This is a genomic window from Halolactibacillus alkaliphilus, from assembly GCF_900115465.1.
GTDB classification, from domain to species: Bacteria; Bacillota; Bacilli; order Bacillales; family Amphibacillaceae; genus Halolactibacillus; species Halolactibacillus alkaliphilus.
Genome location: NZ_FOWN01000017.1, coordinates 1 through 56,615 on the forward strand (window position 1 = coordinate 1; position 56,615 = coordinate 56,615).

Below are 56,615 nucleotides of genomic sequence, written 5' to 3' on the forward strand. Positions count from 1 at the left end.
TTGAAGGCATTAATAATAAAATCAAAGTCTTAAATCGGGTGGCTTATGGTTATCGTAATTTCAAAAACTATAAGAACCGTATTCTTTTACATTTTGCGTACAAACCAGTTGAACCACAGAAGAAAAAACCACAAAATAAAACACATGTTTCAGCTGCATAAAAAGAGCTGAAACATGTGAAATATAAGCTCGAAATTATTGGTTAAAAATTCTCAACAACACCATTTGACAAAGAACCCTTTCTAATAGCCACTTACATTTGCTCTGGCGCTTCTACTCCGATAATCGCTAGTGCATTCTTAATCGTTGTACGAACAGCCGCCATTAAAGCTAAACGCGCCTCTGTCTTAGCTTTATTTGATTCATCTAATACTTTTTCTTGATTGTAATAGCTATGCAGCAACTGCGCCAAATCAAACACGTAACTTGTCATCCGGTGTGGTGTACGATTAGCTGCTGCTTCAGCAATCACTTCTTCGAAGTCACCGATATGTTTCAACAAGTCCATCCCTTTTTCAGATTGAATTTCTTCCTCAACATGCGTCGTGTCCACAACAAAGCCTTTGTCCGCCGCTTGTTTTAATAATGTACAGATTCTCGCATGTGCATACTGAACATAATAGACCGGGTTTTCGTTTGATTGAGACTTAGCTAAATCCATATCAAAATCTAAATGTGCATCACATGAGCGCATGACGAAGAAATAGCGTACGGCATCAGTACCGACTTCTTCCATTAATTCACGTAACGTCACAGCTTTACCTGTACGTTTACTCATCTTCACTTTTTCACCATTTTCAAACAGGCTCACCATTTGAATAATTTCAACTTCCAACGTATCCTTTGAATAACCTAATGCTTCAACGGCTGCTTTCATCCGTGGAATATACCCATGGTGGTCAGCACCCCAAATATTGATTAATTTATCAAAGCCACGGTCCAGCTTGTTTTTATGATAACTAATATCTGGTGTTAAATACGTATAGCTGCCATCATTTTTAATCAGCACGCGGTCTTTATCATCACCAAAAGCCGTCGTTCTAAACCAAGTAGCCCCGTCTTCTTCGTATGTGTGTCCTTTTTCTTTAAGGAGGGCTAACGTCGGTTCAATTTTACCCTCATCGTAAAGTGACGTTTCACTAAACCAATGATCAAATGTAACCCGGAAGTCTGCCAAGTCTTGTTCCAACTTTTTAAGTTCAAATCTTAATCCATAGTCTCTAAAGAACTTTAGACGCTCATCACGCGCCATAGACACAAACTTATCCCCATAAGCCTCTTTTAGCTCATCACCGATTGTTAAAATATCTTTCCCATGGTAACCGTCTTCTGGCATTGGAAAGTCTTCACCTAATGCTTGCATGTAACGCGCTTCGACAGACAGTGCCAAGTTGTTAATTTGATTACCCGCATCATTAATATAATATTCACGCTCAACATCGTAACCCGCCCAGTCCAGTAAGTGACAAAGTGAATCACCCACACTCGCACCACGCGCATGACCTAAGTGTAAATCACCCGTCGGGTTAGCTGAGACAAACTCTACTTGAATTTTCTCGCCACCACCATGCGTCGAGCGACCGTAATTTTCTTTTTGATCTAGCACTTCTTTGATTACTTGCGTCAAGTAGCGATTATCCATAAAGAAATTAATAAAACCAGGTCCTGCGATATCAATCTTGGTCACACGTGCTTTTTCTTTATTTAAATGTTCTACAATCGCTTCTGCGATTTGACGAGGCGCTTTTTTTGCGACGCGTGCTAGCTGCATGGCCACATTCGTCGCATAATCGCCGTGATCTTTTTCTTTCGGTTTTTCTAATACGACATCTGGTATCTGTTCCTCAGTCGCTAAACCCGACTCAATCACTGCTTGTTTAATTTCTTCTTTTAACGTCTGTTTAACTTGTTGACTTATACTCATCCGTTCTTGTCCCCTTTTATATTTAGTTTTAATGTATGTGTCCGCTCGCCTGCTCCATTGATAACGGTACGATAACGCATCTTAAGCGATAAATCTTGGTCCGTGTCGCTATAGATATAGTCAATCGCATCCGTATACGTCTCCATTCGAAAACGCATCAACGGGTGTTGATAGTGACTCTCTGTCTTTTTGTTTTCGATAAACTGTTGTGACATATGGATCGCGCCAGTGCGTTTTAACGTCACTTTATCTTCACTCACCATGATCACCGTATCAATCGACTCATTTTGATCGTTTGTTTCTGTGAACCTGATCATCCGCTTCATCCCGCTACCGATAACTTCACCTGTTACTTGTACCGTTTCTGTTTGAGTATCGCCATCATCAGTAATGGTTGTATCAAGTCTCACATGAACTGCTTGTTTTGCCGTTGTCATAAAAGTCATCCTTCATAAATAATCAATAACCCTAAGTATAAAAAGAGTTGGCGATAAACTCAAGCAAAAAATCAAAACTTTACGCTTTTCCCCTCTATTTTGTCGTTACTTTTTCCAAAATATAAAAAAACTACGTCAATCATTAAAAAATTGACGTAGCGTTACTCTCATTCCTATTTTTTCTTTTTTCCACTGACTAAGAACGCCTGATATGTCATTCACTGCATAAATGTTTAACCGCTTTTACAATATCTATCTTTGTTAAGCCGTAGTCTTGTTTAAGCCAGTCAGCCGTACCCACTTGACCGAACTTTTCTCTAATGCCGATGCGGTACATTTTTGTTGGCTTTTTCTCAGCAAGTACTTCAGCAACTGCACTGCCTAATCCGCCAATCACGTTATGGTTTTCAGCTGTCACAATTGCTCCTGTCTCTGCGGCTTCCATAACTGCGTCTTCATCTATGGGTTTTATTTGATACATGTCAACAACAGATACGTCAATGTCTTGGGCGGCCAGTTCCTCTGCTGCAGCTAAAGCTTCTGCCACCATAATACCTGAGGCAAGAATAGCGGCATCTGTTCCTTTTCTTAAGGTTTTAGATCCTGTCTCAAATAGCTCTGAGGTATCATACAGTGTGATTGCTTGCTTGCGAATCGTACGAATATACGTGAGGCCCGGTTGCTTATACCCTTGTTTTAGTAAAGCAGCAAGCATGGTCGCATCACTGGCCTCATACACAGTCACCTCTGGGATAATGCGCATAAGCGATAGATCTTCAAAAGGCATATGCGTGCCACCATTGTGTTCTGCCGTAACACCAGCATCTGAACCTAAAATCACCGCATCAAGTTTAGCATAGGCTAAAGATAAGAATACTTGATCATAGACACGTCGAGTGGCGAAGTTGGCAAATGTATGAATAAACGGTTTAAATCCCGCAACAGCTAAACCCGCTGCTGCTCCGATCATTTCAGCTTCCATAATACCTACGTTTACATAGCGATCCTTTAACTGATTTTTTATCTTTGTCGTCGTAATTGCACTCGATAAATCTGCTTCAAGTACAACCACCTTAGGGTCAAGAGTCGCAAGTTCTAACAACGTATCGGCATATACTTGACGCATTTCTACGGTATCTTTTTCATTGTAGCGCTTCATGTCGACACCCCAATTCGTTCACCTAAAGCTTCACATTCACGCATAATTTTCTTCGTTGTCTCTTCATCTGGACGTAAATGGTGATTGTTCGACATCGCTTCGATTACGTGTACACCTTGCCCTTTTATCGTATCAAGCACAATGACCGTTGGTTTTCCTTTATTCTTTTTGCCCCATTCAATCGCTTGGTCAATCGCCTCCGTTGACTTTCCATCAACACGCTTACTATAACAACCAAAGCTTTTAAACTTCTCAACATAGTCATGTGGTTCACTAATATCTTTTGTCGGTCCGTCTAATTGCATTTTGTTATCATCAACAAAAACCATTAAGTGATCGAGCTTGTTATGAGAGGCCATTTGAACAGCCTCCCATACTTGCCCTTCATTTAATTCACCATCGCCCACAATCACATATGTCCAGTTATCACGACGGGCTAGGCGGTTTCCTAAAGCGATGCCTGTTGCCGCCGAAATACCTTGACCGAGTGAGCCGGTCGTCATATCGACACCAGGTGTCAAGTTTCTATCGGGATGCGAAGGTAGACGGGTATTATTTTGATTCAGTGTCTGTAACCACTCTTTTGCAATAAAACCTCGAAGGAACAGTGTGGCATATAATGCTGGTCCTGCGTGCCCTTTAGATAAGACAAAATAGTCACGTTCAGGGTCGGTCTTATTCTCTGGCGTACTATTAAGGTGTTTACCATACAATACAGCGAGCGTTTCAACGACAGACAAGCTGCCACCATAATGGCCAAACCCCATTGTAACAAACTGTTTGAGCGTATAATAACGAATTTCTTGTGCAAACAGCGAAAGATCCTTTACTTGATGAACCGCCATGACTCTCCATCATCCTTTCACAAATACGTGCCTATACAGCTTGCTTTTTGTCTTTTGTCATCACAGTTGCTACAACCATTGAAACAAGTACGACAACAATACCGATAATCACCGCAAGTTTACCACCGCTATTACCTAATAAGCCGAGGAATAGACCTGAAAGTGCAAAGTCAGCATCTGAGAATGTCGTTCCGGCAAAGCCTAAGTCTCCAAGGACGGGCAATAAGAAGACAGGCAAGAAACTGATGACGATCCCGTTCACAAATGAACCGAGAATACTTCCTCTAATCCCACCAGATGCATTGCCCATTACGCCCGCTGTAGCCCCTACGAAGAAGTGTGGCACCACACCAGGTAAAATAATGACACCACCCGTAAAGACCATCACAATCATACTGACAATCCCACCGACAAAGCTTGCAAAGAAGCCAATTAAGACAGCGTTTGGTGCATACGTGAAAACAATTGGACAGTCAAGTGCTGGCTTAGCGTTAGGGACAAGTTTTTGTGAGATCCCTTTAAATGCTGGAACAATTTCTGCCAAGATAAGGCGTACACCCGCTAAGATAATAAATACACCCGCTGCGAATGTACCCGCTTGTTGTGCGGCATACATAATGTGGTTCACCCCACCACTGTAGTTCTCAGTCACAAAAGCACTACCAGCAAAGAGCGCTACAATAATGTAGATGACCGCCATCGTTAAGGCAATACTTACTGTTGAATCACGTAAGAAACCAAGACCTTTTGGAAATTTAATATCTTCTGTTGATTTAGATTTATTACCAAATTTGCTTCCAATCCACCCACTAAGTGCATAGGTCGCCGCACTAAAGTGACCGAGTGCAATTTGATCTTTCCCTGTTAATTGACGCATAAACGGCTGAACAATGGCAGGAGAAATTGTCATAATAATACCTAACATAAGCCCACCTAGTAGAAGTAATAACCACGTATCAAAACCAACTACAGCCAGGATGACCGCAATCATCGCTGCCATATAAAGCGTATGATGACCCGTTAAGAAAATATACTTAAACTTGGTAACACGCGCAATCAAAATATTAAAGACCATCCCAAGCAACATAATGATCGCTGTTGTCGTACCATAATCATTTAAGGCGACAGCAACAATCGCTTCATTATTAGGGACAACCCCTTGCATATTAAACGCCTCTTGGAACATACCGCCAAAAGGTTCTAGCGCTTGTACAACAGCACCTGCCCCGGTTGTTAAAACGATAAAACCTACAAATGTTTTAACACCGCCTTTGACTACATCAGATGTGTTCTTTTTTTGTAAGAGAAGTCCTAATATAGCGATTAAAGCAACTAAGAGTGCGGGATTACTAGCAATATCAATAATGACTTGTAAAAAATTATTCATCGTATTTTGCTCCTTCTCGTTTTAGACTTAAATTAACCCTTTTTCTTCTGCTAGAGCGGTAACTTTTTCTTTTAACTCGTCCATATCGATAATGCTGTTTAAAATACGCACATCACCTAAATGACTCGCTGCTTCTTCTAAATCGGCCGCAACAAACCATACATCCGCTGCATCTGGTGAAACAGACCCCATATCGTAGTGCTCGACTTCAACGTCTGATGGGTTTACACCAATTTCATTTAAAATTTGTTCAATGTTCATTTGAACCATAAAGCTTGATCCTAATCCTGAACCACATGCTGTTCCTATTTTTAACATGTTATTCACCTCCTTCTTGGATTAATTCAAGAACATCTTCAGGGCTTTTTGCTTGTTTAAGTGCGGTTAATCTATCTTTGTCCCTCAAGATTTCTGTTAACTGTGAAAGTGCTTTTAAATGGGTTTCGTTATCGATGGCCGCTAGGGTGACAAGCAGTTGAATCGGGTGCTTCTCATCATCGAGTAAATACACAGGTTCGTTCAATACGAGTAAACTCATACCCAATTCTTTTACACCGTCTTCTGGGCGGGCATGCGGTATAGCCACACCTTGTCCTAAGTCAATGTACGCCCCGTATGTTTCAAGTTTTTTAAAGATGGCCTCTACATATTCTGGCCCAATATTTTTGTGTTCAAGGAGTGGCTGGCAAGAGCGGTCAATGGCTTCCTTCCATCCTGTAATCGCCTTGTCTTTTTCTACTTGGATATAATTTTTTGTAAGTAAATCTGTTAACATGGGTAAATCATCACCTTTCTCACTTTCTTGTGAAATCATTGTATGGAGTAATTCGCGATGTAGCTTTTTCTCATCATGAATCGTCGCGTACTTCCTAATCGTCTTTAATAAGTCGTCAATATTAGGGACCATATAGTTTTCAATCATAAAGTCCTTTATCACACGCTGTGCTAAGCGGTTTTTTGCTAATGAGCTCATGATTGGTTTAACAATATACAGCGGTTTGTCTGCTTTGACATAGACTGTTGAAAAGATCATGTCGTAATCCTCTTTTGCGACTAAACGTAAATCATCAACCGAGTGCTTTTGTAAAAATGAAAAGTCAGGGAACAATTGGTTTAGTTCTGTTTTAAGAATCAACGATGAGCTAATCCCATTCGGACATATAATGAGAGCGCGGTATTGTTTCTTCTCATGTAATTGCGATTCCAGTTGTCCGCCAAAGTGAATCACGAAGTAAGCAATTTCATCATCTGAGATGGGCTGAGAGACTACTTCTCTTAATGGGTCTAAGGCGCGGTTAACAATATGAAATAGTTCTTCATTTTCCTCTTTGATAACCTCTGTTAAATCATTTCGAAACGGCCAATCAAACGTTAACCGGTAATACGCTGGAACAAGATGTGTGTAAAGCGACGTAATCAGTTGATCTTTTGATTGAAACGACACGAGCGAGAGCGCTTCCATCGTATCAACGACACGTTTTGTCGTATCATATAAATCATCACACCCTTGCACATCGCCCTCAATAATACTTAACAACAAACTACTGAGCACATAAACTTCCGAATCATTATTTAATGTGCCAATCTGTTGACTTAATATATCAAAGGAGTATTGATAAACAGCCATCTCTTTCGATATATGTGCTTTATAAGGCTGTAGATTCACCTTTAGTGGGCGATTTCTTATCCGAATAAATGCGATCAAGTACGCAATCTCAATCATCCTGCTTTCCACCATTGAAATGTTGCGCTTTTTTGCTTGTTGTTTCATTAAGCGAACAACCGTTTTAATATCAGGTGTTTCGTCCCAATACGTCGTGACATAATTCAGTAGCCATTTACCGTTGGTCTGCCCAATCATTTTTGTCATTAAATCAAACGCCATTTTACGTTTATTTAATTCGGTTCCCTCAAGATGGTAGCCGTCTTTACGTGTATAAGAAAACTTAATTTTAAATACATCACATGCATCACGCACTTTTTTAATGTCCGAGAGGACAGTGTTTTTACTGACTTGAAGGATCTCTTGATAATGAAAATTTGATAGTTCCGTCTTACGGATAAATGCAATCAAGTAAATTAACTGTTGGCGCTCCTGTTCACTAAAAACAATTTGTAAGTGCTTATACAGTTGACCAATGAATTTTGTTTCCTCTTGTAAATCAGGTGGAACAAAATAGTGATCGTCATTTAGTTCAATCAGTGGAAAGTTATGCTTTCTTAAATAGTTATTGAGTTGATGTATTTGTCGTTCGACTTCACTCCTCTCAATTTCAATTAAATTTGCTAATTCGGTTAAGGTGAATTGAGGCATCTCAATCAACTTCCCGAAAAGAACAAGTAAGTGATTATCAATCATAGCCTTCCTCCTTGATTTCATCATATCATGTAAGCGCTTTTACAACTACAGTTGTTGAGCCCAATATCAGCAGCTTCCACTTGGGTTTCATTGTGCTAAACTGGCGTTTAAAATCTTTAAATTGAAGACATATCTCTATCTTCTAACCGTTATCTTTAACGAACAGCGGTCACTTTTATGCGACGCGTTACTTTGCTATTCCCCTTTTTATCAAAAAAATCCCTTTTCTTTTAATTTTGCAAAACGGCCTCCGTTCATGTTCACAATGACGTCATAAACAAACATGAACATAACTTTGCATATAAACAAAAAACCACCAAACTTAGGTTAAAAACACCCTAAGTTTGGTGGTTGACTTAGCATTATTTTATCTATTTTTCATTAAGGCTTTCAGCTTCTTACTTTACAAAGCCAAGTAACATCTCACGAATAAACTTACTTGCCGCAATCGCAGTTTGGTCACTGTTATCATAAGGTGGGGCGACTTCTACTAAATCACAACCTACAACATTTACATCGCTAGCTGAAATGGCATGAATCGCATCAAGTAGCTCTTTTGAGGTGATTCCCCCTACTTCTTGAGTGCCGGTTCCTGGTGCACTCGCTGGGTCTAGAACATCGATATCGATTGTAACGTAGACGTTTTTACCCGATAAGTCTGGCAGCACGGTTTTAAGTGGCGCTAGTACATCATATTTAAACAAATGCATGCCACTTTTTTTAGCATAGTCAAACTCTTCTTTCATTCCGCTACGAATCCCAAATGAATAGACGTTTTCTGGTCCAATTAATTCACAGATCTTTTTAACTGGTGTTGAGTGAGAGTAGACCTCACCTTCATAGTGATCACGCAAATCTGTATGCGCATCAATATGAATCAAGGTCACATCGCTTAGCGCTTCATATACCGCTTCAACGACTGGGAGGGTTACCAAATGCTCCCCGCCCATACCAAAAGGCATTTTACCATCTTTCAGTAACGTTTTAATATAATCTTTAATCATCTGGAGACTTTTTTCTGGGTTACCGAAAGGTAACGGAATATCTCCTGCATCAAACACATGGATATCCGTTAATTCTCTATCAAGATAAGGACTATATTCTTCTAGACCTATCGATACTTCACGGATTCGGTTTGGGCCAAACCGTGAACCCGGACGAAAACTTACCGTCCAGTCCATCGGCATGCCATATAAGACAACGTCCGCTGTCTTATAGTCACTTTGACTAGCAATAAACACTTTACCTGAATAAGCTTCATCAAATCGCATTCTTTTCACCTGTCCCTTATTTCGTTAAGTCTTCTACAAACTTCGGTAATGCGAAGCTCGCTTGATGAAGTGATTCTGTGTAATACTTCGTCTCAATCTCCGCTGTTCTTTGAGACGTTAGTGGGTTGTACTTTTTACTACCTAGAGTAAACGTCCAAAGACCGCTTGGGTAGGTAGGAATATTAGCTGTATAAAGCTTAGTAATCGGAAAAATTTCTTTCACATCACGGTAAACAGTTTCAATTAAATCTGCTTTAAACCATGGATTATCTGATTGTGCAACAAAAATACCATCTTCTTTTAAGGCTTTACTAATACCCGCATAAAAACCTTTAGTAAATAAGTTAACCGCTGGTCCAACAGGTTCAGTTGAATCAACTAAAATAATGTCATACATGTCCTCACTCTCGGCAATATGCATAAACCCATCGCCTACCTTCACTTCCACACGCGGATCATCTAGCATCCCTGCAATTGACGGAAGGAATTTCTTTGAAGATTCAATCACATCTCCATCAATTTCAGCTAAAACCGCTTTTTCTACAGAAGGGTGTTTGAGTACTTCGCGAATCACGCCACCATCTCCTCCACCCACAACAAGGACATGTTTTGGATTTGGGTGCGTAAAGAGTGGGACATGGCTTATCATTTCATGATAGACGAACTCATCACGTTCAGACGTCATAACCATATCGTCAAGCAACAACATGTTGCCCCATTCTTCTGTTTCCACCATATCTAACTTTTGAAAATCTGTTTGTTTTGTTTCTAATGTCTGTTTTACTTTCATTGTAATTCCAAACGCATCGGTTTGTTTTTCTGTAAACCATAAACTCATTTGTATCGACTCCTTTTTTCGTATGTTTATATGTGCTATTTTTGTTGCTACAGCACTTGTAATATTCATATGTTCTCCAATACCATCACCTTAACATAAATACAGGGAAACAAGATAATTTTAGAGTTTTTTTTGAAAAAAGCAAGTACTTTTTCATAGATTTTTTCATGCATCACCGATCATGACTGTTTCAACTTAAAAAATCCTTCTCACGTGCTCTTCACCAATGCACTCATGCAACGTCATTGCGTAAAATGACCTTCTTTCATCTATCTTTCTTTTTTGAGCTATCCCCCACCTGAATTTCTAACGAGATCTTGAGGAAAGGGATTCCCAAGTACAGAGTGCTAATTAAAAATAAATTAATATTGCATGACGTCATAAGCTATGGTATATTCATCTCAAGCAATTAAATAAATATCACACAGATTATGATGGCGTGTTACTGATAATGCAGGCAAGACCAAAATAATTTGCACTTTATTTCCTATGGGGGGAGAGTGCATATTATTTTGGTCTTTTTTTATTTCAAAATGTGTGATAAGGAAAAGAGGATAAATAATGGACTACAAAAAATTAGGAGAAGAGATTTTAGAATTAGTAGGTGGCGAAAAAAATGTAACAATGTTAACTCACTGTGCTACAAGACTAAGATTTGAATTTAATGATTCAGCTAAAGTGGATAAACAAGCACTCGAAAACCTTCCAGGTATCATTTCAGTTGTAGATAAAGGCGGACAATTTCAAGTGGTTGTTGGTAATGAGGTACAACAGTCCTATCGTGCAATACAAAAAAAACTCGGATTTAACTCAGGAGAACAGGACCGAGACACTCATAAAAAAAATAAAAACAAAAATAGCCTAGTTGCTCGTTTCATCAGTGTCATTTCAACAACTTTCACACCATTTATTCCAGCCATAATCGGGGCGGGTATGATCAAAGCTATTTTAGCTGTTTTAGTATTATTAGGTATATTAACTGACCAAAGTCAAACTTTCTTTATTCTAAATACAGTAGCTGATGCCGCGTTCTTCTTTATGCCTGTCCTTCTAGCCTATGGTGCTTCGATTAAATTTGAGACAAGCCCTATCTTGGCAATGACTATAGCTGGTGTTTTACTACACCCTAATTGGTCAAGCGTTTTAACATCAGGGGAATCTCTTTACTTCATAGGTGTTCCTGTTCGCTTAACTGACTACGCTGGTTCAGTATTACCTATTATTATAACTGTTTGGATTATGTCTTATGTTGAGCGTTTTGCTGAGAAAGCGTCTCCATCTATTATTAAATTTTTCATGAAACCCATGCTGATTTTACTTATAACAGCACCACTATCTTTGGTGGTTATCGGTCCTATTGGAACATATTTAAATGATGTTGTTGCATTAACTGCAGAATCAATCAACAATTATGCAAGCTGGTTAATTCCTATGCTTATGGGTACACTTCAACCATTTTTAATTCTTACAGGGACAGCTTGGGCTATGACTCCTATAGCAACATCACAGCTGTCTACTTACGGGTTCGAGATGATGAACGGACCTGGCATGCTTGCTTCTAATATCGCTCAAGGTGGAGCCACACTTGCGGTGGCAGTTAAAACAAAAAATAAGCAACTTAAGCAATTGGCTAGTTCTGCAGGATTTACCGCTGTAATCGGAATTACGGAACCAGCATTGTACGGTGTTACCCTTAAATTAAAGAAACCTTTAATCGCTTCAATGATAGGTGGCGGTATAGCTGGTATTTATGCGGGCATTTCTGGGTTAGTTCGCTATGCTTTTGTCTCTCCTGGTCTAGCAGCAATACCAGCATTCATCGGAGAAAATCCGATGAATATTATACATGCTCTTATTACTATTGTGATTGCATTTACTGTTGGATTTATAGCTTCTTGGTTACTAGGATTTGAAGATCCTATAGAACATCCAAGTAGTGAAGCAACTCAAAATAAAGAGGGGTTTCAAAAAAATATAAATAAAGCTATGGTAGAGAATCTTTCTAGTCCAATGACCGGAAAAGTAATAGATTTAAAGGAAGTAAACGATGAAGTATTCTCTAGCGGACTCATTGGCAAGGGTGTAGCCATTAAGCCAACTAAGAACGAGGTAAGAGCACCCTTCGATGGCGAAATAGTGACTTTATTCCCTTCAAAGCATGCCATAGGCTTACGAAGTAACAATGGATTAGAAGTACTTATTCACATCGGTATTGATACTGTCAATTTAAATGGTGAACATTTCACCACTCATGTAAGTCAAGGCGATTCAATTAAAAAAGGTGACCTTCTAATAACCTTTGATCAAAAAAACATTACAGATAAAGGGTTTGATATCATTACACCTATAGTCATCACAAATGATATACCATTAGATATTAAAGATGAAATTATTGGTAAGAATATAAATATCGATGATACGATTCTAAATGTTACTATTTAATAACTTTCATGACTACGTTATTGTGCAGGATATAGTAGATTAATTAAACAGCATCATTTCAAGAAAAACTTATTTGATAGCGGGAGGAAATATTAATGTTATATAATAAACTAAAACCTTTCCCTGACGACTTTCTTTGGGGGGCATCAACTTCAGCTTATCAGGTTGAAGGAGCGTGGAACACTGATGGAAAAGGATTATCTGTTATTGATATGATGAATCACTCCACAGAATCCGCTGACTTTACAGTAGCAAGCGATCATTATCACCAATTTAAGGACGATATTCGATTGTTTCATGAACTCGGATTAAAAACTTACCGTTTTTCTATTGCATGGACGCGTATAATTCCAAATGGTACGGGTGAGATAAATGAGCAGGGTTTACAATATTATGAGGAACTAATCGATGAGTTACATCGGTACGGAATTGAACCCATAGTAACCCTATATCATTTTGACTTGCCCTACACGTTGCAAGAAAATGGCGGATGGGAGAATCGAGACACTATTGCTGCTTTTGTTAATTATTCGCGTGTTTTATTTTCGCGCTTAGGAAAGAAAGTCACCTATTGGCTTACAATAAATGAGCAAAATACCTTAATTCTTCACCCAGGAGCAGTTGGTATGCCGAAAAACGGTGAATTACCGTCAAAAAAATCATTATATCAACAAAATCATCATATGTTAGTAGCTCAAGGTGAGGTTATGGCACTTTGTCATAGCATGTGCCCACAGGCTAAAATAGGGCCTGCTTTAAATATGACGTCTATGTACCAAGCAACTAGCAAACCTGAAGATGCTATTGCCGCCCACAACTGGGAAACATTACGCGGATGGAGCTTTTTAGATTTAGCAACTAGAGGAGAATACAATTATTTATTATGGCGTTATTTAGAGGAAAGAGGCTGGCAACCCAAAATAGAACAAGGTGACTTAAAGATAATTAAAGAAGGTAATCCTGACTTTATAGCTATAAATTACTATTCAACAGCTACTATTTCCGAAAGTACAGGTGAGAAAAGCGATGTAATGCCAAGAGCTGGTGATCAACAAATTATGTTAGGTGAACCAGGCGTATACAGACCTGAAGAAAATCCATTCTTAGACAAGACAAAATACGGGTGGATCATTGATCCGGTTGGTCTCCGTTTAACCCTTAGAAAGGTGTATGAGCGTTACAGCTTACCTATCCTAATTAGCGAAAATGGCATAGGTGCACCAGATCAACTAAATGATGATTTAACAGTACATGATACTTATCGGATTAATTTTATAAAAGCCCATATAGAGCAAATTCAACAAGCCCTTACTGATGGTGTTGAAGTCTTTGGGTATTGTCCGTGGGCAGCGATTGATGTTGTTAGTACGCATCAAGGTTATAATAAGAGGTACGGCTTTATCTATGTTAATCGTGGTGAATTTGATTTGATGGATTTAAAGCGCGTTAAAAAAGATAGTTTCTTTTGGTATCAAAAAGTCATTGAATCTAATGGGGCAATTGGGTTATATGAATAACATCTTATTTTGATTTATAAAGGCGGTGAGTCGATGGAAGTTGTAAAAGTACTTAATAATAGTCTTGTTCTTTCTAAAGATAAGGATGGAAAAACGATTATAGTTATGGGTAAAGGGATTGGTTTTAACCATTCAAAAGGGGATACAATTAATGAAGAGTTAATTGAAAAAATCTTTACACCGAAAGATCCTACAGACACCAAAGAGTACGTCCGCATTTTAGCAAGTGCTCCTAGAGAGTATGTTGAAAATATTTACAATATACTTCAAGACCTTAAAAACAATTGGCAACATAAGCTAGACGATAGATATTTCCTCATCTTACTGGATCATATTGCTTTTGCTATTGAACGTGTAAACAATGGGTTTGTGTTTCAAAATAAACTACTGAATGAAGTACGCATCTATTACCCTGAAGAATATGAAGCCGGATTGATGATTGTTAGTAAATTAAACAACACGCTTCAAATCAATTTACCTGAAGAAGAGGCGGGGAATATTGCTTTTCACTTAGTTAATGCAAAAAAAGAAGATAAAAATTTTGAAAAAACCGTACTATCAATGCAATTATTAAAAGACATTTTAAATCTAGTACAATACAAGCTAAATATAAGCTTTGATAGTCGCTCCATGCGCTATAATCGTTTTGTTACTCATTTACAATACTTTATTCATCGGATTCTAGAAAATAAACAATTAGATACAAGAGATGAGTTTTTGTTTAATCAAGTCAAGAATAAACATCCAGCAGAACTTAAAGTAGCGATGTCAATCGCTGATTACTGCAATAAAATGACGGACATTGATATTACTTCTGAAGAAATGCTCTATATAATCATTCATCTCATCCGCCTAACTAATCAAGATAATTAGTAGTTCTATAAACATTATTAATGTATTTCGAGATTTACTCTATGCATTTGAGCATGCATAGAAATGTTCAAAAAACTTAGATATGTTGATTCTAAATAACATGGATAATAATTTCATTCTATCTAAAAGAGCAAAATAGTACTCACTTCTACAAAATATAAAAAACTCTCTAAACCCTATAAAATAAAGGGTTTGGAGAGTTTTTTTAAAAGTGAAGTGTCAAACTGGATAATACATAAAAAAACATAGGTTTTATCTACAATTACTCACATTTCTGTGACCGGTGCTCTAATAATCACCTCCACAGGCACAATATTCGTTCCGCTTCCAGAACCACCACCAGAGCCCGACCCTGAACCAGGAAGTGACCCCGTTCCACCCGATGAATGATTGGCTCCATCAGATGTGGTGGCTGGTGCATAAATCATCGTAGGTGCATTTCCTATCGTAACTTTTCCATTGTTTACGAGATACATACCGACAATCGTCACACTAGAACTTGCCACAAAATCATTATTCGCAAGAACTGTCCCTAAGACCGTTAAGTCATTATGCATGTAAAATTTGTTATGTGCTTCAAAATAGAGTTGACCGGCTATTTCCTTTGCTTGGTCTTTATTGTTTTGGACAAAGCTTTTATCTATTTTAGTGTAGTTCACTCCATCTAATGAAACATACAATGTTGTCCCGTGGCTAAAATGAATATCTTGTTTAGAGTAAACATTAATCGGACCATTAGATAAGTCCATATATAACTTTACTTCCGTACTAGATAAATTAAAGTCATTGAAGTAGTAAGTACCAGTGTCAAAATAGAGGTTATCTTGATACATAATAGTTACACGATCATAGTATCCGGGTGTTAAATTGTGAGTGGTCCGATTCTGGCTAGATACTACACTCTCACCCGTTGATGTATATTCTTTAATCGGGATCTTTTGAGTTGAAACGGTATAACCAGAAAAATCAGGTGCTGTAGGTGGTATAGGTGCAGTTGGTGCAACAACCGTACCTGGATTTGCTTGTTCAGTGACAGTTCCGCCAATTGTACCTAAGGGCTGGTTATTAAATCGTTTAAGCGTTCCACCCGTGACAACCTTACCACTAATGGTATTATTTGTGCCGTGAATAACATCTTTACCAGCATAAACATCGCCATTTAGTCGATACGTTTGATAACTGCGAGTATAAACATCCTGCCCAGCAAACACATTACCATTTACTGTGAAGTTCCCTCCTTGATTGCGTTCACCAACATCTCCTTGTGCATGAATATTTCCATTCACTGTAATTCCCGAGCCGAAAATAAAACGGTTATGAGTGAATATATCACTTAAAGAAGAACTGGTTTCTGCAAGTACTTGACCATTTGAATGAATCGCACGGGTATTGTTGTTACCACTCCTTAATGTCACATTTCCACCTGCATAAATCGTTTCTGTTGTAACACCGCTACCTGTTGTGACATGACCCCCAGCATGTATCACAAGAGTATTATTGTTACCACTCCCTAATGTCACATTTCCACCTGCATAAATCGTTTCTGTTGTAACACCGCTACCTGTTGTGACATGGCCCCCAGCATGGACATTCGTGACATTATTATTATTTAACAACTCAATATTACCATTTGCATATATGTCCTTTGCTTTTGATCCTGATGTTAAGCTGACGTTACCCATCGCATAAATTGCTTCTTCAACAACCGCATTCGCATTATTTAGCTTAACGTGACCGTTAAGCGCATATAAACTACCCGTTACTTTTACTTCATTTTGTATTTCGATTGAGTTTGTCGCAATCAATGACCCTCTAACATCTGTCCCTTTAGAATTAAAGATAATATTTTCAGCAAAGAAGTCTCCTTCCATGTAGCCGCCATTTGGCATGATGAGTGTTTCATTTGAAGCACTATAAAAAATAAAATCCGAAGGAATTGTTCCGCCTCCACCTGAGGTTTCAGCTATACGATGCGCCACATCAAAACTTGTCGATACTTCTCTGTTTGACGTGCCTTGTTTTCCGTTTGACGTGAGTGTGTAACGCATCACACGTTCATGGTACTGTCCTGTTTGTTGTTCATTTACCGCATCTTGATTAATATGAATGGCCGCTAACGGCGTCTCTCCGTTATTGTCTTCAAAGATCATCAAGTCCCCCGTAATATGCTCATCAATAAATGTATTCAGTTGTTGAAAAAAGGCGTCATGTGAGAGAGGAAGCGCTCCTAATTCTTTAGCTTTTTTCTCAAGCACTGCCACGGATTGATTCACGCCGGCTTCTGCGATATAAAATGTACTCTCATATTGAGTGGTTGATTTTGTCAGTCGCACGTTAGCTACACCGATTGTCATTAAAGCTGAACCTAAAACAGATAACACTAAAAACGTCAACAACGTTAAAACCAAGGCCACACCCTGTTCGTTTTTCCATAGCTTTTTCCACACATGCCTAACCTCCTGTATTTATCTAAAATATAATATATGCTTCGTCGCTTGCCATTATCTGTCTTAAGTTTACCATATTCAAAACCTTTCACCACCACTTTTCTGACGATTTAATTGTTGTTTTGATCTGGCTGACTATTTTTTTGAATATCCTTTCATTTTGCAGTAAAATAAAAGACGATAGATGCATCATTCTAAATAAAGTAAATTACAATGAAAGCAGGTGAAGAAATGCCATACGTCACTGTGAAAATGTTAGAAGGTCGTACCGATGAACAAAAAAAAGCGCTTGTTGAAAAAGTGACAGATGCCGTCGTTGAAACAACCGGCGCAAGCCGTGAGAAAGTTGTTGTCTTTTTAGAAGATATGAAAAAATCCGAGTATGCCGTTGGTGGAATAAGGCTGAGTGATCAAGGTTAAGAAAAAATAGACATGAAGTCATGGTGAATGTCCCTTACCACCGACGATCCTTACGTGTCGTTTGAAGTGAGGGCTGCTTGGGGTATCGTCACTTTTACTAGTTAACGTATATAACTAAGCTCCCTCTTGTTCTAAGAGTTTATATCTTTTGAAGCACTTGCTAGTAAGCGACTGCCTTCTTTTTAATGTTGGGCACTGAATTGCCATCTCTATCGTGATCTCGTCCGTACGAACACGTATATATTCTCATGTTCATAGGCATCAGTTCTGTATTTTCGCGATGCCAACACATTTTTGTAAAAGGTATCCTTTCATACTTTATCACAATCCTTTACTACCTATACAAAATCTTAATATATCAAGTAGACTAAATATACCTTGTCGAAAAAAGAAAAACATTGAGTCCTTCCCTAACCGACATTCCTCTCTCTCCATACTGCTAGGTCATACACTTCACACGTCTTAAAACGGACTGCTCCCACAGTTAACGCAGGCGGCTACTTTAGACGAAACTCTGTGAGACTTCTTTCATGAAGTGCCTTTAATTTAAAGCCGTCACAAAAAAAAACAAACATTCAAGCCGTATAACATCGCTTAAATGTTTGTGAAAATCACTTATGATGTTTTAGTAAAGAAGTCAAATATACGCATCATAACAAAGCATTGTACCGTTCTAACTTTTATAACGTTGATCATGTCTTAACCAAACACTTACCTATCTTAATAGGCTTAAGAACGGTTACCTAAGTCAGCTTGTTATCTTACATATTTCCCTTCTAACAACTTGTTCAAGTAATTAATTTCTTGTTTCAACTTTTCGCCGATATTTGTTTCCCGAACTTTTTTACGACGCAACTCTTTATCAACGAGCCGTTTTTTCGATAACACATCGGTTCCATTTTTAATCACATCTTGTTTCGAGTGGAAGTAGTGATGGGCGACGAGCTCAATACCATAAGAATTATAGACCAATGTATAGCCTGCAATCCCTGTTGTTTTTTGATAAGCTTTTGAAAAACCACCATCAATCACAATCATCTTACCGTTAGCTTTGATCGGATTTTCCCCTTCAATTTCTTTCACCGGCGTGTGACCGTTAATGATATGACCCGTATCAGGATCTAAATCAAATCCTGCTAACATGCGACGAACAACCTGTTCATCTTCCCTTAAATAATAGTAGGCATTTTTGCGCTCTTTATGGGTTGTTTTATCTTCGATAAAGTAACGCTCAAACGTCGTCATCTCTTTTTTTCCGAAGAGCGATGAGTGTTCGCCCGTCCACATATACCAAACCATATCCGTCGCCAAGTCATCCGTCACGCGCTTATTAGCATAACTCTCACGAAGGAACGATTCGAATTGGTCAAGTAACGCTTTTCCGCTATACGCCTTCCCCTCAATCTCAAATGACGCAAACGTCCCGTCATCATGTAATGGAATACACCCATGTATTAATAGATTTCCGTTGTAGCGTAAATAAACATTGCCCTTTTTCATTAAGAAGTCCATATGTCGTGTGAGTTTTTCTGAATGTTGCACATTAAATAACAGCTGATTAATGACCCGCTCTTCTTCTTCTAATAAATCACCTGGGGCCTCTTTATTGATGGTCTGAAAGCATGGTTGATTTAACGGATACGTTTTCCCATTAAGTTTAATCGTCTCGTTATCATAATCAATAAACTCCAGCACTTGGCGGTGTTCTAAATGAAAAGATGGTCGCCTTTTAATGATAGGTAACTCTAACTTAAACTGAATCATCGTGATGGCTTGGTGCATTCGGGTAATTTGTAACATCTCATCTTCTGATAGTTCTTCTCCTGGTTGCAATTTCGGCCGAAAGGCCGGATGGTCGTCATAATAATGGTTCGCTAACATCTGTAAGGGACGTAAGTTAATTCCGTAACGGTCTTCAATAATATCTAAGTTATTATACCGGGCACAGATGCGAATAATATTAGCAAGACTAACTTTTGAACCACTGTACGCACCAAGCCATAGCACATCATGGTTCCCCCACTGAATATCGACAGAATGATGCTGAATCAACGTCTCCATTATTTTATCCGGTTTTGGTCCCCGGTCATAAATATCACCCACGACATGTAAGTGGTCGACCACGAGGCGTTGAATCGTATAACAGAGTCCAACAATCAGCTTATCCGCCTGATTCAATGAAATAATCTGTTGGATAATCTTTCGGTAATACTCTTTCTTATTCTCAAGCAAATCAACTTTATAAAGCAGTTCCTCAATGATATAGATAAAGGCTGTCGGCAACGCTTTTCTTAACTTCGAACGGGTATATTTACTTGACGTATAGGATGTAAGTGCGATGAGTTTTTTAATAATATCACGATACCATTGATGTAATTCCGTCTGATCATCAAATTGTTGTTTCATCATTTTAAGCTTTTGTTCTGGATAGTAGACAAACGCGGCTAAGCTATTCATATCTTCTTTGGTCAGTTGATCTTTAAACAGCTCTTCGATTTTATCTTTCACCTTACCCGAGCCATTTCTTAACACGTGACTAAACGCCTGATACTCACCATGCAAGTCACTCACAAAGTGCTCCGTTCCCTTTGGTAAATTTAAAATGGCCTCTAAATTAATGATTTCCGTTGCGACTTTTTCTTCGGTGTTATACTTTTCTGCGAGTAACTCTAAATACTTTTGTTCCATATTGCTCCCCCTTCATACATGGCCGTGATCTGATGAATCAGATAACAGCTAACAGACTTTACTTTTTCCCCCTCCTCTTTTTGTCATGATTCGATAAATATTACCACCTATTTTACAGCTATCAGGCACACTTGGCTAGCTTATTTGTTTGTTTTTTCTGAAAATTAATGGGCCTTGTATGCACTCATCTACTCCTTACTGATAGTAAAAAAAACCACCTTACATAGGTAAGATGGTCAAAGGTCTAGGGGAATACGTCAGCCAAACATCTCCCCGCGCTTGAAGCTCATTAAGGTGTTACTTCCTGATTATTTCTTAACTTTCGTTAAGGCTTGATTCAACTTATTCAATACACGCGGATTAAGCGTGTCTGAATCCATACTTGCGAGTGTATCGACTTTCATTGATGATATCGTCTCATACACAGGTGCTTTTGTTACGTCACCAAAGTACTTAAAGATAATCTCTCGGGTTTGTGTGTGCTCAATGAGAGTTTCTAACGTCTCTCGTGTAGAATAGACGTCATCTGAGATTGTTATCTCCTCTAGTGGCGTATCTGCATCCTCGTCGTCTGGCATATCGAACCAGTTGGCCACTAGACCACCTTCGTCTTTCGCCGGCGCTTTAAAACGGGGATCGATCTCAGCTACTTTTTCAAAGTAACCGGTGTCCGTCTTACCTGAAGATGAGACAACACTGACTTTATTTGAACCACTTGATAACTGAATATCTTTAAACACAACATGTCTATCATACACTTTTTTTGTTTCAAGTTTAGCGTTGTTAAGATAAAGGGTGACACTGTCTTCATTCGTGTAGACTTTAAACTCTGTAACATCGCCTTCACGGTTTATATAACGTTTACCCGTTAAGTGTAAAACCGCATCTTCACGCCAATATGCTTGATAAAGATAAAATGCATCTTTTTTGATCTTACGATCATATGTTACTAATCCCTTATTGTTTCGGCCTTTCACGCCACCTTCATCACGTATATTGGCGCCAAAGTCAAACATGTTCCAAACAAAGGTCGACCAAAGATACGGACGCTCATGGAAGATTTTATACACTTTTTCATGATAAAGCGCGTGATATGCTTCTGAGTAGTCTTTTACTTTCGGATCAAGGTTATGGTATCTGATAATACCTTCTGCACCGTACTCACTTATACCCAGTGGAATGTCTGGATTGTCTTTATGGAAGGCATCTAAAAACGGCGCAAATTCTTCAGCTTCACCAACATACCACCCATAATACTTGTTGTACCCAATAAGATCGGTCTCCTGATTATACGGATCATCATTTTCAACAAACATCACATTGGCCATCGTTGTTAGACGGGTAGGATCTTCTTGTTTAGTCAGTTGATTCAATTCACGGACTAAATCTCTAACCGCTTGTTTATCCCCACCAATTTGAATTTCATTTTGAATCCCCCAGAAACAAATCGATGGGTGATGGAGATTTTGACGAATAAGCTCAATCATTTGTAACTTCGCATTTGCACCTGACTCATCTGTCTTAGACATTCTTGAGATAAACGGCGTTTCTGCCCAAGTAATGATACCGTATCGGTCACATAAATCATAGAAATATTGATCATGTTGATAGTGTGCTAGACGAATCGTGTTCGCACCCACTTCACGAATCAGTGCCATATCTTCATCATGTTCCTTCTCCGTTATCGCCCACCCTTTATCTTTGCGGTCCTGGTGTCTGGAAACGCCTCGTAATGGGTATTTCTCACCATTTAAGAAGAAGCCTTCGTTTGGATCGACGTGATAGTAACGTAAACCAAGTGGTAAAATCACTTCATCAACAACATCGTTGAAAGTTTCTAAACGCACACTAACTTGATAAAGATGCGGGTCTTTCATTCCATTCCACAGGATAGGGTTATCAATATTAAAACTTAGCGTGTCTGTCGTCACACCTGTAGGTAACGTCAGTTCTTTACCGCGACTATAGACGTTATGTCCTTCGCCATCTAATACATCAAGCCATAAGCGCGCAAACTTGGTCTCGTCCTTTTCATTGACAATGCGCGTATCAAGCCGTATCAATGCTGATTCGTCAGTGACGTTTTCTTGAAACAAATAGTTACCGTTTGAACCATAATCTAATCTATCAAAGTGAAGATCTTCTACTAAGAGAATAGAGACCTCTCTGTAAATGCCACCGTAGAAAGTAAAGTCTGCCATTAAAGGGTAAATGTCTTCACGGTGCCGATTGTCTACTTCAAAAACAATCTCATTCTCTGCATTAAACGTAATCTCATCCGTCACATCAAAACGAAACGTCGAATAGCCTCCTTCATGTCTTCCGACATGTTGACCGTTTACTAATACATCGGTGACACTGTTAGCGCCTTGACATTCAATTATGACACGACGGTCTTTATATAAATCATTGACAACCAATGTTTTACTGTAACGACTTTTAGCACGATAAAAATCAAAACCATTGGCACCGTCTACCGCATTCCATGTATGAGGTAAGTTTACAACAACAGGATCAAAAAACTGCGCCTCATCATCAATGCCTTTTTCAAATAGCCAATCCTCATTAAAATTTATCACTTCTCGCATACAATCATCTCCTCGTATAATACGTTTTGAAGTTAAGATCTTGATTTTGATCTTAACTACTCCATCACTAATCAGTAATTAAGTCTCCCCGATGGGGTAATAAATCGGGAAATAACCTTTTTTCTTTTGATTATTTTGCGGATAACTATTTAAGTATCTGATTCATTTTTTCACTAGAGCACACAACATATATTTTCATTTTAAGTCCTCTATACAGATTATATCGTGATTGTTGATAATGCCTGTACTCAACTTATTCAGAAAATCAGTACATAGATTTCTTTCTTTTTAGCTAATAATGCTCGTCTTGACAATTATCGTTGTTCACTTTTTAGTCTCTTTGCCATCTTTGACGTAAGTTTAGTGTTATATATCTTTTGACCATCAGAAAGAATCCCTAAGTCTGCAATACCAAGGTCAATTCAGGTGACAAAATTGGTTTTAGGTAACACGATAACGTCTTCTTTACACAACAATGAAATGTCATACTTCCCACTTAAATGACGTGATTTAAAGGGACAGTGGTGTCTGTGCTGTCAAGTCCTGGATCTGACTCCTGATTATTGACCCTGTTATCGCGTTTATTCACTTAAACGCCCCTCCTTAGGACTTCATCCGTTATTCAAGTCATTCTAGCTGAGTTTATGGCGTGAGTTCTTTTTAACCCTAAGGTGTAACTTTTATCATTGTTACGAATTATCTAGATGAAAGTGCTTCATGGAATTCATCAATAAGCTTCTCTTGATACGCATCATCAAAAGCTCCTGAAAGAAGACGTGGGAATGCTTCTTGTCTCAGACGATTCCAACTCATCTCTTCTTGACCGACAATAATAGGATAGAAGTGTACACCGTTTTTCTTCGCTGCATCCAAGTCACCTGGTGCATCACCTACCATCACGATCTGGTTTTCTCGGTAATTAAAGTCACGTAAGTCATCAATACATTTTGCTTTAGAACCCGCTTCTTGCCCAAGCAAGATATCGACATACTCATCTAAACCGTGACGGGTCCATTCTTCAAGCACAGCCTTGGTGTTTGCACTAGAGACGATCGCAACATCTGCCTCTTGACTGACAAGAGCCAACCCCTCTTTTACCCCATCAAACGGCTTATCCACATCTGACAGTTTCCCAATCGCTTCATTTACTTTCTCACTCCACAACAACCCTAAAGCAAGTTCTTCTTCCCCTGTTTCTTCATAACTTTTAGCTAAAGCTCGGTTTGAAAGTTCCGATGTTTCTTCGGTCCATTTCTTTAACGCCTTAAACGGGACGACATCCATGCCGCGCTCAGCCGCCACATCAAACGATAAAACGAGCCCTTTAAAACGATTAATTCCTCGTGTCATTGAATACAGATTTAATTCATTCCACAAATCGAGGAATTCACCTTTCATTTTCTCTAAGCCAAACACCTCAATTATTTTCGGACCGAAACATTCGATATGTTTGACATCCATCGTATCCATGGCACAGCCGTCAGAATCAACACATACGAGTACGTTGTGCTTTTTGTGAAAATCAACTAAATGTGTGTTCATTATTGTTACCCCTTTGTTTTAAAACAGGGCTATCACAAGTGATAACCCCGTCGGTATTTTTTTGTTAAATACGTTACCCTTTAATTACACACCTGAGTAGGCATGGAAGCCACCATCGATTGGTAAAACAACACCTGAGACAAAACTTGAATACTGTGCATCAGCTAAAAACAGCACCGCACCAATTAATTCTTCTGGGTCACCAAAGCGCTCCATTGGTGTTGCATTAATAATTTTTTGTGAACGTGCAGTATAGGAACCATCTTCATTTAATAGTAATTTTTCATTTTGTTTAGTCACTAAAAACCCTGGAGCAATCGCGTTGACACGTACGCCTGCTTTAGACATATATGTCGCTAACCACTCTGTGAAGTTACTGACAGCTGCTTTACCACCAGAGTATGCAGGAATTTTTGTCAGTGGCGTGAAAGCGTTCATCGATGACACGTTAATAATCGTCGCATCTTTACGCTCAGCCATGTCTTTACCGAACACTTGTGATGGTAACAATGTACCTAAGAAATTGAGGTCCATCACAAAGCCAATCCCTTTAGGATCTAAATCAAAGAATGTTTTAAGTTCTGGATTCGCTTTTTTAGCTTCTTTATCGTAAAACTCATCATCCGATGTCCCTTTAGGATTGTTTCCACCCGCACCGTTGAGGAGAATATCGACACCGCCATAGACGTCATCGATTTTAGCTTTGGCTGTTTTAAGTGAGTCAACGTCAAGGACATTTGCCGCAACACCTATCGCTTTACCACCGTCTGCGACAATTTCTTCTGCGATCTTATTCGCTGCTTCTTCTTGTAAGTCCATCACGACAACATTTGCGCCTGCTTCAGCTAATGCTTTACAGAAATAGCTCCCGAGGACACCGCCACCACCAGTAACGGCGGCTACTTTACCAGATAAATCAAATTTGTGTTCTTTCATCTTTATTTCCTCCCTTAGTTGTCATAATCTTTGTCACGTGCATTGTTTATTTTACGCGCTCCATCTCTTACGCGCGATTAAGTATGAATCCTTTTATAGACAGCACAATCATGAGTGACGCTTTTTCTATAGACGTTTAGATGTGTCTTTTCTTAATTTATACTAAATTTTTTAGGAAAGTGGTATGCATAAAACAGCTAGAATAGGTATGTTTTAGTTTTTAGGTTGTTCGCCATTAAACGCCTTCGTTTTGCATCCTACATGATTGTGCATGTACACATATTAATACTTGCGACGCTTATTCTCAGCTTCCCATAGACCGTTCAGGTAAGTCGCACCTAGCGCGCGGTCATAAAGACCGTAACCCGGTTTACCTGTTTCGCCCCAAATCATCCGACCGTGATCTGGACGAATCGGCCCCGTGTAATCAAAGTCTTTCATAGCACGAATGACTTCGTACATATCGATTGAGCCTGTTTCAGATAAATGTGGTGATTCTTGGAATGAGCGCGTACCAGATAACTTCACGTTACGTGCGTGGACAAAGTTCACGCGGTTCTTTTTACCGAAGTAACGCAACATATCAGGGAAATCATTTTCAGGGACTGCACCTAGTGAACCACTGCACATCGTTAAGCCATTGTTTGGTGAGTCGTAAAGATTAATGAAGCGCTCGAGATTTTCTTTATTCGTTATAATACGTGGTAAACCAAAGATATCAAATGGTGGATCATCTGGGTGAATCGCCATCTTCACACCACTTGCTTCAGCCACGGGCATGATTTCTTTAATAAAGTAACCAATATTTTCCCATAATTTCTCATGATCAACCTGTTTATAGTGATCAAACAATGTTTGTAATTCTTCAATTTCATAGCTTGAATCCCAACCTGGTAACGATAACTCACCTGTTAAGGGATCCATCTTTTCAATCACATCTTCTTCGAAGATAAGCGCTGTTGAACCGTCTTCTAATTCATAATCAAGTGATGAGCGTGTCCAATCAAAGACAGGCATAAAGTTATAACAAACAACCGGAATACCTGCTTCACCTAAGTTCTTAATGGTTGTTTTATAATTTTCAATATACTTCTCACGTGTCGGTAACCCGATTTTAATGTCTTCATGTACCGGCACACTTTCAATCACAGATAATTCTAAGCCGTGCTTTTCAATCTCCGCTTTTAACGTTTGAATTTTATCAAGTGGCCAAACTTCCCCAACTGGAATGTCATAAATAGCTGTAACAATACCTTTCATTCCTGGAATTTGGCGAATCTTTTCTAAAGTAACTGGATCTTCTTTACCGTACCAACGAAATGTCATTTCCATATTTTTTACCCCTTTGTTTTATAAGTTATGTGTTGATCTATAAGTTAAAATACCGTTTCGCGTTGTAATAGCAAATGTTTTCTATCAACGGTTGTAAAAGTGTATCGTCATTTGGTACTTCTCCGTCTTCTACCCATTCACCAACAAGGTTACAGAGTATGCGGCGGAAGTACTCATGGCGACTATAGGATATAAAGCTACGTGAATCCGTCAACATCCCAACAAAGTGCATTAATAAGCCCGCTTCACTAAGTGACTTTAACTGACGCTCCATCCCATATTTCGTGTCGTTAAACCACCAACCAGAACCGAATTGAATTTTACCTTTAATACCGGCTTCAGTTTGGAAGTTTTGCATCGTCGTCCCAACGATATCGTTGTATGTTGCATTTAAGTTATAAAGAATGGTTTTTGGTAAATGCCCCATGACTTCACAGCTGTTGAGTAAGCCATTTAACTTCAAAGCTACGTTCGCCTGGTCATTGATTGAGTCAAAGCCACTATCTGGCCCGAGTTGTTCAAACATTTTTGTGTTGTTGTTGCGAATCGCACCGAAGTGAATCTGCATGACCCAACCGCGTTCAGTATAAGCTTTGGCGAGCGTGTTGATTACCGCGGTTTTAAATTGTTCTTCTTCATATAACGATACTGTTTCACCAGTCAGTGCTTTCTTAAATGTTCGCCTAACGTCATCACGTGTATACGTTGCGTAAGGAACCGTACCAAGACCGTGATCAGCTAGGCGACCACCTACTTGATGAAAATAGTCCACCCGTTCCAGTAACGCATCCATATAGGTGTCGTAATCATGTAGAGCTTTTCCTGTCACTTCACTAAGTGACTCAACAAACGTAAGGAATGTTGGGTGGTTTATTTCCACGCCCTTGTCTGGCCTAAAGGTTGGCAGCACCTTAACCTCAAATCCTTCTGTTTGTAGTTGTTTATGAAACCTAAGGTCATCTGTCGGATCGTCCGTTGTATTGATTAACACGACGTTTGATTGCTTAATAAGGTTCCTCGCGCTAAAGTCGGGTTGACTTAAATAGCGATTCGCTTCTTCCCAAATCTCTTCTGCTGTGTCTGGTCCTAACAACGTCTCAATACCAAAGTATTTCTTAAGTTCTAAATGTGTCCAGTGGTAGAGAGGATTTCCCAATGTTTGCGGCACCGTCTCTGCCCATTTTAAAAACTTTTCTTTATCTTCTGCTTCACCCGTGATGTAGTACTCATCTACACCGCTTGCCCGAAGGGCACGCCATTTGTAGTGGTCACCCGCAAGCCAAAGCTCCGTAATATTTTTAAATTGTTTATCTGTGGCTATCTCTTCTGGTGAAAGGTGACAGTGATAATCAATAATTGGCAACACTTCTGCAAACGAGTGGTATAAACGCTTGGCCGTTTCATTTTTTAACATAAAGTCATCATGAATAAATGCCATCGGTCTCATCCTTTCTACTTAGCCTTATTTTCTTACCTCATTTAATCGATCAACGAATTGACGCGCCACTAAAGCGACACTATCATAGTTGCCCGCTTGCACGTCTTTTGTTAGTGCACTTCCAATTCCAACAGCATAAGCGCCTTTTTCTACCCACTCATGTAAGTTATCAATTGAGACACCGCCCGATGGCATCATCTCTGCGTGTGGAATTGGTCCTTTCACATCTTTAATGAAGCCAGGTCCAAGTAAAGAACCTGGGAAAAGCTTTACAACATCCACACCTGATTCTAGCGCGCTCATTACTTCAGTGATTGAACCACAACCTGGTAAGTAAGGAATACTGTAGCGGTTACATACTGTTGCGATGTCTTTGTTGAAGTGTGGACTCACCACATATTTCGCTCCGTATAAAATCGCAATCCTTGCCGTTTCACCGTCTAGGACAGTACCTGCTCCGACAATCATATCCTCGATCCCTAGTGCACTAAGGGCTTCAATCGCACGCTCAGCACCTGGTGTTGAAAAGGTGATTTCAAGTGATTTAATACCACCTTCATATACCTTTTTGCCAATGTTAATCGCATCTTCTGCCGATGTTCCCCGCACGACAGCAACTAAATACGCCTCGTGCATCTCTTTTAACGTTTCATGTTTCGTTAAAGTCATTTGCCTAACCTCACTTTACTGGAATGTAGTTGATTGAGTTATGTTTCTTATCGATACTTGTATACTAGCATACATATAAACCGTTTTCAATAGATACGCCTGACATTTCCCTTTAAAAACTTACGTTATTTATTCAAATAATAAATATACCTTTAATCAAAGACGCTTTTTCGTTAACTGCCGCAAGCTTTATCCTATATTTTTAAAGCTTTGCTTGCCACTTATTCGCCCAGACATTATCATTTGGCACACCTTTAAACGTTGACTTTCCTTCCAACTTATCAATCAGTTGTTTAATGTTTTCTTCATTTTCGTGATACGCATTAATGAAGGTTTTCACCATCGTCGCATCGTGTAAGTGGGTCGTGAAGTTCAGCGAAGCAAACACGGTTGGGACTTCATATACATACCAAGGCACTTCATTAGACATCGCCGTCTTCCACTGAATACGGTAATTATTTTGCGCCCCGTATCCAATCACATTCGCAATAACAAGTGCCAAATCGACGTCCTCTCGGTACTTAAGCGTTTTTCCTTTTACGCGCGTTGAGCCATCATTAATTGTGACATCATACCCGCGCTTTTCAAGTTCTGCCTTTACTGTATCTCCTGCATTTACACCCGTTGATTGAATCCCACCTTTTTCACCTTCTAAAACGTAAAGGCGAATACGTTTATGTGTTTTGGGACTAATCGGTAAGTTCCCTTGTGTGTCTTTTACTAACGTAATCCCTTTATCCGCCGCATCCTCACGCATCTTAAGGTGTTCGTCTGAGCCAATAACCGCTAAAGCTTCTTTATCTCTTAACAACGTACCCGCTTGCCTTTTTTCATGTAAGTTTAATTTAGCTTTCAACCCTAAGATTCGGCGCAGGGCATCGGTCATACGCTCTTCTGTAATCACACCTTCGTGGTATCCTTTTAACATAAAGTTAAAATCTTCTTCTAAATCATTAAAGAACAAGAACATGTCACAACCTGCTTGAATCGCACGCGGTACATAGTCCTCACGACGCATTGCCGCTGTCATACCAAGCATATGTGACGCATCAGTAATGACCATTCCGTTAAAGTCCAACGTTTCTTTTAACAATCCTTGTGTCAATTCTTCTGAAAGTGTCGCAGGTAAAATATCTTCATCCTTTAAAGCTGGGTTAAGTGCTTTTTGATACGCCGGTAAAGCAATGTGACCCGCCATAATCATTTCCACACCTTCATTAATATGGTGACGATAAACCCGCCCAAATGAATCTTCCCATTCATCAACGGATAATTCATTCACACCAAGAACAAGGTGTTGATCACGTTCTTCTGTCCCGTCACCTGGCCAGTGTTTAATACATTGGATGATTTCGGACTGTGTTAAGCCTTTTAAGTAAGCATCAGTGTAGGTAATGACGTCAGCTGCATGTGTGCCATAAGCACGGGTATTAACAATTGTGTTACGCCAGTTCTCTAATATATCAACGCAAGGGTCAAAGTTAACGTTTACACCTAGTGCTGTCGCTTCGCGACCAGACACATAACCGGCATTATAAGCAACAGATGTATCTCGAGCAGCTTCTGCTTGGGCACCTGAGGCAATATAAGTGCCGTCTTGACAAGCCCCATTTCCTCCTGAGTCACAATTAGCAGCGACGAGTAACGGAATCTTTGATTTACTTTGTAAGTCATTAATCAGCGCCTGTACTTTACTACTTTCAGCACCCATGTAACGAGCACCACCAATATGGTACTTATTTAATATCTCTTCATTAGTAAGTGCATTGCCACTAAAAGCATCTTCACCAAAGAAAAATAGGTTAGTAAATAATTGACCGACTTTTTCCCTGTCTGTCATACCCTTAATTGTATCTTCTACCCACTGTATTTGACTTTCTGATAATTGATAAGGTTTTTTCGTTAAATCAACTAATTTCCCCATACTATACACTCCTCAACGTTTGTAATCATTACTTTAGTTATGTTGCCATTTTAGCTACTGGGCTATTTCCACTGTTCATCGCTTATGTTCGATCGTAGGCTTCACTATGTAACGATGTACATTTAAACTGGGTGGCGCCCTTATGTATGAACACTTTTAAAAACCGTTCCTTTCAACATTTACCTTGCCCTAAGTCCCTTTTCAATGCAATACCTCTATCACATCATTCACATAAGATAACGCTTTCGTTATAAGTTGTATACTAGCATACATTAAAACGTTTGACAACTCTTTTTTTATCAATTTCACTTGATTTCACGTTACCTTTCTCTTTCGCCCTGACAGTAAAAACAACAAAAAACCCCACAACCACAAAATGAGCGGTTGTAGGGTGTGTTACACTATTTACTTGCCAAATTTTCTTCACGACGCTTTTGAAGTTCGTCTTGGACTTCCTTCATTTTATCTTTAGAAAGCGGATAAAACTTCATCGCGACTAAAGAAATAATCCAAGCAATCATTAACGTACCAATAAATAAGAAGACACCTACCCAGAACAAGCTATCACTATAAGGTGTATCTACATCCGGGAACACTTCTCTAAAACCAATGACCGCAAGCAATACACCGATTAACGTTTGAGCTAATGATGAAATCATCTTATCAACGAATGAGAAAATCGTTCCCATAACCCCAGGTGCATAGCGCCCCGTTAAATATGTTTCATAATCTGTCACATCAGGAATCATCGGAATAACTAATCCACCTGAAAGCGTTCTTACACCCGTACCAAAAACGTAAGCTACTAAAAATGCAATAGTCATGAAGTTCCAGTTACCTAAACGAATCTGAGAAGGCTCACCTAACCAAAGCAGTAAAAACATCGTTGTAAACGCAAACATCGCTAGCCACGTTGAAACGATATAGCCTTTTTTCGTACCGAATTTAGCCGCAAATCCTGTCCCAAATAAAACGAGGATAATATTCGGAATCATCATAATCCCAGCTAATGTACCATAAAGAGAAAAATCACCAATAATAACACCAAAAATAACGACCATAACAATTGAGTTCGTTGCTACTTGTTGACCAAGTTTATCGGTTGATGCCGCAACAATAAGCATCTGTAAGGCACGGTTTCTTTTTAAAATCGCGATCATATCTTTAAACGTAATTTTTACCGTTTGACCCGTACCAAAATTCTCAGAGATATCACTGGACCAGATCCCAATAATCGCCAATAAGGTGAACACACCCGATATCGCTATAAAAGTAAGGGCAAACTCATGGAATAACGCTTCCGTATTGGCAGTAAATCCACCATATTTAGGAACTAAGTAGCTCGATAAATATATCGGTGCTGCCGCAAAGAGAATAGACGTTAACGTAATATCGAACGTTGAAAATAGTGGGCGTTGTGACGGATCAGTTGTAATAACTGATTGACCTGATTTAGTCACAGCTGTTTGGAATGTATAACCGATAATATATAACATATAAAGAAGAATGAAATAAACCAAACGTAAACTTTCTGGTGCGTGTTGATTGGTAAAGAAGATAAGCAACACAGCAACCGTCATCACCACATAACCCAATACCATAAACGGTCTAAACTTTCCATATTTACCATCGGTCTTATCAATCCATAGACCAATAATAGGATCTGTAATACCGTCAAAGATACGTGAACCAGTAATTAATGTCGATACGACTACCGTACCCAAACCAATAGGACCTGTCGCAAAATAAGCTACATTCATCATCAAAAACATAAATATGTTTGTTGCTGTATTATTTGCCGCAAAGAATCCCATCTGCCATATTTTCGCACGTCGATACTTACTTTCTTTTTCTGATAATTGATTTGCTTGTGCTTCCGCTACAATACGATGCTGATCATTATCCATTTTCATCTTTAAATCTCCTCTTTGTATGAATTATTTATTGAAAGCGTTACCTTATGTACTAGTATACTAGCATCCTTTTGTGGTTTTGACTAGTCTTTTTTTAAAAAAAGTAATTATTTTTTGATAAAACAAGACCTCTGTTCATTTTAAAGCAGCGTAGAGACAAGATAAACACTTAGTTTTTAAACAAGATAAAATAGATACGTTACAAGTAATCGCTTGATAATTAGACAGAAAAACAATAGAATACTAGTATTACGTATTTATCTATTTACTAACCAAAACTTGTATACTAGATAACAAAAGAGAGGATACTGCATAATGATGACCATTTTAGAACGTACATCCGGTGAGAACAATCGGGATTTTGCCTATCGCACCGTCAAACAAGCCATTATGACATTAGAATTAGAACCAGGACAACCAATCAGTGAAGTGGAGATCGCTGAACAACTAGGTATTTCACGCACACCGATTCGTGAAGTGATTGCTAAATTAAAGGAGGAGTACCTTGTCGAAGTCACACCTCAAGTAGGGACTTATGTTTCTAAAATTCAACCCCAACTGGTGGAAGAGGCGGTTTTCACACGGGCGACGCTTGAGCGTGAACTATTAAAATTAGCGTGTGAAGATTTTCCTGAAGATATTTTAACCGAGTTGAAAATTAGTCTGATGCGACAAGAACAGTTATTTAAACAACAAGGAACAGAACAACAATTTCACGAGCTCGACAAGGAGTTTCACTACCTTATCTTTAAAGGCGTTAAAAAAGAACATGTCTGGGGAGCTATTACACGACTAAGTACACACTATAACCGGATTCGCCTACTTTCAGAAATCGAATTCAGTTTTGAGAATGCCTTAAAACAACATAAGCGAATAGTAGAAATTATCGATACACAGGCATTAAGCTTAGTTAATCCGATGATTGATGAACACATCCTCGCCCCAACAAAACAGTGGAACAAACTGTATAAAGAGGACAGTGAATTTAGCCATTATTTTGATAACGCCTATAAGTCACCAGGATATCAGTAAGAACCTCTTATTATTTAAGAAAGAAAGCAAGAAAACAGGTAAGACGATGTACTTCATCGTCTTACCTGTTTTTTAGCGTTGATTTAATTTGAGTAATGTTACTATCGCATCTTTCTCTTTTGAAGGTGTTAGTTTTTCAATCTCATCTCGTGGATAAAACAACTTATGATCAGACCGTGTTTTACCTGAAATTGCATCAACAATCGTTGATAAACGAGAGAGCTCAACCAATTCATCTTCAGGCGTCAAAAGATAGATGGGGACGCGTTCATTTGATTCACCTGGCCGGTAAAAGTCATAAGGCAAATCAGACGTTGAGTCTTCAACTAAATAATATGTCGGGTCAAGGCCAACAGCCTCAAAAGCTTGATAGAGCGTCTGCCAATCTTTCGCCTCAAAATCGGTATGATGTGACACAAACTTAAATAGCTTACGATTCACAAAACGATCACATAAATCGTGTAAGATGTAATCGGTCTCCTCTTTCCATTGTTGGAAATAATACATCACAATCGTTTCATCTAAACGGATATAGTCCTCTAGCGATACGTCACCTTTAAAAAATGACAAGAAGTGATCAGGCGTTTGTCTAAACTGATACCCCGCTTGATACAGCTCTTTTACCCGGTGCAAAATACGGGATAATAATACTTCTGCCGAACGGCTTACTGGGTGAAAATACACTTGCCAATGCATTTGGTAACGACTCAAAATATAATCCTCCACCGCGTGCATCCCTGTTTGTTTGATAACAACCTGGTCTTTTTTTGGGCGCATCACTCTAAGCAAGCGCTCCAAATCAAATTGACCGTAGCTGACTCCAGTAAAATAAGCATCCCGCAGTAAATAATCCATCCGGTCCGCATCGATCTGACTTGAAATCAAACTAACGACCAGTTGATCTTCATGTGTTTTATTAATAACTGCAGCTACTTGTTCTGGAAATGTATCCGACACTTTCTTTAAAACATGATGCACTTCGGTGTCACCTAATATAATGGCTTGAGTAAATTGTTCGTGATCAAGATCAAACACCTTCTCAAATGAGTGCGAGAACGGTCCATGACCTAAATCATGAAGTAAACTTGCGGTTAAGGCAAGTAAACGTTGGTCCTCACTCCACTCTTTTCGACCGGTGAAATTCTCAGTAATTCGACGAACAAGTTCATAAACACCGAGTGAGTGATTAAAACGTGAGTGTTCTGCCCCGTGAAAAGTTAAGTAACTCGTGCCAAGTTGCTTAATGCGACGGAGGCGTTGAAATTCCTTCGTTCCAATTAAATCCCAAATCACCCGATACCTGACGTGGATATAACGGTGGACTGGATCTTTAAACACCTTCTCTTCTTGCAGCTGTTCGCAGCGATAACTCATATAAATCGCCCCCTTCTGGTAAAAATACGTCTAGTTTATTTCATGTTACGTGACTTCTTCTCTAATATATCGTATAAAAATAAGTATGTGTAAAACCATTTCCGAAAAATGATGGGATAATTTCCTTCAGTATAGCATATCTTGCACATTTCACGCGAAAACAAAGCGAACAATTCGCTTAAATCCTTGATTTTTCGTATAATAGTTAAGATTGAATATTGAGGTGATAAGATGAAACAATGGACAACGATTTTCCCTAATGATACCCTTCGCTTTATTGATGATACCCAGTCAGATATTCTGCCGTACCAATCATTCGCGATTGATGATAGCTTAATTGAAACCATTGAGCACTCAAAACCAACCGTGCGCTTGTGGCGACACCATCCGTACGTGATTTTAGGGATTGCTGATACGAAGTTACCCTATTTAACGGAGGCTTTAACCTATCTTGAACAAGCAGGATACAAAACGGTTGTTAGAAATTCCGGGGGCTTGGCCGTCGTGGCCGATGAAGGGGTTTTAAGTGTGTCACTTATTTTACCCGAAGCAAAGACGACATCGATTAATGAAGGCTACGAGAAGATGGTGGCATTTGTTCGAGAATTATTAAAGCCGTGGACAAAAGATATTAAAGCATTTGAAGTGGTTGGTTCCTATTGTCCGGGTGACTATGACTTAAGTATCAACGGACAAAAATTTGCTGGTATCTCTCAGCGCCGCGTAAAAAATGGGCTAAGTGTACAAATATATTTAGCACTGACACCCGATCACCAGTCACGGGCGAAGCTGATTCAAACTTTCTATCAGATTGGCAAAAAAAATGACGCTACCCGTTTTACGTATCCTGACGTTGAGCCTAGGACGATGGAGTCTCTCTCAACATTGATCGGCGAGACGATCGACGTCAGTCATATGGTGAAAAGAATGAAACATTTGCTCTCCATGCATTTTACACTGGAAGAAGATAACTTAACGGAAAAAGAACAAGCGATTTTAATTAAACGTGAACAACAGATGATTGATCGCAATAAAAAAGCACTGGGACCTTTTTTTTAGTCTCAGTGCTTTTTTCATATGCGCATTTCTTAAGAAATACTTGAGCCAAATGGACTCCATGCATTAATTTATAAAGCTTGAGCTGCAGTAATAATCGCAAGCTTGTACACATCATCTGCATTACAACCACGTGATAAGTCGTTTACCGGTGCATTTAATCCTTGTAAGATAGGGCCAACGGCATCGTAATTACCTAGACGTTGCGCAATCTTGTAGCCGATGTTACCTGCTTCTAAGCTTGGGAATACAAACACATTCGCATCACCTTGGATTTCTGAATCGGGGGCTTTTTTCTGAGCAACACTCGGGACAAAGGCTGCATCAAATTGAAACTCTCCGTCTAACACTAAGTGAGGTGCTAGTTCTTTGGCAATCGTCACAGCTTCAGCAACTTTTTCAGTTTCTTCAGACTTTGCTGATCCTTTAGTGGAGAAACTTAGCATCGCAACGCGTGGATCAATATCGAATAATGTCGCTGTCTCGGCAGAAGCTATCGCAATTTCCGCAAGATCTTGGCTATTCGGTGCAATATTGATCGCACAATCTGCAAATACATACTTTTCTTCTTCACGTACCATCACAAAGACACCTGAGGTTTTCTTAATACCTGGTTTAGTTTTAATGATTTGAAGCGCTGGACGAACCGTATCAGCTGTTGAGTGCGCAGCACCACTTACTAATCCATCGGCTTTACCCATATAGACAAGCATCGTACCGAAATAATTTTCATCTTTTAACATCTGACGCGCTTGCTCAACTGTCGCTTTGCCTTTACGTCGTTCTACAAAGCTTTCTACCATCGCATCAAAATCATAATAATCTTCCGGATTAACAACCTCTACATTGTTTAACGTTGAATTTAGTTCTGCTGCTTGCTGTTCTAATTCTTCTCGTTTACCTACTAGTACAGGTGTGATGATTCCTTCTGCTGCTAATTTACTTGCCGCTTCTAAAATACGATCATCGGAACCCTCTGGAAAGACGATTTTCTTAGCGCTTCCTGCAAGTTGATCTTGTAATGTATTAAATAAGTTGCTCATGTGTATTCCCTCCAACTAATGTTCTGTTATATATAATACGCTTTTTTTGTATCAATTTAAAGGGTTTCAGCTTATTTCTTAAAATTCTTTTAATTCACGTAAAAAAATGTTCACAATTCTAGTGATTTTCCCTTGGCTTCTTTAATGTCTTCTTAGCTATTTCATAATAATAGTTATACATAAGCACCTTACTTTAAACATTCATTAGAAGGTTACCACATCCGGGTTTGGTTATACATCCCGTTCCTATATGTATAAAGTTGGCCTAGCAAGCAGTGCGCTGCTTGGCTAAAGATTGACAAAATAAAACATTGCTACCTTCAGAGAAATTCGCTCTCTTTAAAGGTAGCAATGATTACTAAGCCATATATCATCTTGGCGGACTAACATATCAACAAATAATTAGATATGCTCATTATTTATTTGCTTTAAAAAAGTAATAATATCCTTTGTATAGCCATCATTAAATTCTTTCTCACTTAATATATAATAGTTATTTGCACTTATATTATTGACGTTGACGTACTCTTTTACATAAGGAGAAATTAACACCAACTTAGCATCATTTTGAATGAAGCTGTCTATATTAGCATATGTCTTATCAATGCTTACGCTATAATCCATACTGTTTTCTTTTAAAGCTTGATCTAAGTTAGCTTTAAATTTTTCTGATAAAGATTTTTTGAAAATATTAAACCCTTTATCCATACCAAAGGGATTAGGTCTTATACCAGCAATCACCTTAGAAATAATGACAACATCCACATTATCCCTCCTTTTTTACATAATCTACTCTTATTTTACGGTAGTTAATTAATCTAACGTGACATGAACTGCTACATAAAATGATCAAGATGTAAAAGAAATCTATTTTGATATGTATTAAAAAAGACATCATTTACACTTGCCTGCATATAAATAATTAATGACACACGACCAAAGTGAGGTGAACAAATGGCTGTCGTCAGTTTTACAGAAGAAGATGTCAATTTACTTGCGCGCTTAATGCGAGCAGAGGCTGAAGGCGATGGGAATTTAGGCATGTTAATGGTAGGTAATACAGGGATTAATCGGGTCATTAGCGACTGCTTAGACTTTAGACAATTACGTTCGATCCGAGATATGGTTTTTCAGTCCCCAGGAGGATTCGAAGCCACTCAAAAAGGCTACTTTTATCAACGAGCGCGAGAGCGTGACAAAGCACTCGCTAGACGTGTTATCAATGGCGAAAGGTTTCATCCAGCGGATCGTTCTTTATGGTTTTTTATGCCTGAGGGTGACTGCCCTGCCCAGTGGTACGGTCAATGGAATACCGGAAGGTATAAGTCGCATTGCTTTTTTGCGCCACTCGCAAGTGTTTGTCCACGTGTCTAACATAATTAAAGGAGTGTTTACGTATGTCTGAAGAAAATCGTCAACAAATGTCTCACCCATTTATGCCAGGGATGAAGCAGCCCATGCCATTCCAACAACCTCAGTGCTGGCCAGAGCAACCGATGCCAAGTAGCCAGTGGCCTGGCGGACAATGGCAACAACCATGGCAACAACCGACTCAACCACCATTACAACCGTGGCCTAGTTATCCTGGTTTCTTCCCCTGGCCACAACCTGACGGGCAATTGCGTCTTGAAGAGTCTTACATTGAGAATATCTTACGTTTAAACCGCGGAAAAGTTGCCACTGTGTATATGACATTTGATAACAACGATCGCTGGAACGCTAAAGTCTTTAAAGGGATTGTTGAAGCTGCTGGACGTGATCACATCATTTTAAGCGATACAGAAACAGATATGCGCTATTTATTGCTCACCATCTACCTTGATTACATTACATTTGATGAGGAAATTAATTACGAATACCCGATTCGTTAATCGCTAAATACCGACTAAAAACTTCTATGACAATCTAAGCAAATAAATCACGTATATAAAGACGCCAGTAGAATGGGCTCATCCATCCTATTGGCGCTTTCTTAGTTTAAAAATCTAACAAAGAACCACTGCCTTGTTCAAAACGGTCTTCTGTCGTCTCATCGACCTGAGTCTTAGCTTTTGTAGACGCTTGGTCCATGTTCCCCATCATCATTTTCAACTCACGCGCGTCAACATGTGGCGATATTTTTGTTGCACCAGGTGAAGCACTCGTTAAACCAGGCGTGCTTTTTCCCTCTAAGACTAACTCCGTCAAAGCTTGAATAGAATAAAGATAGCCTTCTTTTTTGTTTTCGCTTGTTTCTTGTAAAGCTAGCGTTGCTTGATGTTGTATTTTTTTTATGACGTCATCTGTGTTGATCATATGGTTCACCCTTACATTCAGTTTGTATTCATCTCTCTACGTTTATTTTAACATATGACTTAGCATTGAGACACTCGATATGTTTAAATCCTCCTTCAATCTATCCTCGCTCTCCACCGTTTAAATAGCTGATGAAGCTCTTCTTCTTTTACTCGCTTAAATTCTATGACAGGCTTAAATAGTGTCGTCACATACTTACTTGATAGGAACAAAACAATCACTCCACTCACTAAAAGGGCAATGACTAAGGTAAATAACCCGTCCACATGAAACCAGTCTTGCCGGCGAAACAATTGAATAAAGGCTCCATGCAGCAAATACACATAAAGCGTCTGCTCGCCTATCTTTGAATACGTGACTTCCCTTCTTGGCACAATGACAAAGAAAAGATAGGTTAACAAAACAGCACCTAGATAAGACAATAAGCGATAAACAAACCCCTCACCTAAATAACCTAGGTCCTGATACGATGAAGAACCAAACAGTAAACTTACTGGGTAATCTAACCTGACGTGCAACATAACAACCACCCCAATGCATACACTCGCTTTTTTCACTGACAGTTTATCCATAAAATGAAACAACCATGCCTTATCCATATGGTAGCCTAGTAAAAAAAACGGGAAAAATACACATGTCCTAGAAAGACTGTACACATGACCTATCTGATCAATATATCCTACACCAAGGCCAACACCAACGGCAAGGATCATCCCTATTTTTGCAGGTAGCTTCTTTACAAATATTAGCAGCATATGCCAGCTAAATAGGCTTAAAAGAAACCATAGCGACCAATTCGGTTCAAAGACCGATTTTATTGCGTCGCCACTGTACAGGTTGTACATATTATATAGCAATTGAAACACGATATAAGGAAAAATAATTTTTTTAATTAAGTTAATGATATACCGCTTATCCCATATACCTTTAGCAAAATAACCGCTCACAAAAATCATCGCCGGCATATGGAAAAGATAAATGGATTGATAAAGTGCCATCATCACTTTAGAATCTCCTGTTGAAGATTGTATCACATGGCCAAAGACGACGAGGAAAATCAATATCACCCGGGCATTATCAAAAAAATACTCTCGCTTCATTTTTATATCCTTCCTTTACTTATCTGGTTGCGTTTAATTTTATACGTCCACTCCTACTCTATAGCCGATTTCTTAAATTGCAAACAACAAAAGCCCCTTTGTTAACATGTTGTTTTCAGATTGTGATGTTTTTGTCTTACATTGTAACATTTGTCATACAGCCCTTCTTAATATAGGGTGTATATTCTTAAATCGGATTAAACAACCAAATGGCGAGGCAAATAACTTTCAAATTATGCTTTTTAGTTATACAATACTTATACAACACAAATCTTTGCACAGCGAACCTATGCGCTACAAAAATTCAAAGAAACGAAAGGATGAATCTTATGCAAACATTACTAAAATACCGTAAGATCCTTTGGATCTTCATTCTGTTGCTGTTGTCTGTTGGTATCTTCACCTACATACAATTGCCCAAACGCGATATTCCCGAAATCACTCAACCCCTTGCCTCCATCCAAGTCATCTATCCAGGTGCCGCACCTGAAACTATGGAGAAGGCTATTACGACACCTTTGGAGGAAGAATTACTTACGATTGATGGCATTAACGAGATTCAATCCGCTTCACTGAATGGCTTTGTTAATCTTACCCTTATTCTGGATGAGGGTGCGGATGATAACCAATTGTATCAAAACATCAATCAGAAAGTGAGCGCAGTGAGATCAAGCTTTCCAAGTGATGTACGTGCAGTGAACATTAACACCGATTTAATTCAATCGAATGTTGAAACCTTCCATATAGCCGCAGATCATTACGACACATTGCTGTTATCACGCGAGGACATTCACGCCTTTAGTGACGATCTTTTGGCCATATCTGGTGTGAAATCAATTGATATTCGTGGTCTCCCCGATGAATTACTTAGCATTGAACTTGAACCTGAACTTTTGGCCCGTTATCAGTTGCAACCGAACCAAGTGATTGAAACCATTTCACGTATCACTCAGCCCATTGCACTTGGAAGTGATCAAACAGATGATACGGTCCGGACATTGGCGCTTCAATCCTACGACACACTAGATGCCTTTAAGGCGACCATTATAACGAAAGTCAATGGAGAAAATGTGACGTTAGCTGATGTATCAACGATTGATATTATCACAGAAGCACCATCGAGCTTGATTCACGAAGACGGTCAAGCTGTCGTTTCCGTCACCGTCCAAGCCGATGACGGCATCAATATTTTAAACTTAGAAACACCCTTACAAGAAGCGCAAATACGTGCTCAATCCCGTTTTGGTGATGACATCACCCTTCGGTCTTATTTTAGCCAATCAACGATCATTGACGATGTCTATTCAAGTTTACTCACGTCCTTATTTATTTCTTTAATTGCCGTGCTTGTAATCATGGTGTTAGGTTTACCTGTTACTTCAGCTATTCTCGTTGCTTTAGCTATTCCGTTGTCGATTATTATTGGACTCATCCCCCTTCCTTATTTCGGGGTCGATTTAAATCAGATTTCAGTCATTGGTATTATTGTCGCCATCGGTATATTGGTTGATGATGCGATCGTTGTTAATGACAATATTGAACGGCGCTTTTTACTTGGTGACTCACCAAAAGAAGGGGTCATTAACGGCGTAAAAGAAGTACGTGTATCGATTGTCACTTCGACGTTACTTATTGTCTTTAGTTTTATCCCACTGACATTTTTATCAGGTAGCAATGGTGACTTTATCCGTGGTTTACCACTGGCCTTAGTCTTTACCGTACTAGCTTCAACACTGTTAGCCCTTAGTTTTATGCCCGCCTTCCGTTATCAAGAACAGAAGCTGCGGACAAAAAACAAGAAAAAACGGGCTGGTTTATTAAATCCCGTTTTCGAAAAGTTAAGCAACCTATATGCCGATAAGGTCGTGCCGTTTAGTTTAAAACGTCCAGTCATAACGATTATTTCCGGACTTGCTGTTATGACAGGCTTCTTAAGCCTTATACTACTCGTACCCGTTGAATTTTTCCCAGCGGCTGAACGCGAAGAGGTGACAATCACCGCCACACTACCAGCAGGAACACCGATTGAAGACACACATCAAACATTGATTGCGATCGAAGATTTCTTTAGGGACTCAAGCGATGCTGTTAAAGAAACTGCAAGTTATGCTGGTGAAGGTTTACCCGGGATATTTGGTGCTTCCATTCCAAACAGTGGCTCAAATACAGGCCATATCGTTGTTCGAATTGACCAAGATAAAACAAAAGTACTTGACTTTATCAGTAACTATGAAGATGACGTAAGAGAAGCTTTTCCTAACGTTAAGCTACAATTAGACACGATTGTTTCTGGTCCTCCCGCTTCGGCTGATATCAGTTTAACGCTTAGAGGCGACGATTTATCCGAGTTACTTTCCACTTCTACTATATTAAACGAGAAGTTAGCAGAAAATAGTGCGGTGCGCTTTGTCTCATCAAACACACAGACCAAACCTTTCACAGAGATTTCTATTGATGAGGAACAGATGCTCGCGTATGGCTTTACATCAAATCAAGTCACCGGCTTAATGCAACTGGCATCTGTTGGTGCACCACTTGGAACATTTGACGATGGGGTAACTCGATTACCGATTAATTTGACATACAATGACGGTGACGCTCAGCGTCTTGCCCTAGAAAATATTGAGTTAGCCAGTTTTTCAGAGGCGAGCCCAATGCCAACAATCGTATCGCTTGATACGTTTGTGACAAAAGCAGAGCGTGAACAAGTTAGTGCCATCAACCGTTTAAACGGCCAGCGCTTTGTCTCATTTGATGTTTATACAACAGGAGACGGTGATATTACCCCTATGATTGACCAGGTAAGAAAGGATTTACCTGACGGATTTACACTGACGGAGTCAGGAGAGCAAGATACGCAAACGGAGTTCTTCTTAGAAGTAGGGAAGCTATTTCTTGTCGTGCTATTTTTAATCTACACGACACTCGCTATTCAGTTTAATTCCCTTTCAACACCACTATTGATCAGTTTTACAATTGTGCTGGCGTTAAGCGGGGCAGTTGTTGGTCTTTTCATTTCAGGGGAACCACTAAGCTTCCTCGGCGTCCTTGGAATTGTGGCCTTAAGTGGTGTCATTGTTCGTAATGCGATTTTATTAATTGAGTTTATCGAACAAAATCGCGAGAATTATCCATCGCTAAAAGAAGCCTTTATGGAAGCGGGACGTTTACGGTTAAAACCAATATTACTAACAACGTTAACGTCTATGGCGGCGCTTATTCCGGTAATCATTACAGGTGATGTGTTATTTAAACCTCTTGCCGTTGCGATTGTCTATGGTATTTTCTTTGCGACACTTTTAACACTGACATTGATTCCACCACTGTATTTAGCATTACTTAAATTAAGAAAAGAAGCTTAGCCAATATAACAAAATCTCTACATCCATCAAAAGAGCACGCTGCTTATGCGTGTTCTTTTATTCATTTTTCATACGGTATTTTACCGAAAAAAAGAAAAAATATGGTATGATAAATGAGCATACATATTGTATTTATTATGGAGGGAACTTTATGACACATCAAAAACCATTTCGGATATTGATTTACTTAATATTAACTTTTACACTCATTTACCTCGTTCACTTAACAAATTTCATTTTTATCCCTATCGGTCTTTTACTCGCAGCCATTGCGGTACCGATCGTTGGAGCAGGCCTGCTTTTTTATATTTCAAGTCCACTCGTCAATTTATTAGAACGCTATAAAGTGAAGCGCGTATATGGTGCCTTAATTATCTTTCTATTAATTGGACTTTTTGGCTACTTGATCAGTCTGTTCCTTGTACCACCATTACAAGAACAAACCGCCAAGCTCATTGAAAATGTGCCTGCTATTGCCGTGTGGGTCGAAGAGGTATGGGAGTTATGGCAAAATCGTCAAGAATACTTACCCGCTGCCTTTGAGGACTCAATTCAAAATGTGATTGATAATTTAGATACTTACGCAAATCAAGTGTTTGGTAGTTTATTTTCAATGATTAGTTCTCTTTTTAGCTTTTTATTCTCATTTATTATGATTCCATTCTTCTTATTTTTTATGTTGAAGGATGGAAAGAAATTGATACCATTTATCACCCAGTTTTTTAGCGAGAAAAAAGCAAAAAGTATTGAGACATTACTGCACAACATCAATAAAACATTAAGTTCATTTATTCAAGGTCAAGTCATTGTCAGTTTATGTGTTGGTGTCTTGCTTTTAATTGGGTATTATTTTGTCGGTTTAAATTATGCTTTGGTCCTCGCTTTGTTTGGGCTCTTTATGAACCTCATTCCTTTTATCGGACCATGGATTTCTGCTGTGCCAGCTGTTATTATCGGCTTTTTCCAAGATCCGATGATTGGTGTCTGGACTGCTGTTATTATGATTGTTGCCCAACAAATTGAGAGTAACTTCATTTCACCTAATGTGATGGGGAAAGCACTCAATTTACACCCATTAACTGTAATTACAGTTATTTTAGCAGCCGGAGCGATGTTTGGTTTTATCGGTTTACTTTTTGCGGTACCGAGCTATGCTGTCGCAAAAACGATTATTTCCCACATATATCATGTATACACAAATTCTCGTCCGGTAGGCAAGAAGAATATCATTTAACACTTATTAAACAACACTGATTTTAGTGTTGTTTTTTTATTGTTTTATTTTCTCGCCCAAATTACTCCCTCGGCTACAATGCTTCCTTTTATATTAACGGACAAGCTGAGATGGAATCTTCCACCGTCGTTAGAGAAATTATGTTAGTATAGGCTACGAGAACTTTTTAAAAGGAACGGTGAACGATGGCAACTTTTGAAGAAAGCTTAGATATATTAAAACGCTATTTCGGTTATGATCAATTCAGACCTGGACAAGCAGAACTCATCAGACGTAGTTTAAACAAAGAGAACAGTTTAGGTATTATGCCTACAGGTGGTGGGAAATCACTTTGTTATCAAATTCCCGGTATGCTAGAACAAGGGACAGCTCTTATTATTTCCCCGCTCATTTCATTAATGAAAGACCAAGTTGACAGTCTTTTAACTATTGGCATTAAAGCGACTTACATCAATAGTACGCTAACAAAAGAAGATTACATTGAGCGCATGCAACAGATGCAAAGAGGCGCTTATGACTTTGTCTATATTGCTCCGGAACGCTTTGACCATCATGGCTTTTTTGACGCGGTTTCGCGCATCAATATCAGCTTTATTGCTTTTGATGAAGCTCATTGTATTTCACAATGGGGGCATGACTTTAGACCAAGTTACCGGTCCATTGTTGAACGGATTAAACAACTACCTTTAGTACCATTTATAATGGCACTTACCGCGACAGCCACACCAGAGGTGATTAAAGATATTCAATCACTATTAGCTATTAGTGATGAGAACACCATTAATACAGGGTTTAAACGTGATAATCTGCACTTTCATATACTAAAAGGACAAGACAAACAAACCTTTATTAAAGATTATGTGAGTCATCACGCAACGGATTCTGGCATTATTTATTGCCCTACTCGGAAAAATGTTGAACTTGTACACGGCATGTTATTAAAAAAAGGAGTGAAAGTCGCTTATTATCATGCGGGATTACCAGAAGATAAGCGGGTAAAAGAACAAAATAAATTTATTACTGATGAGGCGATGGTCATGGTAGCAACCAATGCCTTCGGTATGGGGATTGATAAATCCAACGTCCGCTTTGTCATCCACCATTCGATGCCAATGAATATTGAATCATATTACCAAGAAGCTGGTCGAGCTGGTCGCGACGGCGAACCGAGTGATTGTGTGTTGCTTTTTTCTCCACAAGACATTCAGTTACAGAAATTCTTAATTGAACAATCGCAGCTTGATGATGAAAAAAAACAACAAGAATACAAAAAGTTACAAAGTATGACGAGCTATTGTTACACAGATCAATGTCTTATACGTTATATGTTACAGTATTTTAAAGATACACGCGCCCATAATGATTGCGAGATGTGTACAAATTGCACGGCTGGCACTGAAAAAGTCGATCGGACTGTTGATGCCCAAAAAGTCTTATCATGTGTCATGCGGATGAATCAACGCTTCGGTGCAACACTCACAGCCAAAGTGCTTAAAGGTTCAAAAGATCAAAAAATAAAACAATTTAACTTTGATCAGTTATCAACCTATGGCTTAATGAAACACTTAACAGAAAAACAAATTACGCAATTTATTCACCTTCTCGTGGCAGAAGGCTACCTTGAAACAGGTGACCAGCGCTTTCCGGTGCTATCCCTTACCCAAAAAGCTGTGGATGTTTTAAAAAATAAAGAAAGTGTCTGGTTGAGACAACAAACGATAAAAGAAGCTGAAGTCACAGACTACAACACTGCACTCTTTGACACGTTACGTCAGTTAAGAAAAGCGATCAGTGAAGAGGAACATGTGCCACCGTATGTTATCTTTTCTGATGCGACATTACGTGACATGGCACGACATACACCAGAAACAAAACAGGCCATGTTAACGATTAAAGGTGTTGGTGAAAGGAAATTTGATCAGTACGGAAGTTTATTCCTTGCGGCTATTATGAATCAGACAACAGACTTAAAAAGTCATGAGCTGACGCTTCACTATTATAAACAAGCCATCGCACCAGAAAAAATTGCGCGCATCCGGAATATCAACCTTGAAACCGTCTATGATCATTTGATAACAGCTTATGAAGACGGTGAAGCTATTGAGTTCAAGTCACTTCTAGATGAAGAGATTGAGGCACATATCTTGGAAGCTTATGAAGAAGTCGGTGAACCACGCCTAAAGGCAATTAAAGACATGGTGTTTGATGAGATAGACTATTGGATGATTAAGCTTACTCTCGCAAAAAATAATTGTGTCTAATAATTCCTTATATAAAACACCCCTAAATTTAGATTTTCATTCTAACTTTAGGGGTATCGTTTATTTTTAAACCTTTGTTTGTTTTACTCGCGTAATTGATCCCCAACTCTTTCCTTTCTTTTTATATCCAATAAAAGCCGTTACCCTAACGAAAGATAAGATGTAACGATAGAAAGCATTTTCAAATGTGACCATCACAAATGCTTTTGCGATATCAAGCACATGTAATTTTAAGCCTTGTGTGAAAACACGTTGAAAAAAGGCAGTCAGTGATAAGATAATGCCAAACCCCGTATAAATGAAAAACAATTCAATCATATAAGGCACATTAAGTAAACCAAAAAAATAGGCAAGTATGATCGTAGTGATGCCAAATACCTCTATAAATGGTGCCAACAATTCAAAAAACCAGTAATAAATATAGGAGATAAACCCTACCGGTTTCTTTAAAAATCGGGTAAACATCTCTGGATACGACACAAGGGATTGAAAGAGCCCGAGATACCACCTACGTCTTTGCTTCATCACATCTTTAACAGAACCAGGCGCCTGACTCCAACAAATGGCTTCTGGATGATACTTCACTTTATAAGGGCGATTATTATTTAACATAAACGTATGCAGGCGCATCACAAGTTCCATATCTTCACCAATCGTATTCGTACGGTAGCCACCTGCAGATAACACAACGTCTTTCTTAAACAAACCGAAGGCCCCGGAAATAATCAAATTACCACTGAATTGATCAAGTAAAATCCGCGAGGCTAAAAATGACCGGTCATATTCAACAACTTGCATGCCGATAATAGGATTCCACGGCATTTTATAATCTAACACATGCCCATCAATCATTTTTACACACTGCGCAATCCTTACCATCCCTCCAACAGCAACAACAGACTCATCAGCCAAAACGGGTTGAATAATCTTTTCAAGCGCATTTGTTTGTAAGAGTGAATCCGCATCAAGTGTAACAAAATATGGGTAACGACTGGCATTGATTCCTGCATTTAACGCATCACCTTTACCGCCATTCTCCTTACGGATCAACATGATTTTCGTATCCTTATGCATCGCTTCATAAACAGATAAAACCGGTTTTGTCTTTAATCGCTGCTGGATTGGTCGGTTTGTTTGATAGAATCGTAACGCTCGAAGCAGCTCATCTATTGTCTCATCGGTCGAGCCGTCATCAACAATTATAATCTCATACAGCTTATAGTCTAAATTAAGCAAACTCTCCACACTATCAACAATTGTTACCTCTTCATTATAAGCTGGCATAATGACCGATACCGGTAAATAATAATCATGTTTCAACTCATTATTCAGTCGCATCATTCGGTCCTTATCATACAAACGTACAGCACCAAACATAACAGAGAGAAAGAGATATGTCGTATACAACATCATATACACAATGAAAAAAATCGCAATACCATTTATAAACTCTTGAACGACGAGATTCATCGATTAACCCCCTTCCCTCTCCAAGTAATAGCGCAGCATTTCTTTGGCATAGCGGTCCTTACCTGTCAATACATCTAGTAAGTCCGGCATCGTCACCTCTGTTTTTAGCAATGACCGACTCGCATTCCTTCTCACATACCAATTAGGGTCATTTAACGCTGCCTTTAATACCTGGATAACATCATCACAACAATAACTAGCTAAGACATCGGCTGCAACAATCCGCTTTTCTACTTGATGACTTTTAAGCGATTGAAATAAATACGGTTTTAACCGATCATCTGGATGCTTTTTAAAGTAGCGACATAACTTTAATTCAATTTCTAGTGGTAAATTGCTTCCTTGTATCAATTCAAAGAACCAATCTTTATAAGCATCTGTTTCATACGTGACAAAACCAATAACTCCTAAATTTACTGACTCATTAAATGACTTATAGTGATTAATCAACACTTGTATCAGTGTCTGTTTATCGTAGGGATAGCTCAGTAAACCATCTTGAATAAGCTTTTGATTGTGGACAAGATGTTGTTTAGATAACACTTCAAATGCTCTTGCAATCCACTCTGGATTTTGTTGTTGATAAAAAGCTTTTAAGACATTTTCTCTTAAATAAATGTTTGGTTGATCTAAATAGCGAAATAGCGTGCGGTAAATAACAGGATTTTCCCACAATCCGTCTGCGTGTTGAGAAATGAAATAAGCGAGATAAGCTCTTTGCATATCGTCTCGTTTTTCATAGATAACTACAAGCTTTTTAATAACTGATTCAATAGCTAACTTATAGGTCTTCAACGCTTGATCATTTACTTGTTCTTTTAAAACTGCATGAAAAGCGGTTAATTGATTCACATGCGCTAATCGCTCTATTAACATTCCTTCATGGCTTTTAGCTACCGGAAGATCCTGACGAATAAGATTTAATTGGTGCTTAATGAGCGCTTCGAAATCAACCACCCGTATTTTAAATGTCTTGCGCCGATAATATTGATACACGATATAACCGATTGTAAAGAGCATGATGAGTAGACAAACAAAGAAATAAATATACGTCACGGCAATCATTCAGCGCCACCTCCCCAGTGAGCTTTGACTTGGTAATAGGCAGGTTTAATAATTTCTTCTACATCAGCTGTTGAATGTAATCTATTTAACGGTACCACTACTGAATCAATAATGATCCCCTCTTCATTATAGATACTGAGTGTAAATTGGTTAATGGATAATGGTTCAACACCATAGTTTTCATAATAGTCATCATGAACAGTTGGCTTCATGGGATCATACATATTCAGTAAACCATAAGGTATCCGAAGCTCCACTTGTTTATCCGTTATATAAATATCGGGAGATACTGATGGCGTAAGCTGACTCTTTAAAGGAGAGACCTCCTTAAACTGATACGGATACGTATAATCTGTGGCATCTTCTTGTGTGATTTCTTTTGTCCGCTCAGCTACAACGACGCGCACAAAACTGTTTGGTCTTTCGGGTAAGACGACGTAAGGATTCACCCCATTGACACGTTCTAAAAACTGTTGCCTTGCCCCTTGATAACGCTCAATGACATACATGATACCATCCATATTTGGACGTATAGCAAGTAGAAACTCGCTTGGCGCTTCTAACGTGATGCCCTTTTGCGGCATAAGTGTTGTACCCATCGTCGGATGAATATCAAAGCTCAGATAAAGAGGCTGATCTGGATCAATATCCACTGATTTAGCTAAAACGTATAGATAAGAATGGTCTCTCGTAACTTTTAACGTATCTTCTTTCGTATAGGCAACATCTACCCAATCATCCTCAGCTCCATCAATACGCATCAATGTATCTTTTCGGTATGATTCAAAACCGATGAGCCCAAAATGTTGCGTCGGTGTTAGAGCATCGTGCCATTCGTGGATTTCTTCTAAGGCATACTTAAATGCCGTTTGCACCGTTCGTCGATCCCATACATCTTGAAGTGATCGAATAATCGCTCCATTAAATCCACTTTCTTCAAACAGTTGCAAATCACCTATTAATAATACACCTTGATCATCTTCTTGATTCAGATACATGTCACTAGGGTAACCAAAACTACTTATAATGACAGGCATATTATGAGCTTCCTGAAGTTCCGTTAAATAATCACTAAAAGATGTCGAATTTGTTTTTTCGTTTAGGATATATTCACTTGCTTCCTCAGGCCAATCTTCGTAAGCATAGCTTGCAAATAACCCCGCATGTTGGTGTTCAGTTAATAGAAAATGATCCATCGTAAAACGATTAATCTTACCTAATTGTTGCTTGATATGCGTGTGATACTCAAAGGGGTCCATCACGAAGGTACTATTGACTGAAATCGGCCTTTGTGTGTGGTACTTGTTTGTTTCATAACGAATCATATCATCAATAAGTGAGGCTATTAGCTTTTCAAATGCTGTTGAATCAAAACTTGTTTCAATATACGTACCAACATAATCTTCAAAATCATCCGTTAACGTATGATTTATATAGCTAATTAAATCTTGATTCCATTCATCTCCAATTAAATAACCCAGTACCCACGGTGATAAATTATAACGGTATAAACCACTCCCTTTTTGATTATTTCCCAGAATAAAATTACGTCCATGAACAATGTCAATCGCATCTCGCGCATCTTCTTTTAATAAATTATAAAAACGCATTTGCCCTTGCGTTTGATCCATATTAACTTCGTCATATGCCACACGTATACCTTGAAGTAAAAAGAGTGGGTCATTGTTGTCACTATTATAATCATAGAGTGCACGGTAGAAAGTATCATCCATTATTGTTGATACGCGGACGGTATTAGCACCGGTATTTTTGATGAGTTGAAACCACCGTAACCACGTGTCATCATCAATCGTAAAATCATTCGCTCGGTACGGACCAAAACTCGCATCTACCTCAATGCCTTTAATATCAATTGGGACAGCACCACTATTTGTTGCATAATAAAACTGTTGGTCTTCGGTATAAAAAGGTGTATCGATCGTTTCAGGTGCACGAAAGGACCAATACACACCTTCCACAAAATAGAGATACACACCAATAAAGATGAGAATAGAAAACCCTAATGAAATAATTAAGAACCGCTTCATTCATACCCCCCCTGCCTTTTATTACTTAATCGATTCAAAACTATGACGAGACGGATGGCTGTACTGATAAAGCGCATCGATATGTTCATCAAGCCACTGACCACGTGCGAGTAGAAATGTGGTCATTTGGTTAACCGCTTGATTATATGTCGTTGGATTGCGCTCAACAGGGATAAGAAAGTCATCTGGACTGTATTGTTCATGATCGTAATAGCGATCCCACCGTTGATTATTTCGTGAAATTGCATCACCTAAATAATTGATTGAATCATCTACCATGGTTATCAATCTTTCATCACTTAATCTTGATTTTCTCAAATTGCGATACCGTTCAATTAATCCCTCAACAAAACGCGCTTCTTTTAATAATTGTTCGTAAAAAACGACTTGTGTCATTGAAAAGCCTGTCTCATCAAAAACTGTTTCTTGGTAATTATCAAGACTATTATTAAAATCCCATACGACCGGTGTTAACTTACCACGTAAATGGCGATAGAAATATGTGGAATAGTATCCTGCATCAATATTTCTAAACAATTCATTGATGATAAAGTAATCATAAAAAGCTGTTTCATCAATCCAGTCTTTATAAGCATTTTTCTCTGTAGCATAAGGTATTTGATAAATGTTTTTTGCGAGCTTAGAAAAATCTCGATTAACAAAATCAAACCTGGCATCTGTATACTGTCGATCGGTTGGATACGTTAAATCTGTTGCCGATGGGTACAATCTATATGTGTCAACTAAGAAATCATTCAACGGAAACTCAAGCTTTGCTTCACGGTCAATTTCCACAATATAACTTGTCATCACACTATTTCTATCAGGCGTTGGAATATTTACCCGCCCTTCACCTTTAGAAACCGTCTCCATCAGCACGTAGACACCTTCATACTGGTCATTGACAAAGAGTTCAACAAATCTGACATCCGGCGCATACGGCATCAGCTCTCCAGTAAGGTTCATCGCTAAATAATTCCTTAACAAGGTTCTGTCAAGCGCAGGTCCGTGTAAAGCCCAGTTATCATCAGGCTCCATACCTAAAATGCCAATATTTTTCTCAGTGAAATCTGCTTCAACAAACGTCATCGCATAAGACTTTTTCTCAAATAAGCGTGAGGAGTTTCCTCTTACTCTAAACATCGCATCTGAAACAAAAGCATCTTCACCGAAGAATGTTACTTCAACATTAATTTCACTCAATCCTTGTTCTGACAGTTCATAGCGTTCCACATCACCTGGTAGTCGCCCACCAGGTATGCGCTGACTTCTCGTATTCACCGAAACGACAGGTAAATGTGTCGAGAAGGCACCCATTGGTAAGTTGTATGATTGGACATCTTTAGTTGACTCATGCTGAAGCGTCCGATTATAGAAAGTATCCGGTTCAATAAATGATACCGTGATCGCTAAAGTAAAAATTACGATTGGAACGAGTAAATATAAGACGCGCGCTTTCATGAGTTATCCACTAATTTCGTCCGACTGCGCCACAATATTAACATAATCAATCCCTCCCAATTTATAAAGGAGCTCTGTAATGGTTTGGTCTTTTTTATTTTCTGCTTTGTAGTCTTTTTGAGATAGTTCATATATCCATTCAATCGATTTTTCCGTCGTATTTTTTACTCTTAACACGGCTTTTTTATTAAACTGTTTAAACACAGCACCCTCTATCTGTATCTCCGATTCGCGACTTGCTTTAACAATCAATAACATCCGTTGATTGTTTTTCACACGTCCAAGTAAAAGTAAAACAACAAAGACAACAACTGAACCGATTGTAGCTACAAGATAATCACCCGCTCCACAAGCTATACCAACGATAATCGCCCAGAAGATATACGTTGTATCTCTGGAATCTTTAATCGCTGTTCTAAAACGAACAATCGACAAGGCTCCTACCATACCAAGAGAGAGGGCAATGTTGTTGCCAATAACAGTCATAACAGTTGCTGTTAAAATAGTTAAAGTAATGAGGGATACGTTGAATTTTCTACTATAAGCAGTACCAACGTGCGTGTACCAATAAGAAATATAAATAGCGATAGCGAGCGCTGTTGCCATTAAAATATTAATTAAAATATCATTAAAACTTAAATTGGGCGACTGCTCGATGATTTGGTATAGAAAATCACGCATAAATAACCACTCCTTTATTTGTCTGTATTTATAATTTATAATGTTTACTGATTTGACGACTCATACTATATTTGCTCACAGATAGTTGAGATTCTTCTAATGGTATCAGTAAATCTTTAATATATTGAAGTAAGAATCCATTGTATTTCACTTCCAAAACGACGTAAGCATCTTCAATTAATGGTGTTTCAATCAGAGTTTTATCAAACAACGACATCGTACCTTCTGATCCTCTAATTTTTTGATCAAATGTTACCCGAATTTGATTTTCTTTCGCAATATATGCATCGCGCTCATAGGTGACGATTGATTTTGGTCTATAGACATGAGTCATCATCATTTCATAGCACTCAAGTAAAAAGGACGATTGTTTCTCTAAAAGTAAGCTGTAATCCCCGGATATTAGACGTTCTCCCTCTGCTTTTGTTAGCTTATAGGATGTTTTTTGCTGATAGTTCCCTTGTTTTTTCTTTAATTCCAAAAGACAGTAGTTTGTGTCATGCATATATGTTCGTAATCTTAATTTCCGTCTTAGTTCAATCCCATCTTCTTTCTCATGAAAATCTCTGTCATCTAATGAATCAAAATACAAAGAACGAATCGTATAACCTTCTCCTTTTTTGCCGTCATAAGGATTGTTTATACTATGTTTATCACGCATCATAATTTTTTGGATATTATGTCTCACGTGATAGTAATGCTTTAAATCAAGCAAATACTTTTTTTCTTCCCGGAACACACTAGTCATGTCCAACCACCTCCCTTAGCGCTTTAAAATCATGAAAAGCACCGAAGATCTCCTGGTTATGATAGATTGATTTAATTTCCAATAAATTGTCCAGCGCCGCCTCCACTCCTAGTAAATGATACGTATTTCTTTCAGTTAAATCATGCTCCCCAGCTGGTTTAAATTCATAAATGGTTGTAATAGGGACCCCCTCCTCTTTTGCGACGCCTGCTTCATAGCGCATGTTTTCTACTTCACTTTCTCGGTAATAGTTCATAATCGCAAGCTCTGTAGATGCTTCCCTAATGAGTATATCTAGTACTTCACGATAACCTTTCGTGTCATAAAAGTAAGGAACAACTGTAATCATTTCTAATCCATGAATAGACAAGTATTGAAAAAGTCTCACCATCCCTTTAGAAAAACTTGATTGTAAGTCACGATCATCCCAATCAAAATCTTGCATCGTATATGGCTCCACATCAACCACGAGACCTTTAATCTGATACAATTCTGGTAACTGTTCATTTAGCGCTATGACCCGGTCCGCTTCTCGAATCATACTCGTAGCTTCTTCATCAAAAGCCCACTCCGGGGTGCCCATTAAACGGTAAACATCAACCTCCCCTCCGACACTTTCCATAAATCGAACAATTTCCTCATCTGATAAACGACTAGAAAATGATTGAAACAGCCGTTCAATCTCATACTGTTTTAAGAAATCTACTGTTGCTTCGACATCGGTTGTGACAATCTCTCGTTCCCAAGAAAAAAGCGCTATACGATGAGATGGGGTGTTTTCATTAACCAAGATATACAACGCCCACAGCAAACCGACAAAACCTAATAGAATTAAAACACTTCTGATGACTCGTATTATATATATGATGCTTATCACCACCTATGGTTGCTACCTTTTTATTTTTTTACCACTCTTTGTTCTTTTCTTGTTTATTAAAAAACCGCCCTAAATAAATAGGACGGTTGCGCCACCTGCTCGTTATCTATCAGGCACCCACATAGGATAGATAAGTCTTCACACCTATAGGTAAATATATATGCTATTGTCTAATTGGTTACGCTTACATTTACCCCTTTTTTCTTATTTTAAATCATTTTTTTAAAATCGAGTAGGAGGTAGGTGATTAATTCACCTACCGACCTCTCACACCACCGTACGTACGGATCCGTATACGGCGGTTCAATAATTTAAGTATCGTTTTAATTTATAGTCAGATCTAAATTGACTTGCTTTCAAGCGAAGGTTTAAATTTCTTAGCCCCCACTTCAATAGTCGCTCATTTGATAGTGCTCGATGAAGGGCAGGTGTTTTTGAGTTATTCCAATACCCCTTCCTACTCGCAGCTAATTTAAGTGCTTCGTTATGAGATATTCCGTATTTTCGAAGTTTTCTATACCTCGTTCTCACATGTTTCCAGCGTTTCCAAATCATTTGA

43 protein-coding genes are annotated in these 56,615 nt (G+C 38.8%); 12 read left to right on the top strand and 31 right to left on the bottom strand.

Annotation, left to right across the window (positions count from 1 at the left end; genetic code table 11):
- On the top strand, positions 1-161 hold a 161-nt coding region (locus BM163_RS08120), incomplete at its 5' end, for a transposase (protein WP_143088203.1).
- Positions 162-253: 92 nt separating this feature from the next.
- Here BM163_RS08120 and argS read toward each other — a convergent pair.
- The 9 genes from argS to speE all read right to left on the bottom strand — a co-directional run bounded on the left by argS (position 254) and on the right by speE (position 10,220).
- On the bottom strand, positions 254-1,924 hold the full coding sequence (argS, locus tag BM163_RS08125) for an arginine--tRNA ligase (RefSeq protein ID WP_089802008.1): 1,671 nt from the start codon (positions 1,922-1,924) through the stop codon (positions 254-256).
- Positions 1,921-2,361 (bottom strand): YwiB family protein, encoded by a 441-nt coding sequence (locus BM163_RS08130; RefSeq protein WP_170243689.1) that lies wholly within the window; start codon positions 2,359-2,361, stop codon positions 1,921-1,923. The genes argS and BM163_RS08130 overlap by 4 nt, the downstream gene beginning before the upstream one ends.
- 214 nt (positions 2,362-2,575) lie before the next feature.
- Positions 2,576-3,520, bottom strand: a complete 945-nt coding sequence (locus tag BM163_RS08135) for a transketolase family protein (RefSeq protein WP_089802012.1) — start codon at positions 3,518-3,520, stop codon at positions 2,576-2,578.
- The gene (locus tag BM163_RS08140; RefSeq protein WP_089802014.1) at positions 3,517-4,365 is read right to left on the bottom strand and encodes a transketolase; all 849 of its coding nucleotides are present in this window, start codon (positions 4,363-4,365) and stop codon (positions 3,517-3,519) included. The genes BM163_RS08135 and BM163_RS08140 overlap by 4 nt, the downstream gene beginning before the upstream one ends.
- A gap of 31 nt (positions 4,366-4,396) precedes the next feature.
- Positions 4,397-5,752: a PTS ascorbate transporter subunit IIC gene (gene ulaA / locus BM163_RS08145; protein ID WP_089802016.1), complete on the bottom strand. Its 1,356-nt coding sequence runs from the start codon at positions 5,750-5,752 to the stop codon at positions 4,397-4,399.
- 27 nt (positions 5,753-5,779) lie between these two features.
- Positions 5,780-6,070 (bottom strand): PTS sugar transporter subunit IIB, encoded by a 291-nt coding sequence (locus tag BM163_RS08150; RefSeq protein WP_089802018.1) that lies wholly within the window; start codon positions 6,068-6,070, stop codon positions 5,780-5,782.
- Position 6,071: 1 nt separating this feature from the next.
- On the bottom strand, positions 6,072-8,111 hold the full coding sequence (locus BM163_RS08155) for a BglG family transcription antiterminator (protein WP_170243690.1): 2,040 nt from the start codon (positions 8,109-8,111) through the stop codon (positions 6,072-6,074).
- A gap of 398 nt (positions 8,112-8,509) precedes the next feature.
- Positions 8,510-9,382 (bottom strand): agmatinase, encoded by an 873-nt coding sequence (speB, locus tag BM163_RS08160; protein WP_089802022.1) that lies wholly within the window; start codon positions 9,380-9,382, stop codon positions 8,510-8,512.
- A gap of 16 nt (positions 9,383-9,398) precedes the next feature.
- Positions 9,399-10,220 carry a polyamine aminopropyltransferase gene (speE, locus tag BM163_RS08165; protein ID WP_089802023.1) on the bottom strand — a complete coding sequence of 274 codons (822 nt, stop codon included), beginning with the start codon at positions 10,218-10,220 and terminating at the stop codon, positions 9,399-9,401.
- 561 nt (positions 10,221-10,781) lie between these two features.
- On the opposite strand from speE, the gene BM163_RS08170 reads away from it, so the two are divergent.
- From BM163_RS08170 to BM163_RS08180, 3 genes are all read left to right on the top strand, one after another.
- Positions 10,782-12,662: a beta-glucoside-specific PTS transporter subunit IIABC gene (locus BM163_RS08170; RefSeq protein ID WP_089802025.1), complete on the top strand. Its 1,881-nt coding sequence runs from the start codon at positions 10,782-10,784 to the stop codon at positions 12,660-12,662.
- A 95-nt stretch (positions 12,663-12,757) separates the two neighbouring features.
- Positions 12,758-14,179, top strand: a complete 1,422-nt coding sequence (locus BM163_RS08175) for a glycoside hydrolase family 1 protein (protein ID WP_089802027.1) — start codon at positions 12,758-12,760, stop codon at positions 14,177-14,179.
- 33 nt (positions 14,180-14,212) lie between these two features.
- Positions 14,213-15,052: a PRD domain-containing protein gene (locus BM163_RS08180; RefSeq protein WP_089802029.1), complete on the top strand. Its 840-nt coding sequence runs from the start codon at positions 14,213-14,215 to the stop codon at positions 15,050-15,052.
- Between the two features lie 266 nt (positions 15,053-15,318).
- On the opposite strand, the gene BM163_RS08185 is transcribed toward BM163_RS08180, so the two are convergent.
- Positions 15,319-17,499: a PilX N-terminal domain-containing pilus assembly protein gene (locus tag BM163_RS08185; RefSeq protein WP_089802031.1), complete on the bottom strand. Its 2,181-nt coding sequence runs from the start codon at positions 17,497-17,499 to the stop codon at positions 15,319-15,321.
- 231 nt (positions 17,500-17,730) lie between these two features.
- On the opposite strand from BM163_RS08185, the gene thmT reads away from it, so the two are divergent.
- Positions 17,731-17,919: a 2-hydroxymuconate tautomerase gene (thmT, locus tag BM163_RS08190; RefSeq protein WP_089802084.1), complete on the top strand. Its 189-nt coding sequence runs from the start codon at positions 17,731-17,733 to the stop codon at positions 17,917-17,919.
- Between the two features lie 756 nt (positions 17,920-18,675).
- Here the strand turns inward: thmT and BM163_RS08195 are convergent.
- The 9 genes from BM163_RS08195 to BM163_RS08240 all read right to left on the bottom strand — a co-directional run bounded on the left by BM163_RS08195 (position 18,676) and on the right by BM163_RS08240 (position 32,949).
- Positions 18,676-20,607, bottom strand: coding sequence for a fructose-1,6-bisphosphatase (locus BM163_RS08195; RefSeq protein ID WP_089802033.1), 1,932 nt, complete (start codon positions 20,605-20,607; stop codon positions 18,676-18,678).
- Between the two features lie 308 nt (positions 20,608-20,915).
- Entirely contained in the window at positions 20,916-23,195 is a 2,280-nt protein-coding gene (locus tag BM163_RS08200; protein WP_089802035.1) for a glycoside hydrolase family 2 protein, read from the bottom strand.
- 696 nt (positions 23,196-23,891) lie between these two features.
- Complete coding sequence (locus tag BM163_RS08210) at positions 23,892-24,737, bottom strand: HAD family hydrolase (protein ID WP_089802037.1); 846 nt, start codon at positions 24,735-24,737, stop codon at positions 23,892-23,894.
- 84 nt (positions 24,738-24,821) lie between these two features.
- A complete protein-coding gene (locus BM163_RS08215; protein WP_089802039.1) occupies positions 24,822-25,673 on the bottom strand; it encodes an SDR family oxidoreductase in 852 nt (283 codons plus the stop codon).
- A 282-nt stretch (positions 25,674-25,955) separates the two neighbouring features.
- On the bottom strand, positions 25,956-27,005 hold the full coding sequence (gene uxuA / locus BM163_RS08220; RefSeq protein ID WP_089802041.1) for a mannonate dehydratase: 1,050 nt from the start codon (positions 27,003-27,005) through the stop codon (positions 25,956-25,958).
- A gap of 37 nt (positions 27,006-27,042) precedes the next feature.
- Positions 27,043-28,443: a glucuronate isomerase gene (gene uxaC / locus BM163_RS08225; RefSeq protein ID WP_089802043.1), complete on the bottom strand. Its 1,401-nt coding sequence runs from the start codon at positions 28,441-28,443 to the stop codon at positions 27,043-27,045.
- A gap of 24 nt (positions 28,444-28,467) precedes the next feature.
- Positions 28,468-29,112: a bifunctional 2-keto-4-hydroxyglutarate aldolase/2-keto-3-deoxy-6-phosphogluconate aldolase gene (locus BM163_RS08230; protein ID WP_089802044.1), complete on the bottom strand. Its 645-nt coding sequence runs from the start codon at positions 29,110-29,112 to the stop codon at positions 28,468-28,470.
- A 202-nt stretch (positions 29,113-29,314) separates the two neighbouring features.
- The gene (locus BM163_RS08235; protein ID WP_089802046.1) at positions 29,315-31,036 is read right to left on the bottom strand and encodes a glycoside hydrolase family 3 protein; all 1,722 of its coding nucleotides are present in this window, start codon (positions 31,034-31,036) and stop codon (positions 29,315-29,317) included.
- A 401-nt stretch (positions 31,037-31,437) separates the two neighbouring features.
- Entirely contained in the window at positions 31,438-32,949 is a 1,512-nt protein-coding gene (locus BM163_RS08240) for an MFS transporter (protein WP_218029756.1), read from the bottom strand.
- 315 nt (positions 32,950-33,264) lie between these two features.
- On the opposite strand from BM163_RS08240, the gene BM163_RS08245 reads away from it, so the two are divergent.
- Positions 33,265-33,981: a GntR family transcriptional regulator gene (locus BM163_RS08245; RefSeq protein ID WP_089802047.1), complete on the top strand. Its 717-nt coding sequence runs from the start codon at positions 33,265-33,267 to the stop codon at positions 33,979-33,981.
- A gap of 72 nt (positions 33,982-34,053) precedes the next feature.
- On the opposite strand, the gene BM163_RS08250 is transcribed toward BM163_RS08245, so the two are convergent.
- Positions 34,054-35,355: an HD domain-containing protein gene (locus BM163_RS08250; protein ID WP_089802049.1), complete on the bottom strand. Its 1,302-nt coding sequence runs from the start codon at positions 35,353-35,355 to the stop codon at positions 34,054-34,056.
- A gap of 231 nt (positions 35,356-35,586) precedes the next feature.
- Here BM163_RS08250 and BM163_RS08255 point away from each other — a divergent pair, with 231 nt between their 5' ends.
- Positions 35,587-36,414, top strand: a complete 828-nt coding sequence (locus BM163_RS08255; RefSeq protein WP_089802051.1) for a lipoate--protein ligase family protein — start codon at positions 35,587-35,589, stop codon at positions 36,412-36,414.
- A 68-nt stretch (positions 36,415-36,482) separates the two neighbouring features.
- Here the strand turns inward: BM163_RS08255 and pta are convergent, their stop codons facing one another.
- Positions 36,483-37,454, bottom strand: a complete 972-nt coding sequence (gene pta, locus BM163_RS08260; protein ID WP_089802053.1) for a phosphate acetyltransferase — start codon at positions 37,452-37,454, stop codon at positions 36,483-36,485.
- 402 nt (positions 37,455-37,856) lie between these two features.
- Positions 37,857-38,219, bottom strand: coding sequence for a hypothetical protein (locus tag BM163_RS08265; protein ID WP_218029757.1), 363 nt, complete (start codon positions 38,217-38,219; stop codon positions 37,857-37,859).
- A gap of 189 nt (positions 38,220-38,408) precedes the next feature.
- Between BM163_RS08265 and BM163_RS08270 the strand changes: the two genes are divergently transcribed.
- Positions 38,409-38,828: a cell wall hydrolase gene (locus tag BM163_RS08270; protein WP_089802055.1), complete on the top strand. Its 420-nt coding sequence runs from the start codon at positions 38,409-38,411 to the stop codon at positions 38,826-38,828.
- Between the two features lie 23 nt (positions 38,829-38,851).
- The gene (gene gerQ / locus BM163_RS08275; protein ID WP_089802057.1) at positions 38,852-39,325 is read left to right on the top strand and encodes a spore coat protein GerQ; all 474 of its coding nucleotides are present in this window, start codon (positions 38,852-38,854) and stop codon (positions 39,323-39,325) included.
- A gap of 106 nt (positions 39,326-39,431) precedes the next feature.
- On the opposite strand, the gene BM163_RS08280 is transcribed toward gerQ, so the two are convergent.
- Positions 39,432-39,749 carry a DUF5327 family protein gene (locus BM163_RS08280; RefSeq protein WP_089802060.1) on the bottom strand — a complete coding sequence of 106 codons (318 nt, stop codon included), beginning with the start codon at positions 39,747-39,749 and terminating at the stop codon, positions 39,432-39,434.
- Between the two features lie 95 nt (positions 39,750-39,844).
- Complete coding sequence (locus BM163_RS08285) at positions 39,845-40,849, bottom strand: acyltransferase family protein (protein WP_089802062.1); 1,005 nt, start codon at positions 40,847-40,849, stop codon at positions 39,845-39,847.
- Between the two features lie 329 nt (positions 40,850-41,178).
- On the opposite strand from BM163_RS08285, the gene BM163_RS08290 reads away from it, so the two are divergent.
- The 3 genes from BM163_RS08290 to recQ all read left to right on the top strand — a co-directional run bounded on the left by BM163_RS08290 (position 41,179) and on the right by recQ (position 47,706).
- Positions 41,179-44,211, top strand: a complete 3,033-nt coding sequence (locus BM163_RS08290; RefSeq protein WP_170243691.1) for an efflux RND transporter permease subunit — start codon at positions 41,179-41,181, stop codon at positions 44,209-44,211.
- A 151-nt stretch (positions 44,212-44,362) separates the two neighbouring features.
- Positions 44,363-45,445 carry an AI-2E family transporter gene (locus BM163_RS08295; RefSeq protein WP_089802066.1) on the top strand — a complete coding sequence of 361 codons (1,083 nt, stop codon included), beginning with the start codon at positions 44,363-44,365 and terminating at the stop codon, positions 45,443-45,445.
- Between the two features lie 185 nt (positions 45,446-45,630).
- Positions 45,631-47,706 (top strand): DNA helicase RecQ, encoded by a 2,076-nt coding sequence (gene recQ / locus BM163_RS08300; RefSeq protein ID WP_089802068.1) that lies wholly within the window; start codon positions 45,631-45,633, stop codon positions 47,704-47,706.
- A gap of 66 nt (positions 47,707-47,772) precedes the next feature.
- Here recQ and BM163_RS08305 read toward each other — a convergent pair whose 3' ends face one another.
- The 7 genes from BM163_RS08305 to BM163_RS08335 are packed head-to-tail and all read right to left on the bottom strand — an operon-like array spanning position 47,773 to position 55,969.
- Complete coding sequence (locus BM163_RS08305; protein ID WP_089802070.1) at positions 47,773-49,176, bottom strand: glycosyltransferase family 2 protein; 1,404 nt, start codon at positions 49,174-49,176, stop codon at positions 47,773-47,775.
- 3 nt (positions 49,177-49,179) lie between these two features.
- Positions 49,180-50,241, bottom strand: coding sequence for a HEAT repeat domain-containing protein (locus BM163_RS08310; protein ID WP_089802072.1), 1,062 nt, complete (start codon positions 50,239-50,241; stop codon positions 49,180-49,182).
- Complete coding sequence (locus BM163_RS08315) at positions 50,238-52,289, bottom strand: hypothetical protein (protein ID WP_089802074.1); 2,052 nt, start codon at positions 52,287-52,289, stop codon at positions 50,238-50,240. The genes BM163_RS08310 and BM163_RS08315 overlap by 4 nt, the downstream gene beginning before the upstream one ends.
- 21 nt (positions 52,290-52,310) lie before the next feature.
- Positions 52,311-53,750, bottom strand: coding sequence for a CotH kinase family protein (locus tag BM163_RS08320; protein WP_089802076.1), 1,440 nt, complete (start codon positions 53,748-53,750; stop codon positions 52,311-52,313).
- Positions 53,751-53,753: 3 nt separating this feature from the next.
- The gene (locus BM163_RS08325; protein WP_089802079.1) at positions 53,754-54,431 is read right to left on the bottom strand and encodes a DUF4956 domain-containing protein; all 678 of its coding nucleotides are present in this window, start codon (positions 54,429-54,431) and stop codon (positions 53,754-53,756) included.
- A gap of 28 nt (positions 54,432-54,459) precedes the next feature.
- The gene (locus BM163_RS08330; protein WP_089802080.1) at positions 54,460-55,179 is read right to left on the bottom strand and encodes a polyphosphate polymerase domain-containing protein; all 720 of its coding nucleotides are present in this window, start codon (positions 55,177-55,179) and stop codon (positions 54,460-54,462) included.
- Positions 55,172-55,969, bottom strand: coding sequence for a hypothetical protein (locus BM163_RS08335; protein WP_089802082.1), 798 nt, complete (start codon positions 55,967-55,969; stop codon positions 55,172-55,174). The genes BM163_RS08330 and BM163_RS08335 overlap by 8 nt, the downstream gene beginning before the upstream one ends.
- Positions 55,970-56,615: the final 646 nt, after the last annotated feature.

Excerpts from the sequence above, each read along its gene's own strand:
- argS (WP_089802008.1), bottom strand. The coding sequence starts at position 1,924 with ATGAGTATAAGTCAACAAGTTAAACAGACGTTAAAAGAAGAAATTAAA.
- BM163_RS08130 (WP_170243689.1), bottom strand. The coding sequence starts at position 2,361 with ATGACAACGGCAAAACAAGCAGTTCATGTGAGACTTGATACAACCATT.
- BM163_RS08135 (WP_089802012.1), bottom strand. The coding sequence starts at position 3,520 with ATGAAGCGCTACAATGAAAAAGATACCGTAGAAATGCGTCAAGTATAT.
- BM163_RS08140 (WP_089802014.1), bottom strand. The coding sequence starts at position 4,365 with ATGGCGGTTCATCAAGTAAAGGATCTTTCGCTGTTTGCACAAGAAATT.
- ulaA (WP_089802016.1), bottom strand. The coding sequence starts at position 5,752 with ATGAATAATTTTTTACAAGTCATTATTGATATTGCTAGTAATCCCGCA.
- BM163_RS08150 (WP_089802018.1), bottom strand. The coding sequence starts at position 6,070 with ATGTTAAAAATAGGAACAGCATGTGGTTCAGGATTAGGATCAAGCTTT.
- BM163_RS08155 (WP_170243690.1), bottom strand. The coding sequence starts at position 8,111 with ATGATTGATAATCACTTACTTGTTCTTTTCGGGAAGTTGATTGAGATG.
- speB (WP_089802022.1), bottom strand. The coding sequence starts at position 9,382 with ATGCGATTTGATGAAGCTTATTCAGGTAAAGTGTTTATTGCTAGTCAA.
- speE (WP_089802023.1), bottom strand. The coding sequence starts at position 10,220 with ATGAGTTTATGGTTTACAGAAAAACAAACCGATGCGTTTGGAATTACA.
- BM163_RS08170 (WP_089802025.1), top strand. The coding sequence starts at position 10,782 with ATGGACTACAAAAAATTAGGAGAAGAGATTTTAGAATTAGTAGGTGGC.
- BM163_RS08175 (WP_089802027.1), top strand. The coding sequence starts at position 12,758 with ATGTTATATAATAAACTAAAACCTTTCCCTGACGACTTTCTTTGGGGG.
- BM163_RS08180 (WP_089802029.1), top strand. The coding sequence starts at position 14,213 with ATGGAAGTTGTAAAAGTACTTAATAATAGTCTTGTTCTTTCTAAAGAT.
- thmT (WP_089802084.1), top strand. The coding sequence starts at position 17,731 with ATGCCATACGTCACTGTGAAAATGTTAGAAGGTCGTACCGATGAACAA.
- BM163_RS08195 (WP_089802033.1), bottom strand. The coding sequence starts at position 20,607 with ATGGAACAAAAGTATTTAGAGTTACTCGCAGAAAAGTATAACACCGAA.
- BM163_RS08200 (WP_089802035.1), bottom strand. The coding sequence starts at position 23,195 with ATGCGAGAAGTGATAAATTTTAATGAGGATTGGCTATTTGAAAAAGGC.
- BM163_RS08210 (WP_089802037.1), bottom strand. The coding sequence starts at position 24,737 with ATGAACACACATTTAGTTGATTTTCACAAAAAGCACAACGTACTCGTA.
- BM163_RS08215 (WP_089802039.1), bottom strand. The coding sequence starts at position 25,673 with ATGAAAGAACACAAATTTGATTTATCTGGTAAAGTAGCCGCCGTTACT.
- uxuA (WP_089802041.1), bottom strand. The coding sequence starts at position 27,005 with ATGGAAATGACATTTCGTTGGTACGGTAAAGAAGATCCAGTTACTTTA.
- uxaC (WP_089802043.1), bottom strand. The coding sequence starts at position 28,443 with ATGGCATTTATTCATGATGACTTTATGTTAAAAAATGAAACGGCCAAG.
- BM163_RS08230 (WP_089802044.1), bottom strand. The coding sequence starts at position 29,112 with ATGACTTTAACGAAACATGAAACGTTAAAAGAGATGCACGAGGCGTAT.
- BM163_RS08235 (WP_089802046.1), bottom strand. The coding sequence starts at position 31,036 with ATGGGGAAATTAGTTGATTTAACGAAAAAACCTTATCAATTATCAGAA.
- BM163_RS08240 (WP_218029756.1), bottom strand. The coding sequence starts at position 32,949 with ATGAAAATGGATAATGATCAGCATCGTATTGTAGCGGAAGCACAAGCA.
- BM163_RS08245 (WP_089802047.1), top strand. The coding sequence starts at position 33,265 with ATGATGACCATTTTAGAACGTACATCCGGTGAGAACAATCGGGATTTT.
- BM163_RS08250 (WP_089802049.1), bottom strand. The coding sequence starts at position 35,355 with ATGAGTTATCGCTGCGAACAGCTGCAAGAAGAGAAGGTGTTTAAAGAT.
- BM163_RS08255 (WP_089802051.1), top strand. The coding sequence starts at position 35,587 with ATGAAACAATGGACAACGATTTTCCCTAATGATACCCTTCGCTTTATT.
- pta (WP_089802053.1), bottom strand. The coding sequence starts at position 37,454 with ATGAGCAACTTATTTAATACATTACAAGATCAACTTGCAGGAAGCGCT.
- BM163_RS08270 (WP_089802055.1), top strand. The coding sequence starts at position 38,409 with ATGGCTGTCGTCAGTTTTACAGAAGAAGATGTCAATTTACTTGCGCGC.
- gerQ (WP_089802057.1), top strand. The coding sequence starts at position 38,852 with ATGTCTGAAGAAAATCGTCAACAAATGTCTCACCCATTTATGCCAGGG.
- BM163_RS08280 (WP_089802060.1), bottom strand. The coding sequence starts at position 39,749 with ATGATCAACACAGATGACGTCATAAAAAAAATACAACATCAAGCAACG.
- BM163_RS08285 (WP_089802062.1), bottom strand. The coding sequence starts at position 40,849 with ATGAAGCGAGAGTATTTTTTTGATAATGCCCGGGTGATATTGATTTTC.
- BM163_RS08290 (WP_170243691.1), top strand. The coding sequence starts at position 41,179 with ATGCAAACATTACTAAAATACCGTAAGATCCTTTGGATCTTCATTCTG.
- BM163_RS08295 (WP_089802066.1), top strand. The coding sequence starts at position 44,363 with ATGACACATCAAAAACCATTTCGGATATTGATTTACTTAATATTAACT.
- recQ (WP_089802068.1), top strand. The coding sequence starts at position 45,631 with ATGGCAACTTTTGAAGAAAGCTTAGATATATTAAAACGCTATTTCGGT.
- BM163_RS08305 (WP_089802070.1), bottom strand. The coding sequence starts at position 49,176 with ATGAATCTCGTCGTTCAAGAGTTTATAAATGGTATTGCGATTTTTTTC.
- BM163_RS08310 (WP_089802072.1), bottom strand. The coding sequence starts at position 50,241 with ATGATTGCCGTGACGTATATTTATTTCTTTGTTTGTCTACTCATCATG.
- BM163_RS08315 (WP_089802074.1), bottom strand. The coding sequence starts at position 52,289 with ATGAAGCGGTTCTTAATTATTTCATTAGGGTTTTCTATTCTCATCTTT.
- BM163_RS08320 (WP_089802076.1), bottom strand. The coding sequence starts at position 53,750 with ATGAAAGCGCGCGTCTTATATTTACTCGTTCCAATCGTAATTTTTACT.
- BM163_RS08325 (WP_089802079.1), bottom strand. The coding sequence starts at position 54,431 with ATGCGTGATTTTCTATACCAAATCATCGAGCAGTCGCCCAATTTAAGT.
- BM163_RS08330 (WP_089802080.1), bottom strand. The coding sequence starts at position 55,179 with ATGACTAGTGTGTTCCGGGAAGAAAAAAAGTATTTGCTTGATTTAAAG.